The organism is Streptomyces sp. NPDC091280, assembly GCF_044768565.1.
GTDB lineage: Bacteria > Actinomycetota > Actinomycetes > Streptomycetales > Streptomycetaceae > Streptomyces.
Window position 1 is genome coordinate 113551 of sequence record NZ_JBIVUZ010000010.1, and the last position, 54358, is coordinate 167908.

Here is a 54358-nt window from a genome sequence, read left to right on the forward strand (position 1 = left end):
AGCTGCGGCAGACCGCTCGGCCTCCGCCAGTACCTCCGGCGGGAAGCTCTCGGGTACGCCGAGTCCGGTGCGCAGCGCGGTGAGGGCGGCGCGGAGCGGGGCTTCGGGGGTGCCGGTCATCCGGATGCGGCGGCGGGGCATGACACGAGCGTAGGCACAATCCGCCGGGCCGCACCCTTTACGCTGGCGCAGCGCCCACCGTAAGGAGAAACCCACCGTGCTCGTCCTGCTGCCGCCCTCCGAAGGCAAGGCCTCCTCCGGCCGCGGTGCCCCGCTCAAGCCGGAATCGCTGTCGCTGCCGGGACTCGCCGACGCCCGCGCGGCCGTGCTCGACGAACTCGTCGACCTGTGCGCGGCCGACGAGGACAAGGCGCGCGAGGTGCTCGGCCTGAGCGAGGGACTGCGCGGCGAGATCGCCAAGAACGTCGGCCTGCGGACCGCCGGGGCGCGCCCCGCCGACGAGATCTACACCGGTGTCCTCTACGACGCGCTCGACCTGGCCTCGCTGGACCCGGCCGCGAAGAAGCGGGCCGCGCGCTCGCTGCTGGTGTTCTCCGGGCTGTGGGGCGCGGTGCGGGTGACGGACCGGATTCCGTCGTACCGCTGCTCTATGGGGGTGCGGCTGCCCGGACTCGGGGCGCTGGGCGCGCACTGGCGGGCGCCGATGGCGGCCGTGCTGCCCGAGGTCGCGGGCAGCGGGCTGGTGCTGGATCTGCGGTCCTCGGCGTACGCGGGGGCGTGGAAGCCGAAGGGCGAGATCGCGGGGCGGACGGCGACCGTACGGGTGCTGCACGCGCCGACCCGGAAGGTCGTCAGCCACTTCAACAAGGCGACGAAGGGGCGGATCGTACGGAGTCTGCTGAGCGCGTCGGCCGTGCCCGGGACGCCGGCCGAACTGGTCGAGGCGTTGCGGGGGCTGGGGTACGAGGTGGAGGCGGAGGCGCCCGCGCAGGCGGGGCGGGCCTGGTCGCTGGATGTGCTGGTGGACGAGATCCACTGAGGATCGCTTCGGGGTAGAGCCGGGCATGCGTTGCAATATGCGCAATGGGCTTTGCGTGTGCTGCATCAGCTCGGCAGGATGAGGTCATGGCCTCCTCCTCGCTGCTCGATCTCGCTCCCGTCCTGCCCGTCGTCGTCATCGAGGACGCGGCCGACGCCGTGCCGCTCGCGCGGGCGCTCGTCGCCGGGGGGCTGCCGGCGATCGAGGTGACCCTGCGGACGCCCGCCGCGCCGGCCGCGCTGCGGGCCGTCGCGGACGAGGTGCCGGAGGCCGTGGTCGGGGCGGGGACCGTGCTGACTCCGGGGCAGGTCGAGGAGTGCGTGGCGGCGGGGGCGCGGTTCCTCGTCAGCCCCGGGTGGACGGATCTGCTGCTGGAGGCGATGCGGGGGTCCGGGGTGCCGTTCCTGCCCGGGGTGTCCACGACGTCGGAGGTCGTGGCGCTGCTGGAGCGCGGGGTGCGGGAGATGAAGTTCTTCCCGGCCGCGGCGGCGGGCGGTACGGCCTATCTCAGGTCGCTGGCCGGGCCGTTGCCGCAGGCGCGGTTCTGCCCGACCGGCGGGATAGGGATCGACTCCGCGCCGGAGTACCTCGCGCTGCCCAACGTCGGCTGTGTGGGCGGGAGTTGGATGGTCCCGGCGGACGCGCTGGCCGCGCGGGACTGGGGGCGGATCGAGGCGCTGGCCCGCGAGGCCTCCGCGCTCGGCGCGGGTGGGCTCAGCGCAGGTGGGACGTGTCGTTGAACAGCCGGACGCTCGCGTTGCCGTCCGCGTAGTACGCCACCGTCGACAGCGAGGCCGCCGAGAGTTCCATCCGGAACAGGGCCTCCGGCGGTGCGCCCAGGGCGAGTTGGACGAACGTCTTGATCGGGGTGACGTGGGTGACGAGCAGGACCGTGCGGCCCGCGTAGGCCGCGATCAGCTTGTCGCGGGTGGCCGCGATCCGGGTCGCCGTGGCCGCGAAACTCTCGCCGCCGCCGGTGGGCGGGACCTCCGGGTCGCCCAGCCAGGCGGTCAGGTCGTCCGGGTACCGCTCGCGGACCTCGCCGAAGGTCAGGCCCTCCCAGGCGCCGAAGTCCGTTTCGCGCAGGCCCTCTTCGATCGTCACGTCCAGACCGAGGAGGTCGGCCGCGGCGGCGGCGGTCTGCCGGGTGCGGGTGAGGGGCGAGGCCAGGATGTGCTGGATGGTGCCCCGGGCCGCCAACGCGGCTGCCGCGCGGGCGACTTGGTCCTCGCCGACGGATGAGAGGGCGGGGTCGGTGCCGCCGCTGCCGGAGAAGCGCTTCTGGGGGGTGAGGGGGGTCTCGCCGTGGCGGAGGAGGACGAAGGTGGCGGGGGCGCCCATGTCCGGCGGGGCCCAACCGGGGCTGGGGGCGGCCACGTTGCCGGCGGCACGAACATCGGCCTCGGCCGTCGTCCTGGCGCGGGATCGGGAGGCGGCTGCGCCGCCGTCGTCCATCGCCCTGTTGGCCAAGCTGTCCGCCCGCTTGTTCCGCTCCCTCGGGATCCACTCGTACGTCACCCGGTCCACCGGGAACACCGCCCCCGCCTCCGCCGCCAGCGGCTTCATGTCGGGGTGCTTGATCTTCCAGCGGCCCGACATCTGCTCCACCACGAGCTTGGAGTCCATGCGGACGTGGACCCGGGCCTCGGGGTCCAGTTCGTGGGCGGCGCGCAGTCCGGCCACCAGGCCCCGGTACTCGGCGACGTTGTTCGTGGCGACGCCGATGTACTCGGCCGCCTCCGCCAGGGTCTCCCCCGTCGCCGCGTCGATCACCACACTGCCGTAGCCCGCCGGTCCCGGGTTGCCCCGGGAACCGCCGTCCGCCTCGACGATGAACTCCCGCACGCCCAGGGCTCCTTGCCTACAGACCCGACTCGGACGTGCGCACCAGGATGCGGCGGCAGTTCTCGCAGCGGACCACCGTGTCGGGGGCCGCCGCGCGGATCTCGTTGATGTCGGTGATGGCCAGCTCCTGGCGGCAGCCCTGGCAGGTGCGCTGGTAGAGCTTGGCCGCGCCGATGCCGCCCTGCTGCTGGCGGAGCTTGTCGTAGAGCTTGAGGAGGTCCGCGGGGATGGTGGCCGCAACGACCTCGCGCTCCTTCTCGGCCTTGGCCTCGTCCGCGTCGAGGATCTCGGCGGCGGCGTCGCGGCGGGCGGTCGCGTCGTCGATCCTGCCCTGGACGGAACCGACCCGCTCGGTCAGTTCGGCGGTGCGCTCCTGGGCGGACTCACGGCGTTCCATGACTTCGAGGACGATGTCCTCCAGGTCGCCCTGGCGCTTGGCGAGGGAGACGATCTCGCGCTGGAGATTCTCCAGGTCCTTGGGCGAGGTGACGGCGCCGGAGTCGAGGCGCTGCTGGTCGCGGGTCGCGCGCTGGCGGACCTGGTCGACGTCCTGCTCGGCCTTGGTCTGCTCGCGGGCGCAGTCGCTCTCCTCGGTCTGCGCGGCCACGAGCAGGTCGCGCAGCTGGGTGAGGTCCTTGGTCAGCGCGTCGATCTCGGCGTGCTCGGGCAGCGAGGTGCGCTTGTGCGCGAGCTGCTGGAGGCGGACGTCGAGGGCCTGGACGTCGAGAAGTCGGATCTGGTCGGCGGGCGCGGCGTTCAGTTGGGGGCTCCCATTGAGTCTGGTGTGGTGGAGGACGCCGCGTGGGCGGTCCAGGGGTCGGTGACCGTCTTGGAGACGTGGACCCGCAGGCCCCATCCCTCGCGGTCGGAGATCTCGTCGAGCTGGGCGGCGGCCAGCTCGCACCAGGGCCACTCGGTGGCCCAGTGCGCCGCGTCGAGCAGCGCGAGCGGGTTCCGGGCACGGGCCTCGGACACCGGGTGGTGGCGGAGGTCGGCGGTCAGGAACGCGTCCACGCCCGCCGCGCGTACGTCGTCGAAGAGGCTGTCGCCGGAGCCGCCGCTGACGGCGACCGTGCGGACCAGGGCGTCGGGGTCGCCGGCGACGCGGATGCCCTGCGCGGTGGCGGGCAGGCGCTCGGCGGCGCGGGCGGTGAGTTCGCGGACGGTGAGCGGGTGGTCCAGCTCGCAGACCCGGCCCAGGCCCCGGCGGCCGTCCGGGTCGGTGGGGTCCGGTACGAGGGGTCCTACGACCCGCAGGTCGAGGGCGCCCGCGAGGGCGTCGGAGACTCCCGGGTCGGCGCGGTCGGCGTTGGTGTGGGCGACGTGCAGCGCGATGTCGTGCTTGATCAGGGTGTGCACCACGCGGCCCTTGAAGGTGGAGGCCGCGACCGTGGTCGTACCGCGCAGATAGAGCGGGTGGTGGGTGACCAGGAGGTCGGCGCCCAGCTTCACTGCCTCGTCGACGATCTCCTGGACGGGGTCGACGGCGAACAGCACGCGTGCGACGTCCTGGTCCGGGTCGCCCGTGACGGTGCCGACCGCGTCCCAGGACTCGGCCCGTTCGGCGGGCCACAGGTTCTCCAGCGCGGCGACGACTTCGGCCAGGCGGGGCGCGGACTGACGGGATACGGGCTGACGGGGCACGGGCAAAGGCTACCTGGCCGCACTGCGGGGCTGAACCGCCGAAGCGGCCGTGGCCGGTCCGCGGTCCCGTTCAGCACACCGGCCCCGGTTTCCTCAGGCGAATCGTTCCTGGGCCACCCTTATGTGTGATGAGGCTGCTCATCGGTCCCACGTCCGTTCGTACGAAAACTAGTTTCGTGGCCGGAGGTGACCGAACCATGACGGCCTGTGCGATCGAGCCCACGGCGGCGGACGAGGACGGCGACGAGAGCGGGGACCCGCGGACCGACGGTCCCGGGGGCACGGCATACGACGCGATCACCGCGTGCGCGATCACCGCGGACGGCACGTACGCGGCCCGCCTCGCGCCGGCCGGGGACTGCCTGTTCCCGGAGCGCTGGACCCTGGACGGCCCGGAGCCGTACGCGGTGCCGCTGCCCGGCAACCAGCCGGAGGAGCCCGGCAGCGAGGTGCAGCCGATGGGCGACGGGCGGGTGCTGATCCGGCGGCTGGTCGCCGGGCGGCACACGTTCTCGCTGCTCTACCCGACCGGTCCGGGCACCGGTGAGCTGCCGCTCGGCGCGGTCGAGTGCCCGGACCCGGACACCCGGCTGCGGCTGCTGCCGGCGGCGCCGGGCGGCGAGAAGGCGTACGCCCTCGCCGTGGGCCGGCGGTCGACGGCCGTGTGGCTGGTGGCGGGGGGTGCCTTCGGGCCGGAGCAGCTCGCGATGGTCCCGGGGCGCTGCTCGGGCGGGGTGTGGCTGGACCGGGCGGGGCGGATGCTGGCGCTGGACCGGGAGGTCGGGGGCCGGACGAAGGCGATCGTGGTCGACCTGGAGCGGGACGGGGAGGTGTCGCCGCTGTTGCAGATCGCCGCGGACAGCGACGACCGGCTGCTCGCGGCCGATCCGGACAGCGGGCTGCTGCTGATCGGCTCGGACGCGCCGGCGCCCGGCCGGGGGCAGCGGCTGGGCTGGGGGGTGATCGGCTCCACGCTGCCGGTGCGTTTCCCGGAGTGTCTGCGGGTGCCGGACTGCACGGTGACACCGTTCGCGATCCAGCCGGGGCAGGTGCTGACGCCGGAGCACTGCGGGGTGGCGCTGCGCGTCGACGGGCCGGCCGGCAGCTGGCTCGGTGTCTGGCGGCCCACGGACCGGCAGCTGCTCCAACTCCCGGCGCCCGAGGGGTGGTTGGCGGGCGTCGGGCTGTGGAGCGAGGACGGGGTGCTGCAACTGCCGTACGCCACACGGGAGGAGCCGTGCGGTGTGCTGCGGTTGGCGGTGCCCAGGGGGGCGGGGGGCAACGGGGGCCCGGGGGCCGGGGGGACCCCCGGGGCAATGGGGGAAACCGGGGGTACGGGGGAGACACGCCCGGGGGATCCGGCCGGGGACGGGACGGCGGGTGCGCCTGGGGAGGCCGCGCCCGAGCCGTCGCAACCGTCACGGCCGGATCCTCCGGTGCCGGTCGCACCGCGTCCGGTGCCGTTGCGGGAGGCGCCGCTCGAAGGCCGGGTGGCGGTCGGGTAACAAAGTGGTGCGGCTCGGTAACGAAGTCGTTCCGGACGGCAGGCCGTCGTGCCGCGTACGGGGAACGGCTGGATAAGATCGCCGAGCTGTATGAAGGATCTTGTTACTACGGGGTGAAGTTTCCGATGAACGACACGAGCACCGCACAGACGATCTCCGCCGACGCCCAGGACACCTCCGGCCACGGCAGGCACCGGGGCCCGGTCTCCGCACAGGACGGCGATTCGGCCGCCCACGGCCGCCACCGCAAGCCGTCCGAGCAGTCGGAGTACGCGAACGCCTGACGCCACGTCAGGCACCTTGCGCCACACGGCCCCGCCCGTCCTCGGACGAGCGGGGCCGTCGCGTTTCCCGCGCTTTCCCGTGCTCGGCGTTTCCGGTGCTCCGCGTTTCCTACGCTCCGCCGCCCGGCTCCCGTTTGAGCCCGAGCACCTCGGCCGCCGCGAACGTCTCCTCCGCGGGCCGCCCCGCGTAGTGCGGAGTGAGTACGGCGTCCAGCTCGTCGTAGGTGAAGGTCTCCTGCTTGCTGTCGAACTTGGCCTGCACATGCGGGCGTTCGACGATGGCGACCATGCCGCCGTGCACGACGAGGAGCTGTCCGTTGATGCGGGCGGCGGCCGGGGCGGCCAAGTAGCCGACGAGCGGGGCGACATGCTCGGGGGCGAGGGGGTCGAGGCCGTCCTCGGGCTCCTGGAAACCGGCGAAGACGTCCTCGGTCATCCGGGTGCGGGCGCGCGGGCAGATGGCGTTGGCGGTGACGCCGTACTTGGCCAGCGCGAGGGCCGTGGAGGTGGTCAGGCCGACGATTCCGCCTTTCGCCGCCGCGTAGTTGGGCTGTCCGGCGGAACCGGCGAGGAACGCCTCGGAGGAGGTGTTCACGATCCGCCCGTACACCGGCATGCCCGTCTCCTTGGACCGCCGCCGCCAGTGCGCGGACGCGAAGTGGGTCGTGTTGAAGTGGCCCTTGAGATGGACCCGGATCACCGAGTCCCACTCGCCCTCCGTCATGGAGAAGACCATGCGGTCGCGCAGGATGCCCGCGTTGTTGACGAGGATGTCCAGCCCGCCGAGCTCGTCGAGCGCCAACTCGACCAGTTCGCCGGCCTGTTGGGTGTCGGCGACGTCCCCGGTGTGGGCGAGGGCCCGGCCGCCCGCCTCACGGATCTCGGCGGCGACCTGTTCGGCGGGACCGGCGGAGGCGTCGCCCGAGCCGTCCCGGCCCGGCTGGCCGTAGTCGTTGACGACCACGGCCGCGCCGAGCCGGGCGAGTTCGAGCGCCTCGGCCCGGCCGAGCCCGCGTCCGGCGCCGGTGACGATCGCGACCAGGCCGTCGAGTGGCAGTGACATCGAGGTCCTTTCGGCAGAGAGACGGTGGGGCCGCGGGGTCAGATCTCGATGCAGGTGCGCAGGGCCGTCCCCGAACGCATCTGGTCCAGGGCCTCGTTGATGTCGGCCAGCGGCACCCGGTGCGTGATCAGGCCCTCCAGGTCGACGCGGCCCGCCCGCCACAGGGCGATCGTGCGCTCGTAGGAACGCAGCACGTCCCCGCCGCCGTACATGGAGGGCAGGATGCGCTTCTCGTCGAAGAACAGCTCGAACATGTTGAGTTGGAGGAAGTCGTCGAGGGCGCCCGCGCCGACGATGACGAGGGTGCCGCCGCGCCGGGTGTTCTCGTAGGCGGTGCGGGCGGTGGCGGAGCGGCCGACGACCTCGAAGACGTAGTCGAAGCCCTCGCCGCCGGTGACCTCCTGCTTGACGGCGGGCAGTTCGTCCGGTGACACCGCCTTCGTGGCGCCGAACATGAGCGCGGACTCGCGGCGCGAGGCGACCGGGTCGACGGCGACGATCTCGGCGGCGCCCTTGAGCCGGGCGCCCTGGACCGCGGAGATGCCGACGCCCCCGCAGCCGATCACGGCGACCGACGAACCGGCTTCCACGTCCGCGGTGTTGAGGGCGGCGCCGAGTCCGGTGGTGACCCCGCAGCCGATCAGGGCGGCGATGTCGAAGGGCACGTCGTCGGGGATCGGCACCGCGCAGCCCGCGTCGACGACGACCTCCTCGGCGAAGGTGCCGGTGCCCGCGAAGCCGAACACATCGCCGCCGGGGCGCCGGAAGTTGGGGGTGCCCGCGTTCATGAACCCGGCCAGACACAGCTGGGTCTGGCCGCGCTTGCAGGCGGCGCACACCCCGCAGGCCGGCAGCCAGCACACGACGACCCGGTCGCCGGGCTTCACGTGGGTGACGCCCTCGCCGACTTCGAGGATCTCGCCCGCGCCCTCGTGGCCGGGCACGAACGGCGCCGGCTGGGGCAGGACGCCGGCCATCGCGGACAGGTCCGAGTGGCACAGGCCCGTGGCGCGCACCCGGATCCTGACCCGGCCGGGCCCGAAGCCCGTCGTCTCGACGTCGTCGAGGACTTCCAGTTTGTCCTGGCCTATCTCGTGCAGTACGGCTGCGCGCATCGGGCGCTCCCCTCAAGTCCGGCCTGGTGCAGGAGTGTTCAGCGGTCTGGGGTGTTCGGCGGTCGGGAGTCGGCGATCATGAGTCGGCGGTCAGGAGTGTTCGACGGTCGTGTCGGCGAGGACGGGCGCGTCGTCCCGCTCCACGGCGCTCACCGCGACGCGCACCTCGGTGTCGTGCTGCCGCCACATGCGGATGCGCAGTGTCTCGCCGGGGAACACGACTCCGGCGAACCGGGTGTCGTAGCCGCGCACCCGGGTGACATCGCCGTCGAGCAGGTGGTCGACGACGGCCTTGAGCGTCATGCCGTAGGTGCACAGGCCGTGCAGGATGGGTCGGTCGAAGCCGGCGAGCTTGGCGAACTCGGGGTCGGCGTGCAGCGGGTTCCAGTCGCCGGAGAGGCGGTACAGGAGCGCCTGGTCCTCGCGGATGGCACGCTCGATCACCTTGTCGGGGGCGCCGGTCGGTGGTTCGAGGCGGGTGGAGGGGCCGCGGTCGCCGCCCCAGCCGCCCTCGCCCCGGACGAAGATCTGCGCGTCGTTGGTCCACAACGGGCCGTCGGCGTCGGCGACTTCGGTGCGCATCACGAGGACGGCCGCCTTGCCCTTGTCGTACACCGCGGCGATCCGGCCCGTCGCGGTCGCGGTGCCCTGGGCCGGGATGGGCCGGTGCAGGCGCAGGGACTGGCCGCCGTGCAGGACCCGGGCGAGTTCGACCTCGATGCCGGGCATGGACAGGCCGCTGATCACACCGGGCGAGCCGTTGCCCGCGACGGTGGCGAAGCTGGGCAGGACGTGCAGCCGGGACTCCAGGGTGTAGCGCAGCTCGTCGGGGTCGGTCGCCGGGGTGCCCGCGCCGAGGCCGAGGTGGTAGAGCTGGACGTCCTTGGTGTTCCAGGCGATCTCGCCGGTCCGGGGTTCGGCCGCGAGGGCCAGGGCTGCGTCGATGGGCATGGGGCTCCTGATCGCCGGTGGTCGAAGACCTCGGTGCGGCCGTCCGCACCGTCGGCCGCACCGAGGTCGTCACGGGCCGACCTAGAACGCGTTCCAGTCCGGCGACCCTTGTATAGCCGAGCGTCCCGTACTTGTGAAGGCTCCTGACACCTCGTCAGCTCCGCCGGGCGATGACATTTGTCCTGCCCGAGTCCGTACAAGCGCATCTGCCGGGCGGGGGCCCGGGTTCGTAGCGTCGTAGTCATGACACAGACAGGCGGGACCGAGCGGGCGGTGTCCTTCGCGGGGGCGGTCAAGAGCTTCGGCGCGGTGCGCGCCGTCGACGGGGTGGACCTGGAGATCGGGCGCGGCGAGACGGTCGCGCTGCTCGGCCGCAACGGCGCGGGCAAGTCGACGGCGATCTCGCTGCTGCTCGGGCTGAACGCGCCCGACGCCGGCAGGGTCGAGCTGTTCGGCGCGGCGCCGGAGCGGGCCGTACGGAGCGGGCTGGTCGGGGCGATGCTCCAGGAGGCGCGGGCGGTGCCCCGGGTCACCGTCGGCGAGCTGGTCGCCTTCGTGGCCCGGCGTTATCCGGCGCCGATGCCCATCGCGCGGGCCCTGGAGCTGGCCGGGATCGGCGAGCTGGCCGGGCGGCGGGTGGACCGGCTGTCGGGCGGGCAGACGCAGCGGGTGCGGTTCGCCGTGGCGCTGGCCGGGAACCCGTCGCTGATCGTGCTGGACGAGCCGACCGCCGCGCTGGACGTGGAGGCGCGGCACGCGTTCTGGCGGTCGATGCGCGCCTACGCCCGGCGCGGTCACACCGTCCTGTTCTCCACCCACTACCTGGAGGAGGCGGACGCGCACGCCGACCGGATCGTCGTCATCGACCGCGGCCGGATCGTCGCGGACGGCACCGGCGAACAGCTCAGGAAGGCGGCGGGCGGCAGCCTCGTCTCCTTCGACCTGGCGGGCCGCTCCACCGAGGGCCTCGTCCGCCTCCCCGGCGTACGCGGCCTCGAACTACGCGGCGACCGCGCCCTGTTGCGCACCGACGACTCCGACGCGACGGTGATCGCGCTGGCCGCGCTCGACGCGATCCGCGGCCTGGAGGTCGCCCCGGCCTCCCTCGACGACGCGTTCCTGGCCCTGACGACACCCGAACCCGAACCCGAACCGGAACCCGAAGCGGAGACCGTCCGATGATCGACTACCTGCGGCTCGAAGTGCGCCGGACCCTGCGCGACATCGGCTTCGTGATCGGCGGGATCGCGATGCCCGTGATGATGTATCTGCTGTTCACCAACCTCGGCGGCGACGACAGCGGCTACAAGGCCACGGCGATGGTCGGCATGGCCGCCTACGGCGCGGTCGGGTCCGCGCTCAACACCGGTGGCGGGGTCGCCGAGGACCGGGCGATCGGCTGGCTGCGGCAGCTGCGGGTGACGCCGATGACCCCGCGCCAGGTCGTCGCGGGCCGGGCGCTGACCGGTTCGGTGACCGTGCTGCCGGCGATCGTCGCGGTGCTCGCGGCGGGCGGCCTGGTCAACGGCGTACGGCTGGCCGGCTGGCAGTGGGCGCTGATCGCGCTGCTGCTGTGGCTCGGCTCGATCCCCTTCACCCTGCTCGGCCTCGCCAACGGCTACGGCCTCACCGCCCAGACCACCGGCGTCGCCAACATGGCCTGCAACCTCGGCCTCGCGGTGATCGGCGGCCTGTGGTTCCCGATCAGCCTGTTCCCCGGCTGGCTGCGCGCGATCTCGCGATACACCCCCACCAACCGCTTCGCCCAGCTCGGCACCTCCGTCGCCGACGGGCACGCCCCCGCGCCCGGGGCGATCGTGGTACTGACGGCCTGGCTGCTCGCCTTCGGTTCGTACGCTGTGCTGGCGTACCGCCGGACCGGGCGGACCGTGTGACCGGGGGAGCGAGAGAGATGTCCTGGACGCGAGGGATCACCTGCCGGGTACGCCGGCTGCGGGTGGCACGGGCCCGGTGGAGGGCCGACATGAAGGAGTTCAAGGTCGCGCGGAAGGAGGCGCTGCGCCGGGGGGAAATGCCCGAGAACCCCGGTCCGCCGCCGACCGGCTTCACCCTGCTGCCCTGGCTGCTGATGGGCATGGGCTCCTTCTCCAACCTCCTCCAGGGCAAGACCTCCAACCCCTGGATCGGCGGCCTGGGCCTGCTGGCCTTCAACTCCCTCTACATCTACGTCGTGTTCCGCGCCTTCGTGAAGGAGACCCGTTCGGCCGTCTCCACCCTGGTGGCACTGGTCCTGATGGGCCTGATCACCTGCGGCCTCGCCCTCGGCTACGGCGGCAGCTGGCTGTACTTCTTCCCGCTGCTCGGCCTCGCCACGGGAGCCGTGGTGCGGGGCCCGCGGCTGGGCCAGGTCGGCCTGGCGCTGACCGCGCTCGCCGCGGCGGTCTCCGTGTACCGCGCGGGCTGGGGCGCGATCAACGTCGCCTACGGCACCTTCCTGTCGACGATGGTGACCGCCGCGATCCTCTCCCTCTCCGAGGCCGTACGTGAACTGCGCGCTGCCCGCGAGGAGTTGGCCCGCCGGGCGGTCGAGAAGGAACGGCTGCGCTTCTCCCGCGACCTGCACGACCTGCTCGGTCACACCCTCTCGGTGATCGTGGTGAAGTCGGAGGCGGCCCGGCGCCTGGCACCCCGTGACATGGCGGCGGCGCTCGACCAGATCACCGACATCGAGGCCGTGGGCAGGCAGGCGCTCACCGAGATCCGCGAGGCCGTCACCGGCTACCGCGAGGGCAGTCTCGCCACCGAACTCGACCGCGCCCGCTCCGCGTTGTCCGCCGCCGACATCGACCCCGTGGTCCGCCGGTCGGGGCCGCCGCTGACCCCGCAGACCGAGGCCCTGCTCGGCTGGGTGGTCCGCGAGGCGGTCACCAACGCCGTACGGCACAGCGGCGCGAGCCGCTGCGAGATCACCCTCGACGGCGTCCTGGACCGCGCCCGGCTGACCGTCGCGGACGACGGCAGCGGGAGCACCGAGTCGGCCACCGGTGCTGCCGGTTCCGTCGGCGGCACCGGCCTGAAGGGCCTCACCGAGCGCCTCGCGGCGGCGGGCGGCTCCCTGCGGGCCGGCCCGTCGCCACGCGGCGGCTTCACGGTCACCGCCGAACTCCCGGTGGAGCAGGCGGACTTGAATCTGGAACCGGCGACTTCCGCCGATTCGGCTACGGCGCCCAGGGAGCCGTGACCACCCAACTCACGTCGTCCGTCCACGAGGTGGCGCTGTCGAAGGCGTTCGAGCCGCCGTCGCTCGCTATGTAGACGGTGTAGTTGTAGTGCCGCAGATATCTGGTCGGGTAGTTGTACGACGCGAACGAGGTGCCCGTGCCGCTCTTGCCGGTCGAGGCGCAGAACGTGGCGTCCTGTCTGAACTGCGCGGTGCCGACCATGGGTTGGCGGTAGAGCTGGTAGTTGTAGTGGCGCAGGAAGTCACCGGGGTAGTTCCGCGACTCGAAGGAGTAGCAGGAGCTGTCGGCCAGGCCCCGGCGGACGATCCAGGTGGCGTCGTTCTTGTCCAGCGTCGAACTGCTCGATGTGATGGCCGAGATGACCGCCGCGTTGTTCTGGTGGCGGATGTAGTCGCCGGTGCAGCACGCGGTGGTCGCCCGCAGCGAGATCTCCGAACCGGCGGCCAGCGTGCCGGTGGTGCCGGTCGAGCCGCCGTAGCCGACGGACACGATGTTGGCCTGTACGGAGTCGTCGGCGGCGTCCGTCGGGATGCCGGCCGTCATGACGCCCTCGAAGAACGAGCCGATGGAGCCGTTGCTGTTGTCGCCGCCGGTGCCCAGGACGATCGCGCCCTCCTGGTGCATGGGCGAGTAACCGCTCGTGGTGGGCTCACCCCCGGAATAGGTGGTCGTGAGACTCCCCGACTGCGCGTTTCCGTATTTCAGCGCGAAATGGTCCTGACCGTTGTTTTTCAGCAAAGCGGTGACGAAAGGCATCGCCCCGGTGCCGGTGTTCGCCGTGTTCTTGCTGTACCCGGAGTCGGACTGGAACAGCCCGTTCTCCAGGTCGGCCTGCACCCAGGGGCCGCTGCCGTAGCAGGGTGCGAACCAGCACTCGGTGCCGAAGTTGATCGCGTCCATGTGGCCGTTGCCGGTGTCCTGGTTGTTGGTCTCGGCGTTGCCGTAGTCGAAGCAGCAGCTGCCGTTGACGTGGGTGCCCGAGGTCACCATGTACATCCCCTCGGCGGCGCCGTTCGTGGCCACGCCCGAGGTGGAGTTGTCGCGGTAGCCCATCCCCGCCGAGATCTCCAGGCCGTAGACCTGATGCCCGCCGACGGTCACCGGCAGGGCGTCCGCGGGCGCCCCGACGTCGGCGACGCCGGCCCCGCCCGCACCCTCGATCGTGAGGTCGTTGTGGCGCGCGGACTGGTCGTAGATCTTGGTGATGATGCACGTCGTACCGGAGCAGAACGAGTCCTGGGCCGCCGCGTTGGCGTATCCCCCGGCCGTCAGCAGGCCGATGTCCGCGGTGGCGCTGTCGGAGGCGCGCTGCACCTGGTACAGCGAGCCGTTGTACGACGAGTAGAGCGCCCGGACGAGACTGTGCGCGGCGACGCACGGCGTGCCGGCGGTGGCGTAGATGTCGCACGGCAGCGAGGAGGCGGCCGACGCCTGCGGAACGCCCACGGCCAGCGCGAGGACGGTCACGAGCGCCGACAGGGCGGCCAGGGTGGCGTTTCTCAGCCGGCGCGGCCGGGTGCGGAGGAATCTCAAGAACACGGTGCACCTCTTTTTCTGTGCCTGGTGGGGCGGTGCTGTGCCTGATGGGGCGATGCGGGTGGCCGGCACACGGAGGAACGGGCCGGTCGATATCCCGGACGCCGTTCGGTCGAAATGCCCAACCTGTTCGCGATCGAAATGTCGAACGGTCGAAAGTTTTTCGAAAACGACTCGGTCCGGAAAATTCCGGAGTGCTGCCGGAATTCCGAGGCGATTGTTTGCCCGCGGCCGAGGACCGTCAAGACTCGCGGACGCGAACAATGGAGAGTCTTTGTCGACCGCCCCCGGCCTTACGCTTGCCCCGTGGATGAGATGCCCCGGGACCACCGGCCCGCCAAGTCCGTCAGAGTGCTGCTCGCCGAGGACCAGGGCATGATGCGCGGCGCGCTGGCGCTGCTGCTCGGCATGGAGGCGGACCTTGAGGTCGTCGCCCAGGTCGGGCGGGGCGACGCGATCGTGGACGCGGCCCTGATCCACCGCCCCGACGTCGCCCTCCTGGACATCGAGCTCCCCGGCATGAGCGGCCTGGACGCCGCCGCAGAACTCCGCGAACAGGCCCCCGACTGCCGGGTGTTGATCCTCACCACCTTCGGCCGCCCCGGCTATCTCCGCCGGGCGATGGAGGCGGGCGCGGCCGGCTTCCTGGTGAAGGACGGCCCTGTCGAGGACCTGGCCGCCGCGATCCGCCGCGTCCTGACCGGTGAGACGGTCGTCGACCCGGCCCTGGCCGCCGCCGCCCTGAGCGCGGGCCCGAACCCGCTCACCGCCCGCGAGTGCGACGTCCTCAAGGCCTCGGTGGACGGCGCGACGGTCGCCGACATCGCCACGAAACTCCACCTCTCCGAGTCCACCGTCCGCAACTACCTCTCCTCCGCGATCGGCAAGACCTCCACCCGCAACCGCATGGAAGCGATGCGGGAGGCCCGCCAACAGGGCTGGCTGTAGGGCGGATTCAGGCTGCGGGGGCGCCGCACGCGACTGCCGGAGACCGTGCGGCCCGCCGCTACCCGGTCACCTTCACCGAGTCGAAGGTCGTCCCCTCCGGGCCGACGCACACGAACCAGTTGTCGACGGAACCGGCCACCGGGCGGATCCCCGAGTCGTCGCTGTTCACATCGGCGCCCGACGGGAGTCGGTGGGCGAGGGTCGAGGTGCCGTCCTTCCAGGTGCAGGTGACCTCCTGGGCGGTCGTGGCGACCTGGCCGATCACCAGCCGCTGGGGCATGGTGTGTTGCGGGTCCAGGGAGAGGGCGACCGATTCGAGGTCGGTGCCGGTCATCTTCTCCTTCGGGTCGACGGTGTTCTGGGTGATGACCCGCGGGCTCGCGTCCCCGAAGGTCCGGCGTACGAAGAACGAGGACTTGCCGACCAGTTGGGACGCCTTGGTCACGTCCACCGGTACCTCGCCGGATGTCCGCATGGCCTGGAACTGGGTCTGTGCCTCCAACTCGTCGCGCGGGGCTCCCCATTCGTCGACGGCGACCGTCCAGGTCTCGGTGCCCAGGGTGCCCGCGGCGATCACGGTCTGCTGCGGACCGTAGACATGCCTCTCCTGCGGCGACGACGGCGTCGGCTGCCCGCTCACCGCGGGTGTCACCTCCACGCCGCCGCCGTCGCGGAGCGAGGCCAGGGCCAGGGTGCCCGAGGCGCCCGTGACCACCAGGGCCGCGGCCGTGGCGAGGGCCCAGCGGCGGGCCCGGCGGCGCCGGCCGCCGCGGATCACCGCCTGGTAGGGGGCTATGCCGATCTCGACCCCGTCCGCCGCGTCGGCCAGCAGGAGGGCGATGTCTGTGTCCGTCATGGTGTGGTTCGTCTCCCGGTCCGCGCTCATCACTTCGACCCTCCCTGCGTCACCGTCTCGGCGAGTCCTGGTATGGCGCGGAGTTTCGCGATCCCCTTGGCCGCGTTGCTCTTCACCGCGCCGACGGAACAGCCCATCGCCTGTGCCGTCTGTGTCTCGGTCAGGTCCTCCCAGTACCGCAGCACCACCGCCTCCCGCTGCCGCGCGGGGAGTTGGGCCAGTGCCTTCAGCAGCGTGTTGCGGTCCTCGGCCTGGGCGATGCGGTCGCCGGTGTCGGCGATCTCGCGGACCAGTCCCGAGTCGTCCCTCGGGGCGAGGAACTCCTTGAGCCTTCTGCGGTGTTTTCGGGCGTGGGCGTTGATCATCACGCGCCGTACGTACGCCTCCGGATCGTCCGCCGAGCCGACCTTGCGCCAGGCCACGAAGACCTGTTCCAGCGTCGACTGGACCAGGTCCTCCGCCGCGTGCTGCTCCCCCGTGAGCAGAAATGCCGTCCGCATCAGCCGCGGCCAGCGGCCGATGACGAAGCTCTGGAACTCGTCATCACGAGTCTCCCGAGCCTGTGTGCGATCCCCCATGGGCACCTCCTAGATGTCAGAAGGAGTCCATGAGCCGCCCGGATCGTTGCCTCACTTCTCGAAACTCCTGGAAGCCGCGCCCTCAGCGGGCACCGGCGCCGCCGTGGCCGCCACCGCCGGCGCCGGCGCTGCGCGCCACGGCAGCCACAGCACCATCAGCACCACCCCGCCGAGCAGCACCCCAGCCCCGGTACGGAACGCCAGCGCGTACCCCTCCGTGAGCGCCTCCGGCGCGCTCCCGCCGCCGCCCGCGGCCTGCGCCGCCCGTGCCGCCGCGATCGTCGACATCACGGCGAGGCCCAGCGAACCGCCCATCGTGCGCGAGGTGTTGATCAGCCCGGAGACCAGACCGGCCTCCCCCGGCGCCGCCCCCGACGTGGCGAGCGCGGCCAGCGGGGTGGCGGTCAGGCCCGCGCCCAGCATCATCAGGATGCCGGGGAGCATGATCTCCGTCAGATAGTCCCCCCGCGCGGTCATCAGCGACTGCCAGCCGAAGCCGACCGCCGCGACCAGCGTCCCGAGGACGGCGACGTTGCGCGCGCCGAGGACCGGCATGAAGCGCGGCGCGGACTTGGAGCCGACGAGGACGGCCAGGGAACTCGGCACCAGGGCGAGCCCGGCCTCCAACGGGCTGTACCCGAGGACGTTCTGCGCGTACAGCGTCATGAAGAACCACATGCAGAACATCGCGGAGCCGCTCAGGAACATCGCCGCGTTGGCCGACGACACCGCCCGCGACCGGAACAGCCCGAGCGGCATCAGCGGAGCGGCCGTGCGGGCCTCGACGACCAGGAACAGCGACACGAGGGCGAGTCCGGCGGCCAGCGGGGCCAGGGTCGCGGCGGCCGTCCACCCGCGGGCCTCGGTCTGCGAGATGCCGTAGGCCAGCGCCCCGAGGCCGGCCGTGACCAGGACGGCGCCGGGCAGGTCGAGGCGTCGGCCGTCGCCGGCCCGGCTCTCCGGGAGCCACCGCAGGGAACTGGCCAGCACCACCGCGCCGACGGGCACGTTGATCAGCAGCACCCATCGCCACGACAGCGTGTCCACGAGCACTCCGCCGACGAGTCCGCCGGCCGCCCCGCCGCCCGCGCCGACCGCCGTCCAGGTGGCGATGGCCCGGGCGCGGGCCGCGCCCTCCGGCACCGCCGAGGTGACGATCGTCAGCGTGGAGGGCGCCAGCACGGCGGCGCCCAGTCCCTGGACGGCCCGGGCGAGCAGGAGTTGCCAGCCGTCCTGGGCGAGGCCGCCGCACAGGGAGGCCAGGGTGAACAGCGCGAGCCCGACGAGGAACATCCGCTTACGGCCGTAGAGGTCACCGGCGCGCCCGCCGAGCAGCATGAACCCGGCGAAGGCGATGGCGTACGCGTTGACCACCCATTGCAGTCCGGACGCGCTCATGCCCAGGTCGGTCCGCATCGACGGGAGGGCGACATTGACGACGGACACGTCGAGCACGACGAGGAACTGTCCGGCGCAGGCGAGCGCCACGATCAGCCAGGCGGGCGGTGCCACGCCCTTTCCACCACCGGACAGTCGGGATATTCGGGAGACATCAGCGGCTCGGGACATGAGGGACATACTCTCAACCGGCCCGCGCCCCCGGCATCGGCTTTTCGCCCCGGCCACACTCGGTCGCAGGGCCTACGCCGTCCGCAGCAGCGTGACCACCGCGGCGCCGCCGAGGCCGATGTTGTGGGCGAGCCCCACCTCGGCGCCCGGCACCTGCCGCTCCCCCGCCGTCCCCCTCAACTGCCATACGAGTTCGGCGACCTGGGCGATCCCGGTGGCGCCCAGCGGATGCCCCTTGGAGATCAGCCCGCCGGAGGGGTTGACCACCCAGCGTCCGCCGTACGTCGTCGCCCCGGACTCGACGAGCTTCCCGGACTCGCCCGGTCCGCACATGCCGAGGGCTTCGTAGGTGAGGAGTTCGTTGATCGAGAAGCAGTCGTGGAGTTCCACGACGTCCACGTCCTCGATGCCGAGTCCGGAGCGTTCGTAGACCTGCCGGGCGGCGGCCCGGGACATCGGCTGTCCGACGACGTCGATGCACGAGCCGGAGGCGAAGGAGTCCTCGGTGTCGGTGGTCATCGCCTGGGCGACGATCTCGACGGGCGGACCGGGCAGGCCGCGGGAGTGCGCGAAGCGTTCGGAGACGACGACCGCCGCCGCGGCTCCGTCCGAGGTCGGTGAGCACTGGAGTTTCGTCAGCGGGTGGTGGACGACCCGGGCCGCGAGGATGTCGTCGACGTCGTGGACGTCCTGGAACTGGGCGTTCGGGTTGTGGGCCGAGTGCCGGTGGTTCTTGGCGGCCACGGCGGCGAGCTGGGCCTCGGTCGTGCCGTACCGCTCCATGTGCTCGCGGGCCGCGTCGCCGAAGATCTGCGCGGTGGGCGGGGTCATCTCGAAGCCGTGCCGGGCGGCCATGACGCCGTAGTGCCGGGCCACGGGGGAGGTCGCGAAGTCGCCGCCGTCGGAGCCCCCGCCGAGGGCCCCGCGCTTCATCTTCTCGAAGCCCACGGCCAGTACGCAGTCGGCCGCCCCGCCCTCGACGAGCTGGCGGGCGAGCATCAGGGCGGTGGAACCCGTGGCGCAGTTGTTGTTGACGTTGTAGACGGGGATGCCGGTGAGACCCAGCTCATAGACGGCGCGCTGACCGGCGGTCGAGGGCTGGAAGCAGTAGCCGATCGGAACCTGTTCCACGTCGGCGTAGGAGATCCCGGCGTCCGCGAGGGCGGCGTTCCCGGCCTCCCGGACCATGTCCCAGTACTGCCATTCGCGGCTTTCCGGCTTCTCGAACCGGGTCATCCCGACGCCGGCGACATAGGCCTTCATGACGGGCGAGATTAGAACACGTTCCAGAAAATGACCAGAGCTGACGGAGAGTCAGATATCCATGAGACGGTCAAGGATTCGTTAGCGACCCGAAGGACCGGAATAGTTGCCCATGCATACGAGGTTTACCGTGCACTTATCCCGCACGGATCACGTCACACCGATCACCTCACACCTACGGCCCGGAGGCCTCACTCCATGACGCACACGTCGACCGACCAGCCCGCGCGGAGGCCGTCCGGCGCCATCGTGCCGGTGCTCGCCTTCGCGGGCATCGTGGTCGCGGTGATGCAGACCCTGCTCGTCCCGGTCATCAAGGACCTGCCGCAGCTGCTGAGCACCGAGCCCAGCAACGCCACCTGGGTCCTGACCTCGACCCTCCTGTCCGGAGCCGTCGCCACACCGATCATGGGCCGCCTCGGCGACCTCTACGGCAAGCGGCGGATGCTGATCACCAGCCTGGCCGTCATGGTGGCGGGCGCCCTCGTCAGCGCCCTCACCAGCGATCTCCTCACGATGATCGCGGGCCGTACGCTCCAGGGCTTCGCCATGGGCGCGATACCGCTGGGCATCGGCCTGATGCGCGACATGCTGCCCCGCGAGCGGCTCGGCTCGGCCATGGCCCTGATGAGCTCCTCGATCGGCGTCGGCGGCGGCCTCGCGCTCCCGCTCGCGGCCCTGGTCGCGCAGCACGCGGACTGGCACGCCCTCTTCTACGGCGCGGCCGGCCTCGGTGTCCTCGCCATCGTCCTGACCCTCCTGGTCGTACCGGAGTCCCCGATGCGCGCCGAGGGCACCTTCGACGTGCTCGGCGCGATCGGCCTCTCCGCCGGACTGGTCCTCTTCCTCCTGCCCATCACCAAGGGCAGCGACTGGGGCTGGACCTCCGGCACCACGCTCGGCCTGTTCGCCGCGGCGGCCGTCGTCCTCGTCCTGTGGGGCGTGATGGAACTGCGCCTGAAGGCCCCGCTGGTGGACCTGCGCACCACGGCCCGCCCGGCGGTCCTCTTCACCAACCTCGCCTCGATCATGGTCGGCGTCTCCTTCTACGTCGTCTCCCTCGTCCTCCCCCAGCTGCTCCAGCTGCCGAAGGCCACCGGCTACGGCCTCGGCCAGTCGATGGTCACCGCCGGTCTGCTGGTCGCGCCGCTGGGCCTGACGATGATGTTCACGGCTCCCGTCTACGCCCGCCTCTCGGTGAAGTACGGCCCCAAGGTCACCCTGATCATCGGCATGCTGATCATCGGCGTCGGCTACGGCGCGGGCATCGGCCTCATGAGCGCGGCCTGGCAGAGCCTGGTCATCGCGGTCGTGCTGGGCGCGGGCATCGGCCTCGCGTACTCCTCGCTGCCCGCGCTGATCGTGGGCGCGGTGCCGGCCTCGGAGACCGGGGCGGCGAACGGGCTCAACACCCTGATGCGGTCCATCGGTACGTCCGTGTCGAGCGCCGTGATCGGGATGGTGCTGGCCAACACCGCGAACCATGTGGGCGGGGTCGCGATCCCCACGATGCACGGGTTCCGGGTGTCGTTCATGATCGCCACGGGTGCGGTCGCCGTAGGTGTGCTGATGGCGCTGTTCCTGCCCAAGCCCAACCGGGCACCGCAGCTGAACTTCAGCAGCGAGGAGCAGGCCAACCTGGAGCGCGCCGGGGAACTGCTGCGGGGGTTCCGGGGGCGGGTGCTCGGCGCGGACGGTTCACCGGTCGCGCGCGCCAAGGTCACCCTGATCGACCGGCGGGGCCGGCAGGCGGGGGCGACCCTGTCCTCGGAGGACGGGAGTTATGTGCTCGCGGTGCCGTCCGAGGGGGCGTACGTGCTGGCGGCGCGGGCGGCCGGGCACGGGCCGCTGGCCTCGTCGGCGACGCACGGCGGTGACGAGGTCGCGGTCGACCTCGATCTGTCGTTGCCCGGGGAGACGGTCAGCGCGTAGTCGGGTTCGCCGTCGGGTGCGGGTGCGTGGGGGCTGGTCGCGCAGTTCCCCGCGCCCCTTCGGCGCGTAGCCTTGGCGGCGCTCACGAAGTCTCCGCACCGAAGGGACCGTTCCATGCCTCCGGCACCCAAGCCCGAGATCCTGGCCGCGTTCGAGGCCGCGAAGGGGTTCATGCCTCTTGATGAGGGGCTCGCCCTGTACGCCGCCGCCGTGGAAGCCGGGCGGCTCGGGCTGCCGTTGCTGGAGGTGGGGACGTACTGCGGGCGGTCCACCCTTCTCCTCGCCGACGCGGCCCGCGCGGCCGGTGTCACCGTGCTCACGCTCGATCATCACCGGGGCAGCGAGGAGCAGCAGCCGGGGTGGGACTACCACGACCCGGAGACCGTCGACCCGGAGATCGGGCTGATGGACACGTTGCCCACGTTCCGAAGGACCGTGTACCGGGCGGGACTTGAGGAGCACGTGGTGGCGCTCGTCGGGCGGTCGCCCCAGGTGGCACGCGTCTGGGGCGGTCCCCTCGGCCTCGTGTTCATCGACGGCGGGCACACCGACGAGCACGCCAACGCCGACTACGAGGGCTGGGCCCCGCACGTCGCCCAGGACGGGCTGCTCGTCATCCACGACGTGTTCCCGGAGCCCGAGGACGAGTTCACCGGCCAGGCCCCGTTCCGGGTCTACCGACGGGCCCTGGCATCAGGTGCGTTCACGGAGGTGTCGGCGACGGACTCGCTGCGGGTGCTGCGGCGCACGGGCGCCGGGATCTGAACTCCGGGGCTCAACGCGGCAGTCCGGCCAGCCAGTCCGTCAGGTACTGGTTGACCTCGGCGGGCCGCTCCTGCTGGATCCAGTGGCCGCAGCCCTCCAGGATGTGCGAGCCCCGCAGGCCCGGCAGGGTCGTCGGGTAGGCCGCGACGGCGTCGGACAGCCAGGTGGTGGAGGCGTCCAGGGAGCCGCCCAGGAACAGGGACGGCTGGGTGACGGGCGCGCCGTCGTAGTCGGCGAGGTCGGCCCAGTCGCGGTCCATGTTGCGGTAGCGGTTCAGGGCGGCGGTGAGTCCCGTCCGCTCGAACTCGCCCGCGTAGACGTCGAGTTCGTCCTCGGACAGCCAGCCGGGCAGTCCGGCCGCCGTCGGGAGGCGCTCGCGCAGTGTGCCGCCGTCGCGGGTCACGAAGTGCGGATCGGGGGCGCCGGGTCCGGGCATCGTGTCGGCGGAGAAGGCGGCGTAGAAACCGGCGAGCCAGCCGCGTACGTCTGGTTCGATCTCGGCCTCGGCGCGGCCGGGCTCCTGGAAGTAGGAGACGTAGAACTCCTCGTCGCCGCCCATCCCCGCGAAGATCTCGCCGGGGCGCGGGCCGCCGCGCGGGGCGTAGGGGACGCTCAGGAGTGCCACGGCGCGGAAGACGTCCGGCCGCAGGAGGGCGGAGTGGGCGGCGATGCCCGCGCCCCAGTCGTGGCCGACGATCACCGCGGACCGCTCGCCGAGCGCGCGCACCACGGCCACGGCGTCCTCGACGAGGTCGAGCATCCGGTACGCCGACATGTCCTGGGGCCTGGAGGAGCGCCCGTAGCCGCGCACGTCGACGGCGACCGCGCGATGGCCGGCCGCGGCCAGCACGGGCAGCTGATGCCGCCACGAGTACCAGGACTCCGGGAAGCCGTGCACCAGCAGGACGAGCGGTCCGGTGCCCTGTTCCACGAGGTGGATACGGCCGGCGGGGGCGGGAACGAGTCGGTGGACGGCGTCCTCGACCATGGTCATGAGTCCTCCTCGACGGGGGCTGGTCCGACGATCCTGCGCCCCGCCCCCGCCCACCCACGACTCTTGTTGCCGCTTCGGCAAACAGGCCGCGGTGGGCGGTTAGGGTGGCTCACGTGTCGTACGTAGGTCCGGAATTCGATTCTCCGCAGTCCCGTCGTCCCCGCCGGGGGCCCCTGACGGTGGCGCTGGTCGCGCTGGTGCCGGGGGCGCTGGTCGGGTGGTTCGTGTACGAGGCGGTGGGCGGGTCCGGTGACTCGGGGAGCGCGGCGGCCGGCGCGTCGGCGTCGGCGGTGGCGTCGAGTGCGGCCGGGTCGCCGAACGTCGGCGCGTCGAACGACGACAAGCCGCCGAACTCCCGGCCCCTCACCGGCAAGGTCGTCGTCATCGACCCGGGGCACAACATCACCAACTTCCAGCACACCGCCGAGATCAACCGCAAGGTGGACATCGGCACCAACTGGAAGGAGTGCGACACCACCGGGACGTCCACCAACGCGGGTTACGCGGAAGCCCAGTTCACGATGGACGTGTCCCACCGGCTGGAGAAGATCCTGGAGCGGCAGGGCGCCACGGTGAAGCTGACCCACGACGGCGGCTCCCCGTCCTGGGGACCCTGCGTCGACCAGCGCGCGAAGATCGGCAACGACGCGCACGCGGACGCCGCGATCTCCATCCACGCGGACGGCGCACCGGTCGGCGACCGCGGTTTCCATGTGATCCTGCCGGGCTCGGTGCACGCGGGCGCCGCCGACACCCGTGCCATCGTGGCCCCTTCCGCCGTTCTCGGCCGCAACATCGAGAGCGACTACCGGCGTGCGACGGGCGAGCCGCCCGCCAACTACGTCGGTGACGGCACCGGTCTCGTCACGCGTAAGGACCTGGGCGGTCTCAATCTGTCAACGGTTCCCAAGGTATTCATCGAGTGCGGCAACATGCGCGATAGCAAGGATGCCGCACTGCTGACGAACGGCGCCTGGAGACAGGCGGCGGCGCAGGGGATCTCTGAGGGAATCGTGAGTTTCCTGCGCGGGTAACGATCAGTGGGCTGATCCGGGCGGACACCCTGGCAAGGTGGACGATAGGGTCAACCGACGACGAGACGACCTACGAAGGACCTGAAGTGAATATCCGCTCCCTCACACGAGGCGACGGCGTGGTGATCGGGGCAGCGGTATTGCTCTTCATCGCGTCGTTCCTCAAGTTCTACACGGCCAACGGGTACAACCTCGACATCACCGCGTGGACGAGCCTCGGCAACGGCCTGGGCACCTACATGGGCGGCGTCATCGGTGCCGCGCTCATCGTCGTCAACCGCAGCCTGCCCCAGCCGCGCAAGATCCTGGGCCTGGACCTCGGGACAGTCGGCGTGGCGTTCACGGTGCTCACCGCGTGGGCCCTGTTCTGGACGCTGGTGGACGTCGGCGACAACGTCAGCGCGGGGGCCGGCCTCGTCCTCGGCTTCATCGCCGCGCTCGTGCTGGCCGGCGCCGCCGTGGCGACGCCGCTCGTCCCGGCCCTCCAGGTCGCCCTCGTCCCGGCCCCCAAGCCGGTCGCCCCGCAACCCTACGGCGCCCAGCCGCCCGGTGGTTACGGCTACCCGGGCGCCGGTGCCGGTGCGCCGCAGCCGTCGTACGGCACTCCGCCGCAGCAGGCGCAGACCGCGCAGCCGTTCGGGCAGCCGCAGCCGGCGCCCGCTCCGGGCGGGGACTTCTCGCCGTTCTGGTTCGCCGTGCCGGTGGCCCGGCCGCTGTTCGCGGAGGACGGCGCGCCGTCGCCGATCGCCGAACTCGCGCCGGGTACCTGGTACTTGGCGGTCGAGCAGCGCGGTGCCGCGCTGATCGCGCAGACGCAGGACGGCCGTCGCGGCGTGTTGCAGGACACGTCCGGGATCCAGCGCGGCTGAACCCCGTACCGTCTCCCGCGGCCCCTCGCCCTTCCGGGCGGGGGGCCGTTGTCGTACAGTCGCAGCCGTTCCATCGACTGGCTGACGAACCGTCAGATGGCGGACTGTGGAGGCGACATGCGGCTCGGTCTCGCACTCGGGTACTGGGGGCGCGGGCCCTCCGCCGACCATGTGCCGCTGGCCCAGGAGGCGGAGCGGCTCGGCTACGACTCGGTGTGGACGGCCGAGTCCTGGGGTTCCGACGCCTTCACTCCCCTGACCTGGATCGCCGCGCAGACCTCAAGGATCAAGCTGGGGACGGCCGTTGCGCAGATGGCGGCCCGCTCGCCGACCACCACCGCGATGCACGCGCTCACCCTCGACCATCTCTCGGGCGGGCGGATGATGCTCGGGCTCGGGCTGTCCGGGCCGCAGGTGGTCGAGGGCTGGTACGGGCGGCCGTTCCCCAAGTCGCCGCTGACCGCGACCCGGGAGTACGTCGAGGTCGTACGGCAGGTGCTGCGGCGGGAGGCGCCGGTCGAGTTGGCCGGGCGGTTCCACTCGCATCCGTACCGGGGCCCGGACGGGACCGGGCTCGGCAAGTCGCTCCGGTCCATCACCCACCCGCTCCGCTCCGACCTGCCGGTGCTGCTGGGAGCCGAGGGGCCGAAGAACGTGGCGCAGACCGCCCGAATCGCCGACGGCTGGCTGCCGTTGTACTGGTCGCCGAGCCGCCCCGAGGTCTACGGCACGACCGGCTTCCGGGACGGCTTCCTGGTGGCTCCCATGGCGCAGGTGAGGGTCTGCGACGACGTCGCCGAGGGACTGCTCCCGGTGAAGACGATGCTCGGCTTCTACATCGGCGGGATGGGGCACGCGGCCCGCAACTTCCACGCCGATCTGATGGCCCGCATGGGGTACGAGGAAGAGGCCCGGCGGATACAGGAGTTGTTCCTCGGCGGACGCCGGGAGGAGGCCGTCCTCGCCGTGCCGGACGCGTTCGCCGACGAGATCTCGCTCGTCGGCCCGCGCGAACGGATCGCGGAGCGGCTGGAGTTGTGGCGCAAGGGCCCGGTGACGGACCTGCTGGCCCTTGCGCCCGACCCGCACACGCTGCGGGTGCTGGCGGAGCTCAACTCCTAGGTACCGACAGGGACTCAGCCGCCGGCGAGTTGTCCCGCCGAAGGCACCTTGTCGGTCACCTCGGCGCCCGCGCTCTTCCCGGCGTCCTTGACCTTGTTGATGATGTCGTCGAAGGAACTCGCCGTCGCGTCGGTCGAGTCGCCCTTGCGGAGCTTGGACGGCAGGTCCTTGAGGGAGTCGATGCCGGCGGTCAGCGGGGCGAGCGCCTTGGAGAGCGTGGGGTCGCCCTGCGCGTTCTTCTTGGCCGCCTTGAGCCGGTTGTACGCGAACGCGCCCGCGAGGCCCGCCTTGACCAGGGCGAACCGGCGTCCGCTCGCGCCCTTCTTGAACTTGCCGGCCTTCCAGGGCTTCACGATCCACTGGTAGCTGGCACCGGCGGCGAGGCCCGCGTTCGCGACGAAGCGGGTCTTGGCCAGCCTCTGGCGCTCGGCGGTCGTGCTGGGGCTCGGGGTGGCCGCGGCCACGACGGCGGCGGTGTTCTCGGTGGCGTCGTCGGTGGCGCTGCCGCAGGCGGTGGCGCCGGCGAGCAGGGCGCAGCACAGGGTGAGCGCCACGAAGAGGCGCCGTATCGGTACGGGCACGGAATCCTCCGGGGTTCTCCCCGAGTGGGTGTCCTTACCCCGGCAGCCTCACCCGGCCCGGACGGTTGCGCCACCCGGGGGACGCCGTTCGGGTTCACCGGTGCCTGGTTTCAGCGCGGGCGGAGCGGCAATCCGGTGGGCATGTCCCCCTACTACCGACGCGGTTCGAACTCGGCCGGCAATGTCATCGTGATCATTGCCGACGTCATGGCCCTCATTCTGGCCCTGTGGATAGTGATGTACCTGTTGGACGCCAACCGCGCGAACGAGCTCGTGCAGTTCGTCCACCGCACGGCGAACTGGCTGGCCGGCTGGTCCCGTGACCTGTTCACCTTCGACGAGGCGTGGGCGCGGGTGGTGTGCGGCTACGGCCTGGCCGCGATCGTGTACCTCTTCATCGGCCACGCCATCGCCAACCGGGTGCATCGCTCCTGACCGGCGGGCGGGTGCGGGTGCGTCGTGGCTGGTCGCGCACACCGGCCCGCGCCTAACAACAGTCCGGGTCCAGCCCGCCCGGCAAATGCTCGGCCCCGAACACCGCGCACGTCGCGTCATGTCCGCCCAGCGCCGCCACCGCCAGCAGCAGCGACCCCGCGGTCCACGTCGTCAGCTCGCGCGGCCATACCGCGTCGTCCTCGAAGACGTAGCCCGTCCAGTACAGCCCGCTCTGCGCGTCGCGCAGATGCTGGATCGACTGGAGGATCTCCAGCGCGCGGTCGGACTCGCCCAACGCCCACAGCGCGAGGGCGAGTTCGGCCGACTCGCCGCCCGTGACCCACGGGTTGGGGACGACGCACCGCACTCCGAGTCCGGGCACGACGAACCGGCTCCAGCCCTCCTCCACACGGGACTTGGCCTCCGTACCGGTCAACGCGCCGCCCAGGACCGGGTAGTACCAGTCCATGGAGTAGCGGTCCTTGTCCAGGAAGCGTTCCGGATGCCGCCGGATGGCATGCCGTAGCGCGCCGACCGCCAACTCCCAGTCGGGCTGCGGCTCTTCGCGCTGTTCGGCGATGGCGAGCGCGCAGCGCAGCGCCTGGTGGATCGAGGAGGAACCGGTCAGCAGCGCGTCGGCCGTGTCCGTGCCGTCGTCCTCCCGCTTCCAGCCGATCTGCCCGCCCGGCTGCTGCAACCGCAGCACGAACTCGACCGCCGCGTACACCGTGGGCCACAGCCGGTCCAGGAACGTGTCGTCGCCGGTGGAGAGGTAGTGGTGCCAGACGCCCACGGCCACATAGGCGACGAAGTTGGTCTCGCGGCCCCGGTCGGTGACATCGTGCGCGTCGCCGTCGGCGTAGGCCGCGTACCAGGAGCCGTCCTCGTTCTGGTGCCGGGCCAGCCAGGTGTACGCCCGCTCGGCGGCCTCGTGTTCGCCCGCCGCGTCCAGCGCCATCGCGGCCTCGGTGTGGTCCCACGGGTCGAGGTGATGGCCCCGGAACCAGGGGATCGCCCCGTCCTCCCGCTGCACGGCGAGGATGCCGGCGACGGTCGCGGCGGCCTCCTCCGCGGTGAGGACCCCGGGCAGGACGAGGTGTTCTGTCCGGGGAGCGGTCACTTGGCTTCCGCCAGGGGGAGGTGCGGCTTGGTCGCGTAGGCCACGAAGCTCTTGCCGATCAGCGGGTTCAGCGCCTGTTCGGCGACCCGGGTGGCGAAGGGTTTCTTCATGATGTCCCAGACCAGCAGCTTGTGGTACGCCTGCACCGGCAGCGCCTTGTCGTTGTCCACGCCGAACGCGCACTTCAGCCACCAGTACGGGGCGTGCAGCGCGTGCGCGTGGTGGGTGCCGTAGGGCTTGAGGCCGGCCTCGCGGATCCTGGTGAGGAGTTCGTCCGCCTTGTAGATGCGGATGTGGCCGCCCTCGACCTCGTGGTAGGCGTCCGAGAGGGCCCAGCAGACCTTCTCGGGGCCGTAGCGCGGGACGGTGATCGCGATCCGGCCGCCGGGCTTGAGGACCCGGACCATCTCGGCGAGCACGCCCTTGTCGTCCGGGATGTGCTCCATGACCTCGGAGATGATCACGACGTCGAACGACTCGTCGGGGAAGGGGAGTTGGAGCGCGTCGCCCTCCATCGCGGTGGCGGTGGCGCCGGCCGGGACCTCGCCGGCCTCCTCCATCGCCGCGAACCACTTGGCGACCTCGCGGATCTCCTCGGCGTTCTGGTCGAGGGCGACGACCCGCGCGCCTCGCCGGTAGCACTCGAACGCGTGCCGCCCGCCGCCGCACCCGAGGTCCAGGACACGGTCGCCAGGGGCGAGCGGGAACCGGGAGAAGTCGACGGTCAGCACGTGGCCCTGCTTTCGGGAGAGATGCCGGTGGCACTGGTGGAGGACGGTGATGGAGAGGTCGTACGGCCCGCGATGGCCTCGCGGTACCTGGCCGCCGTGCCCTCGGCGGCCCTGGCCCAGGTGAACCGGGCCAGTACCCGTTCGCGTCCGGCCCGGCCCAGCCGTGCCCGCAGCTCCGGGTCGGCCAGCAGGCGGCTCAGCGCGGTCGCCAGGGCGCCGGGGTCCCCCGGCGGCACCGCGAGGCAGGTCTCGCCGTCGCGCCCGGTGACCTCCGGGATGGCCCCGCCGGTCGTCGCGACGACCGGTGTCCCGGTGGCCATCGCCTCCGCCGCCGGGAGCGAGAAGCCCTCGTAGAGCGAGGGGACGCAGGCGACCTCGGCCGAGCGGACGAGGTCGACGAGTTCGGCGTCGGAGATGCCCTTCACGAACTCGACGGCGCGTTCGAGGCCGTAGCGCTCGACGGCCTGGGCGACCGGGCCCTGGGTGGGGCGTTTGCCGACGACGATCAGGTGGGCGTCGGGGTGTTCGGTGCGGACCTTCGCCAGGGCCTCGACGAGGAAGACGAGGCCCTTGAGGGGGACGTCCGCGCTGGACGTGGTGACGATCCGGCCCGGCACCCGGGGTATGGAGGGGTCCGGGGAGAACTGGTCGGTGTCGGCGCCGATGTGGACGACGTGGATGCGGTCGTTACGGACGCCGAGGTGGTCGACGATCTCCTGGCGGGAGGTGCCGGAGACGGTGAGGACGGACGGCAGGCGGCGGGCGACGCGCTTCTGCATGCGGGTGAAGGCGTACCAGCGGCGCTTGGACATCCGCTGGCGGCGGTTCTCCGCCGCGTCCAGCTCCAACTGCCGGTCCACGGTGATGGGGTGGTGGATCGTCGTCACCAGGGGCGCGCCGACGTCTCCCAACAGCCCGTAGCCCAGCGTCTGATTGTCGTGCACGACGTCGAACTCGCCGCGTCTGGCGCGCAGATGGCGGCGGGCGCGGAGCGAGAACGTGAGGGGTTCGGGGAAGCCGCCGGTCCACATCGTGGCGACTTCGAGGGCGTCGATCCAGTCCCGGTACTCGTCGCGCTTCGGGGTGCGGAAGGGGTCCGGGGAGCGGTAGAGGTCGAGCGAGGGCAGCTCGGTCAGCGAGACGCCGTCGCAGCCCTCGTCGAGGACGGGGTAGGGCTGCGAGCCGATGACCTCGACGCGGTGCCCGAGGCGGGCCAGTTCGCGGGAGAGATGGCGGACGTAGACGCCCTGGCCACCGCAGAACGGGTTCCCTTTATAGGTGAGGAGTGCGATACGGAGCGGTCGCTCGCCGTCTGCTGCGGAGTCCTCCTGGGGACCCGCCTGACTGGCCTCAGCGGTCACTCTGAGCCCCCTTCTGCCTGCACTGTCCCGCGAGATTACGCCGGGACGCTAATCTAGAACAAGTTTCAGACTTGATCGTCCAGGAGGTTCTGAATCTACCGGCCGGTACGGGCGCTGTGAGAAGTGGATCAGGTGATTCACACCACGGCCGGCGCCCTGCCATGATCGGTCCGATCACCCGCCCTCACCGACAGTCACGGAAGCAGTCACGGAACGGGAGCCATGCCAGTGGAGACCAAGCCCGAAGCCACTGCGCGGACCTCGCCGCCCCTCACCGAGCGGCAGGAGGCGCGCCGGCGCCGCATCCTGCACGCGAGCGCCCAGCTGGCCAGCCGGGGCGGCTTCGACGCCGTGCAGATGCGGGAGGTCGCGGAGTCCTCGCAGGTCGCGCTCGGCACGCTGTACCGGTACTTCCCGTCCAAGGTGCATCTGCTGGTCGCCACGATGCAGGACCAGCTGGAGCACATGCACGGCACGCTGCGGAAGAAGCCGCCGGGCGGCGAGGGCGCGGCCGAGCGGGTCGCGGAGACCCTGATGCGGGCGTTCCGCGCCCTCCAGCGCGAGCCGCATCTCGCCGACGCGATGGTCCGCGCGCTGACCTTCGCGGACCGCAGCGTCTCTCCCGAGGTCGACCAGGTCTCCCGGCAGACCACGGTGATCATCCTGGACGCGATGGGCCTGGAGCACCCGACGCCGGAGCAGCTCTCCGCCGTCCGCGTGATCGAGCACACCTGGCACTCGGCCCTGATCACCTGGCTGTCGGGCCGCGCGTCCATCGCCCAGGTGAAGATCGACATCGAGACGGTGTGCCGCCTCATCGACCTCACGGAGCCGGGCACCGACCGATAATCGGGGCATGTCGATCATCCACCGCACGGATCTCAGGCCCACCAAACTCGAACTCCTCACCACCTGGCTGCCCACCCGCCCCTGGTATCACGGGCCCGCCGCACCGGAGTTGGTGAAGGCGGGCGGTTTCCGGCTCGACGACCCCGAGGGCGAGGTCGGCATCGAGTTCATGGTCGTCACCGCCGGCCCGGCGGCCCATCTCGTACCGCTCACCTACCGGGCCGCCCCGCTCCCCGGCGCCGAAGCCGCCCTGGTCGGCACCATGGAGCACGGCGTGCTCGGCCCGCGCTGGGCCTACGACGGCTGCCACGACCCGGTGCTGACCGCCGAGTTGGCGGCGCTCGTCGAGGGGCGGACCCGGGCGCAGGCGCAGAGCGTCTCCCACACCCTGGACCGGGAGGTCGCCCGTTCCTGGACCGGCACGGTGCCCGTCCCCGCCCTCGGCGCGCCCGAAGACACCGACAAGGCGACCGAGTTCGCCGTACCGGACGGGCCGACCCTGCGGCTGGAACGGGTACTGACCCCCGGCTCCACGGCGCCCGAGGGCGCGCTCGGCCAGGTCACCGGCGTCTGGGCACAGCCCGACGGCACCCGCGCCCGCGCGCTGTTCGCCGCCCTCCTGATCACCTGACCGCCTGATCGCCCAGGGCTCCAACTCCCCTGCCGCTCCCGCTGCTCCAGCTACTCCTCCGGCGGGAACACCGGCTCCCCGCTGCCCAGCAGGGTGATCATGATGGCCTCCACCGGGCAGCCCTCCGCCGCCGCGAGGATGCGCTCGTTGGCGTCGGTCTCCGGTTCGGCCGGGTGGGACTGCATGGCCGAGTCGAGGCGGAAGCGGCCGGGGGCCTGGTGGACGCACTGGGCCGAGCCGATGCAGACGGAACGGTCGACCTCGACCTGCCAGCGGTCGCCCATCCCCCGTTCACCCCTCCCAGCCGGCGGGGAGGTGGATCATCTTGTGTTCGAGGAACTCGGAGAAGCCCTCGGGCCCGAACTCCCGTCCCAGACCGCTGTTCTTGTAGCCGCCGAAGGGGCCGAGCATGTCGAGGCTGAAGGTGTTGACGTTGTAGGTGCCGGTGCGGACCTGGCGGGCGATGTCGATGCCGTGGGCCACGTCCCCCGTCCACACGCTGCCGCTCAGCCCGTAGTCGGAGTCGTTCGCGATCTTCACGGCCTCGCTCTCGTCGCCGTACGGGAGAAGGCAGATGACCGGGCCGAAGATCTCCTCGCGGGCGATGCGCATGGAGTTGTCGACGTCTCCGAAGAGGGTCGGCTCCACGTACCAGCCGCGGTCGAGGCCGGGTGGACGGCCGCCGCCGGTGAGGATCTTGGCGCCCTCCTCCTGGCCGATGCGGATGTAGTCGAGGTTGCGCCGCTGCTGGCGCTCGGCGACCAGCGGGCCGACCTGGGTGGCCGGGTCGAGCGGGTCGCCGACCACGAGGGCGCTCGCCGCCGCCGCGAAGGCGTCCGCGAACTCGTCGTAGCGCGAGCGGGGTACGAGGATGCGGGTCTGGGCGACGCACGCCTGGCCGTTGTTCATCCAGGCCGCCGAGACGATGCCGGGGACGGAGGTCGTGAGGTCGGCGTCGGGCAGTACGATCGCCGCCGACTTGCCGCCCAACTCCAGTGTCACGCGGGTGAGATGACGGGCGGCGACCTCCATCACGCGCTTGCCGGCCGCGACCGAGCCGGTGAAGGAGATCTTGTCGATGCCGGGGTGTCCGACCAGGTACTCGCTGACCTCGCGGTCGGCGGGCAGGATCGACAGGACACCGTCCGGCAGCCCGGCCTCCTTGGCGATCTCGCCCAACAGATAGGCGTCCAGGGGCGCTTCGGGCGACGGCTTGAGGATCACCGTGCAGCCGGTGAGCAGCGCGGGGGCCAGCTTGGCGGCGGCCACGAACTGCGGGACGTTCCACGGGACGACGGCGGCCACGACCCCGACCGGCTCCCGCCGTACCAGGATCTTGCCGAGGACGCCGTCGCGCCGTTCCTCGTAGGTGAAGTTCTTCGCGACGGTGATCGCCGCGTCCCACACCATCATCGCGCCGAGGGCCTGCCCGAGGATGCTCCAGGAGTACGGCGACCCGTTCTCGGAGGAGATGACGCGGCCGATCTCCTCGTACCGGGCGGCTATCGCGTCCTTGATGCGGGTGACGACGGCGAGCCGTTCGTCGAGTGTCATGCGCGGCCAGGGTCCTTCGTCGAAGGCCCGGCGGGCCACGGAGACCGCGCGGTCCACGTCCTCCTTCGACGCGTGCGGGACGCGTCCGATGACCTCCTCCGTGTGCGGGGAGATCACCTCGATGACGTCCTTGCCCAGGGGGTCGGTCAACTCCCCGCCGATGAACAGCTGTCGGTGTTCCACGAGCTCCGTCATGGCCGAACGCCTCCCCGGTACCGCTGCCTGAACCGCAGTCTGACGATCCATCAGATACGAGCACTGAATACCAGTTCCGGTCGATGGAGTCCACGTATAGTGGCCGGAAGGCGGCGATTGGGGAGTCCATGACGTCCACGGGTCAGGTCCGCGACCACGGCGGCGGTGTTCGGTCCATCGAAGTCCCCATCCCCGACAACCCACTTGGGACCACACTCGTCTACGTCGTCGACACCGACCGCGGCCCGGTCCTGGTCGACACCGGCTGGGACGATCCGGCCTCCTGGGACACCCTCGTCGCGGGCCTCGAAGCCTGCGGCACGGGGGTCGGCGAGGTGCACGGCGTGCTCATCACCCACCACCACCCCGACCACCACGGCCTGTCCGGGCGGGTGCGCGAGGCGTCCGGGGCGTGGCTCGCGATGCACGCGGCGGACACGGCGATCGTACGGCGGGCCCGTTCCACCGAACCGGGCCGCTGGCTGGCGTTCATGACCGCGAAGCTGGCGGCGGCCGGTGCCCCCGAGGAGCATCTCGCGCCGCTGCGCGCGGCCCGCCCGCGCAGTGTGCCGGGGCTCGCGCCCGCGCTGCCCGACCGGGAGATCGTGCCCGGCGAACTCCTCGACCTGGCGGGGCGGCGACTGCGCGCGATCTGGACGCCGGGCCACACCCCGGGCCATGTCTGTCTGCACCTGGAGGAGGAGCATCCGGCCCAACTCCCCGGCCAGGGACGGCTGTTCTCCGGCGACCACCTGCTCCCCGAGATCACCCCGCACATCGGCCTGTACGAGGACCCGGACGACGCCACGATCGCCGACCCGCTCGGCGACTACCTCGACTCGCTGGAGCGGATCGGGCGGCTCGCGCCCGCCGAGGTGCTCCCGGCGCACCAGCACACCTTCACCGACGCGCCGGGCCGGGTAAGGGAGTTGCTCGCCCACCACGAGGACCGCCTGACCGGCCTGCTCTCCCTGCTCGCCGAACCGCTCACCGCCTGGCAGGTCGCGGAGCGGATGGAGTGGAACCGGCCCTGGGCCCAGATCCCCTTCCCGTCGAGAAACATCGCGGTGTCCGAGGCGGAGGCCCATCTACGGCGACTGGTGAAACTGGGACAGGCGGAGGTCATGACGGGGAGCGAACCGGTGACGTACGTGGCGGTGTAATTCGGTCGTGGAGGACGGGGTGCTGCTGGTACCAACGACCGCATGGACCTGGACCCTTCGCAGCAGCTCATCGCCGAACGTGCCTGTGAGCGCGTCGTCCTGGACTTCGTCCGCCAGCTCGATCTCGGCGAACCGTCCTCCGTCGCCGAACTGTTCACCGAGGACGGCAGTTGGGAGTGGCCGGAGGGGAACCGGCTGATCGAGGGGCGGCAGGCGCTGCGGACGTACTTCGGCGCCCGGCCCGCCGACCGGCTCTCGCGGCGCCTGATGTCGAACGTCCTGGTCACCCTCACCTCCCCCGGCTCGGCGATCTCGACGGCGTACTTCACGACGTACCGGATCGACGGCCATCACGGCGGCCAGGTGCCCGCCGGACCACCGGTCCAGGTCGGGCACTACGAGGACACCTTCCGCCGGGTGGAGGGGAGTTGGCTGATCGCCACCCGGACCCTGTTCCTGCCGTTCGGCGGGCCGACCCCGCGTCAACGGCGGCTCGTCGCATAGCTGATCCCCTCGTCGTAGGACATCGCCAGGCCCGCCCGGTAGCCGGTCGTGTAGGCGGTGTCGCCGAGGTGGGCGCGGACGCGGAGTTCGCAGGTGCGGCGGGTGGCGATCAGGTCCGGGGAGTCCATCTGGGCACGGCCGGTGAGTTCCCACAGGCGGGTGCCGATGCCGAGGAGGCGGGCCGCGCGGTGGGCGTCGCCCGCGGCGACGACGGCGGCGGCCAGCAGGTCGAGGGACATGGCGGCGCCGACGGTGTTGTGCAGCAGGGCGTGACCGGCGACCGAGGTGCGGGCGCCGAGCACGGCCGCCGGCAGGTCGCCGCGCGCCAGGTCCGCCTGGGCGATCAGGTAGTCGGCGAAGGCCCCGCACCAGTACTCGCCCTGTTCACGGCCGACCGTGCGCACCTCGTCGGCGACCGCACGGCCGCGCTCGAACTCGCCGCGCAGCACGTGCGCGAGGGACAGTGCGAGCCGCGCCTGCAACTGGGCGGCGCCGAACCCGTCGTCCTGGACGGGGAGTTGGGGCGCGGCGGCGAGGACGTCGATCGCCTCGGCCTGCCGTCCGGTGAGGGCCAGGTGGCCGCCCCTGAGGTAGACGGCGGCGACCTGGGCGACCGGGGAGCCCTGTTCGCGGGCCGCGTCGGCGCAGCGCACCGCCCAGTTGGCCGCCGCCTCCTGGTCCCCCTGGAGGATGGCGACCGCGCCGCGCGACCACACGGCGAGGGTGCGGCCGGGGCCGGGCGGCGAGTCGGTGGCGAGGGCCTGGTCCAGGCAGTGCTGGGCCTCGCGGAGGTAGCCGCAGTGCCGCCACAGGAAGCCGACGTGGCCGGCCATCTCCACGGCCGCGTACCACCGTTCGCCGGCCGGCTCGGCGAGCGCGCAGTCGACCGCGGCACGCAGATTGGCGTGTTCGGTCAGCACGCGCTCGCACCAGGCGACCTGCCGTCCGGTGTTCCACTCGGCGCAGCCCTCGCGGGCGAGGCGGGCGTAGTGGTCGCGGTGGCGCCGTCGTACGGCGTGTTCCTCACCGAGGGCGTGCAGCCAGTCGGCGCCGTACTCGCGGACGGTGTCGAGCATCCGGAAGCGGGCCGAGATGACGGGGTCGGGCAGCACGATGGACTGGGCCACGAGCCGGTCCAGCAGCCCGGCGATCCGCTCCTGCGGCAGCGGCCCGCCCGCGCAGACCTGCCGTACGGCCTCCAGGCAGAAGCCGCCGCTGAAGACGGACAGCCGCGCCCACAGCAGCCGTTCGAGCGGGGCGCACAGTTCGTGGCTCCAGCCGATGGCGGTGCGCAGGGTCTGGTGGCGGGGCGGGCGTTCGCCCGGGGCGGAGACCAGCAGGTCGAGGGGCGAGGACGAGAGCGGGGGGACGGGCGGCGCGGACGGGTCCGGCGATGACGGTAAGGCGGACGGGTCCGGTAAGGACGGTAAGGGCGGGGGGACGGGCAGGCGTTCGCCGAGGCCGGCGTGGAGCTGGTCGAGGCGGGTGTGGAGCTGGTCGAGGCGGGTGTGGAGCTGGTCGAGGGTCAGCTCGGTCAGGCGGGCGGCGGCCAGTTCGAGGGCCAGCGGGATGCCGTCGAGGCGGCGGCAGACGGCCACGGCGGTCGCGCGGACGGCCGGATCGTCGGCGGGCAGCGGGCGTCCGGCGGCTGCGGCGCGCTCGGCGAACAGTTCCACGGCGTCACCGGCGCCTGGTCCGGTGGGGGCGCCGGGGCGGTCGTCCACGGGCAGCGGCGGGAGGCGCAGGACGTCCTCGCCGGGCAGTGCGAGCCGTTCCCTGCTGGTGAGCAGGAGGCGCAGTCCGGGCAGGCGGGAGCGGAGCGCGGCGGTGAATCTGGCGCAGTCCGCGAGGACGTGTTCGCAGGAGTCGAGGACGAGCAACAGCCTTCTGCCGTGGGCCCATTCGGCGATGACGTCGATCACCGGCCGGGTGGACTGGTCGACGAGCCGGAGAGTCTCCATGACGGCGAGATCCACGAGTCCGGAGGTGCGCAGGGGGGACAGCTCGGTCAGCCACACCCCGTCGGGATACGCGTCCCGGACCCGCGCCGCCGCACGCAGCGCGAGCCGGGTCTTGCCGACGCCGCCGACCCCGACGACACTGACCGGCCGGGCAGACCCGGTGTCCGGGTCCAACGCGGCCCGCAGCCGGTCGAGTTCGACGCGCCGCCCGACGAAACCCGGCGTCTCCGGCGGCAGATTCCCATGGCCCGCATGGTGGTCCCCATGGCTTCCGTGGCTTCCATGGCTCCTGTCGTTCCCATGGTCCCCATGGCTCGCATGACTCCCATCGCTCCCATCGCTCCCATGGCTGTCGGCGTCGCGCGGGTTCCCCCGGTCGGTCCTGTCCGGCACGAGGCCAGTGTGTCCGTACGTCGGCGACGGCGTGCGCGGGTCCGGGAACCGCGCCCACGGCTGTCCGGAAAAGCCCTGAGGCCACCGGAACGGCCACCCTTTTCGATCATTCGTCGTCCCGGTCGGACGACTTGTGATCGAGGGCCGGTCAACTCCCCCGTGCGGCAGGTACGGAGCCGCGAATTCCGCGATCGTCATGACGTGAACGCGGGGGACATGGGGACATGAGGGACATGAAGACGCGAGAGGCATGAACACGATGAACGGGGGCGGTCGCTTGCTCGTCGCACCGGCCGGCTGTCTGCTGGCGGCCACGCCGGGCCTGCTGATCGGCCGGGTGCAGCCGGTCCTGCCGCTGCTGGCGCTCGGCCCGCTGATGGCCGCCACCTTCCTGGGCGCCCGCCGGACCCTCCTGGTCTGCTGCTGGACGGTGCTGCTCGCGCTGGCGGCGGGCCTCGGCTCGGACGCGCAGCTGAACGCCGGGTTCGCCGTCCGCTGGGGCGCGCTGCTGGTCGGCTGCGCGTGCGGTGTGTACGCGGCACGGCGGCACGGCCGGCTGCGGGCGCGGCTCGCGGAGGCGCGGGAGGTGGCCCGGATCACCCAGGAGGCGATCCTGCGGCCCGTCTCCCGCACCCTCTCCGGCACCCAGGTCAGCACCCGCTACCACTGCGCGCACCCCGAGTCCTCCGTCGGCGGCGACCTGTACGACCTCGCGGTGACGCCGTACGGTCTGCGGGTGCTGGTCGGGGACGCGCGCGGGCACGGGCTCGACGCGCTGCGGACGGCCGCCGACACACTCGTCGGGTTCCGTGAACTCGCCTCTACGGCACCGGACTTGACGACCCTGGCGAAGGCGCTGGACGCCCGGCTGGCGCCCGGTCTCGGTCCGGAGGACTTCGTCACGGCGGTGCTGGCCGAGTTCGGTCCCGGCGAGGTGCGGCTCGTCAACTGCGGCCATCCGGCGCCCCTGCGCTCCGGGCAGCGCCTGGAACTCCTCGAACCCCGGGTCCCGGCACTGCCGTTGGGACTGTGCCCGGACCCGCAGCAGTACCGGGTCCGTCTCCAGCCCGGCGACCGCCTCCTCCTCTACACGGACGGCCTCACCGAGTCCCGCGCCCTCGACGGCACCCCGTTCGCCCTGCTCACCGAGTGCGCGACGGCGCTGAGCGAACCGACACCGGACGCGGCACTGCACGCCCTGTACGAACGCCTGCTCGCCCACACCGGCGGACCGCCCACCGACGACCTGGCACTGGTCCTGTGCCAGCCGACGGGGGTCGGGGCGGGGGCGCCGGTCCGGGTCTGAGACCGGTTCCGGACCGGACCGGCCGTCGACCGGCTCCGGCCGGCCTGGTGACCGCACGACCGCGGCCGGGCACCCCCTCCCCACAGCCGACACCCAGGTTCCCCGTAGAGTGACCGGGTCGTCATCACACCCGTACGGGGGAAAGCCGGTGCAATTCCGGCGCTGACCCGCAACCGTGATCCGTCCCTCCGGGGCCGGTGAGCCGGACCGCCCCGTACGGTACGTGACCGGCTCGCACGCGCCGTCGAGGAATACGGAGCCGAGCCGCCCGGGGGTGTTCCCGTGCTGCCCTGCTCCCCGTAGGGGAAGGCATCCGCCGATCATGAACGTCCGCCGCAGCGCCGCGGCCCTGGCCGTCGGCATCACCGTCACCGTGAGCGCCGCGACACCCGTCGCCGCCGCCGGTCCGTCCCCGTCGCCCTCCGTCGCGATACCCGCCGGGCTCTACGGCACCTCCGACCCCACCTACGACGGCGTGTGGCGTCAGTCCCTGGCCCTGCTCGCGCAGGACGCGGTGGGTGTGCGGCCCGCCGACAGCGCGGTGGCGTGGCTGGCCGGGCAGCAGTGCGCCGACGGGGCCTTCGCGGCGTTCCGGGCCGACCCCGGCAAGGCGTGCGACGCCAAGGTCGTGGTCGACACGAACAGCACGGCCGCCGCCGTACAGGCCCTCGCGGCGCTGGCCGGTTCCCACGACGCGCGGGTGGCCAGGGCCGTCGCCTGGCTGAAGTCCGTCGAGAACCCGGACGGCGGCTGGGGATACTCCCCCGGCGGTGCCAGTGACGCGAACTCCACCGGCGTCGTCATGGACGCGCTCGGCGCCGCCGGAGTGACCGTGCCGAACGTCCGGAAGGACGGGAAGTCCCCCTACGACGCTCTCCGGAAGCTGGCGCTGCCCTGCGACGGCGGTACGGACGCGGGCGCCTTCGCCTACCAGCCGGACAAGAAGGGCGGGCTGGTCGCCAACGCGGACGCGACGGCCGCCGCCGTGCTCGGCCTGGCCGGCCAGTCGCTCGCCGGGAGCCGGCGGGACGACGCCGGGGCCCCCGCGGACTGCGCGCGGCCGGACTCCGGCGCCTCCGGGACGACGCTGAGCCGCAACGGCGCCCGCTGGCTCACCCGGGCCCTGGCCAAGGACGGCCACCTCACCACGGCCCTCCCGGGCGCCGAGCCGCAGCCCGACTACGGCAACACGGCCGACGCGGTCGTCGCGCTGTCGTCGCTCGGCCTGCACGACCAGGCCGCGAAGCCGCTGCGCTGGCTGGAGACCCACGCGAAGGCGTGGGCCGCGCGGGGAGGTCCGGCCGCCTACGCGCAGCTCGTGTTCGTGGCGACCACCGCGAAGGGCGCCGACGTCCACGACTTCGGCGGCCAGGACCTCGTCTCCCTGCTGAACGCGACCGGCCCGGAGGTCAGGGCGGCCTCCGACGGCAACGATGGTTCCTCGGAGGTCGCTTGGGCGGTCGGCGGCGCTCTCCTGGTCGTGGCCGCGGCCGGTGCCGTGCTGTTCGTCCGTGGCCGCGGGCGTGGGCGGCAGCAGTGACCCGCCGCCCCTCCCCCGTCCGCGTCCCCGTCCTCCTGCTCACCGCGCTCGTGCTCGCCGTCGCCGCCAACTCCCCCGCCCAGGCGGCCGGTTACCGCTACTGGTCGTTCTGGGACCGCACCGGCACCCACTGGACGTACGCCACCCAGGGCCCCGCCACCAGCCGTCCCGCCGACGGGGACGTGCAGGGCTTCCGCTTCGCGGTGAGCGAGGACTCGGCCGACGCGCGGCAACCCCGGGGCCCGGCAGTCGACTTCACGTCGATCTGCGCCAAATCCCCGGCCGTGGACGGGAAGAAGCGCGTCGCTCTCGTCATCGACTTCGGCACGGCGTCCGACGCGCCCTCCGAGGAGACCCCGCCCGCCCGCCGTACCGCCTGCGCCACCGTCTCCCCCGACGCCACGACGGCAGAGGCGCTCGCGGCGGTCGCGAAGCCGCTGCGCTACGACCCGAACGCCCTGCTGTGCGCGATCGACGGCTACCCGGACCAGGGCTGCGGGGAACAGACCACCCCGGCACACCACGAGGACCACGCGCTGGGTCTGACGGCGAGCGCGGCGGTCATCGCGCTGCTGGCCGCGGCGGCGGTGTGGCAGGCCCGCAGGCGCGGACATGCGTGAGCGGAGCGGGCCCGACTCCATCCACCCGGGCGCCTGGTGGACCTGGTCCCTGGGGCTCGCCACCGCCGCCACCCGCACCACCAACCCCCTCCTCCTCACCCTCCTGATCACGGTCACGGCCTACGTCGTGGCGACGCACCGCACCTCCGCCCCCTGGTCCCGCTCCTACGCCGCCTTCGCGAAACTCGCCCTGGCCGTCCTCCTCGTCCGCCTGTTCTTCGCGACAGCCCTCGGCTCGCCCGTCCCCGGCACCCACACCCTCCTCACGCTCCCCGAAGTCCCGCTCCCCCACTGGGCGCAGGGCATCCGCCTGGGCGGCGAGGTCACCGCCGAGGGCCTGGCCTTCGCGTTCTACGACGGTCTGAGACTGGCCGCGCTGCTCGTCTGCGTCGGCGCGGCGAACGCCCTGGCGAACCCGGCACGGCTCCTGAAGTCCCTGCCGGGCGCCCTGTACGAGACCGGTGTCGCGGTGGTCGTGGCGCTCACCTTCGCCCCGAACCTCGTCGCCGACGTCCGCCGGCTGCGCGCCGCCCGCCGCCTCCGTGGCCGTCCCGACCGCGGCCCGCGCGGCCTGCTCCAGGTCGGACTCCCGGTCCTGGAGGGTGCGTTGGAGCGCTCGGTCGCCCTGGCCGCCGCGATGGACGCGCGCGGTTACGGCCGCAGCGCACAGGTGCCCGCCTCCGTACGGCGCACGACGAGCGCCCTCACGCTGGGCGGGCTGCTCGGGGTGTGCGCGGGGACGTACGGACTGCTCACGGCCGAAGGTGGCGGCTACGGGCTGCCGTTGCTGCTCGCCGGAGTCCTCGCCGCGGCGGCGGGGCTGCGGCTCGGCGGCCGTCGTACGCTGCGCACCCGCTACCGCCCCGACCCGTGGGACCGGCGGGCGTGGCTGGTCGCCGGGTCGGGGGCGGCGGTCGCCGCGCTGCTCACCGCCGCCTCCGTCCTGGACCCCGGCGCGCTCACTCCCGGTGCGGTGCCGCTCGTCGCGCCGACCCTTCCGCTCTGGCCGGCCGCTGCCGTACTGCTGGGCCTGGCCCCCGCGTCACTCACCTCCAGGGAACCGTCATGATCCGCTTCGAGGATGTCTCCGTGACGTACGACGGAGCCGCACAACCCGCCGTCCGGGGAATCGACTTCGAGGTCCCGGAGGGCGAACTCGTCCTGCTGGTCGGCCCGTCGGGGGTCGGCAAGTCCACGGTGCTCGGCGCGGTGAGCGGGCTGGTGCCGCACTTCACCGGCGGCACCCTGCGCGGCCGGGTCACGGTCGCCGGCCGCGACACCCGCACCCACAAGCCGCGTGAACTCGCCGACGTGGTGGGCACGGTGGGCCAGGACCCGCTCTCCCACTTCGTGACGGACACGGTCGAGGACGAACTCGCCTACGGCATGGAGTCGTTGGGTATTGCCCCGGACGTGATGCGCCGTCGCGTCGAGGAGACCCTCGATCTGCTGGGCCTCGCCGGACTGCGGGACCGCCCGCTCGCCACCCTCTCCGGCGGTCAGCGGCAGCGCGTCGCGATCGGTTCCGTCCTCACCCCGCACCCGGACGTCCTCGTCCTCGACGAGCCGACTTCCGCCCTGGACCCGGCCGCCGCCGAGGAGGTGCTCGCCGTCCTCCAGCGCCTGGTCCACGACCTGGGGACCACGGTCCTCATGGCCGAACACCGGCTGGAACGGGTCGTCCAGTACGCCGACCGGGTCGTCCTGCTCCCGGCCTCGGGCGCGCCGCCGGTCCTGGGCGGCCCGGCGGAGGTGATGGCGGTGTCGCCCGTGCACCCACCGGTCGTGGCCCTGGGCCGGCTCGCCGGGTGGACGCCCCTGCCGCTCACCGTGCGGGACGCGCGGCGCCGGGCGGACGGATTGCGGGAGCGCCTGGCCGGACGCGAACCGGCGCGCGGCGCGGCCCCGTTCACCGGTCGGCTCCCCGACTCCCGGCCGGCGAAGGGCCGTTGGCGCTCCCGCAGGAGTACCGCCCCAACCGGCGCCCGCACGGCGGAAGTCCGGGCCCTGTCCGTCCGGCGCGCCGGTGTCGACGCGCTGCGCCGCGTCGACCTGACCATCGCCCCGGGCGAGACCGTCGCCCTCATGGGCCGCAACGGCGCCGGCAAGTCCACACTCCTCAACACCCTCGTCGGTCTGGTCGCGCCCACCTCCGGATCGGTCCAGGTGGGCGGCCTCACCCCGCATCGCACGGCGCCCCGGGACCTCGTACGCCGTGCGGGTCTCGTCCCGCAGGAGCCCCGCGACCTGCTGTACGCGGACACGGTCGCCGCCGAGTGCGCGGCGGCCGACACGGACGCGGACGCCGAGCCGGGCACCTGCCGGGCCCTCGTCCGCGAACTCCTCCCGGGTGTGACCGACGACACCCACCCCCGTGATCTCTCCGAGGGGCAGCGCCTCGCGCTCGCCCTCGCGATCGTGCTCACGGCGCGCCCGCCCCTCCTCCTGCTCGACGAGCCGACCCGGGGTCTCGACTACGCGGCCAAGTCCCGGCTGGTGGCGATCCTGCGCGCGCTCGCGGCCGAGGGGCACGCGATCGTCCTGGCCACCCATGACGTGGAACTCGCCGCCGAACTGGCCCACCGGGTCGTCCTCCTCGCCGACGGGGAGGTGATCGCGGACGGCCCGACCGCCGAGGTGGTCGTGGCGTCCCCGTCCTTCGCCCCGCAGACGGCCAAGATCCTCGCCCCGCAGCGATGGCTGACCGTCGCCGAAGTACGGGAGGCCCTGGCATGACAAGGGCAAGGACAAGGACAAAGACAGGGAGGACGGGGACAAGGAGGACGGGGAGCACAGGTGTGGGTCCGATCCCCCTCTCCCCCCGCTCCACCGCCGCCCTCGCCCTCGTCACCGTCACCGGGGTCGCGGCCTTCACCTGGCCCTTCCTCGCCCCGCCCGGTTCGCGGGTCGCCGCGCACGCGCGGGACGCGCCCTGGCTGTTCGCGGGGCTGCTCGTGCTGCTCGTCGCCGTCGCGGCGGCGGCGGTCGCGGAGTCGGGGCTCGGCCCCAAAGCGGTGGCGATGCTCGGTGTGCTCGCCGCGACGGGTGCGGCCCTGCGCCCCGTCGGCGCCGGTACGGCCGGTATCGAGCCGATGTTCTTCCTGATGGTGCTGAGCGGACGCGTCCTGGGACCCGGTTTCGGGTTCGTGCTCGGCAACGTCACGATGTTCGCGTCGGCGCTGCTGACCGGCGGGGTCGGCCCGTGGCTGCCGTTCCAGATGCTGGCGATGGGCTGGTTCACGCTGGGCGCGGGCCTGCTGCCGGGCCGGGAGCGGCTGCGCGGCCGTGCCGAGATCGCGGTGCTCGCCTGCTACGGCTTCCTCGCCGCGTTCGCGTACGGCACCGCGATGAACCTGGCCGGCTGGCCCTTCATGGGGGCGATGGCCTCGTCGGTGGCGTTCGACCCGGGGGCGGCGGTGGCGGCGAATCTGGCCCGGTTCGTCGCGTACTGCCTGGCCACCTCGCTGGGCTGGGACCTGGGGCGGGCGGTCGTGACCGTCGTGCTCACGCTGACCGCGGGTCCGGCGCTGCTGCGGGCGCTGCGCCGGGCGACGCGGCGGGCGGCCTTCGAGACGCGGGTCACTTTCGACGGACGAACCGGGTGAAGCGTCCCACATGACGCATGTCACCAACGATGTGGATTAGTAGGGCACAGGCGTGGCATGTACGCGACTTAAAGGCCTCTGACCTGCGATTTGAGAGCCACGTCACACAGTTGACGATTCACCCACATGCGACCACAACTAGTAAAAGGGGTCTTTGCGGACACGGATCGAGAGTGCTTCTGTGGAGCAGTCGCACGGCGCCGACGAGTCCTCACGGGCCTCGGCGCCGACGCCTTGCCGGGGCCGCGCACCGCGTGACACCGGCGGGCGTACGACGTCTCTGTCCCCTAAGAAACAGGTTCTCCGTGTCCGTCTCCCGCATCGTCGCCCGCATCGCCTCCCCGAAGAAGGCCCTGACCGCCGCCGCCCTGGCCGCCGCCACCACCGGTCTGGTGCTGACCTCGGCTCCCGCCCAGGCCGCGACGACCTCCGCCTCCTCCGCCCAGGCGATCGCGCACAAGATGATCCCGAGCGCCGCGCAGTACAACGCGTTCAGCAAGATCGTCGAGCACGAGAGCGGCTGGAACGTCACCGCCACGAACTCCTCCTCCGGCGCCTACGGCCTGGTCCAGGCGCTGCCCGGTTCGAAGATGGCCTCGGCCGGCTCCGACTGGAAGACCAACCCCGCCACGCAGATCAAGTGGGGCCTGGACTACATGAACTCCCGCTACGGCTCCCCCGCCGCGGCCTGGAGCTTCTGGCAGTCCAACGGCTGGTACTGATCACCGGCCCCCACACGCACGCACGCGGCGGCGGTCCCCGGCACACCGGGGGCCGCCGCTACATTGCGTTCATGGACCAGAACACACAGCCCAAGTCCTACGACCGTGAGGCGCGCGGGGTCCGGCTGGTGGCCGTCCTGCTCGGGCTGACCATGGTCAGCGGGCTGATCGACGCGGCGAGCTATCTGGGGCTCGGGCACGTCTTCACCGCGAACATGACCGGCAACGTGGTGGTCCTGGGCTTCGCCGCCGCCGGGGCGCCCGGTTTCTCGGTGTCGCGCACTCTCACGTCCCTGGGCGCGTTCCTGGTGGGCGCGGCGGTCGGCGGCCGGATCGCGGTACGGATGGACACCGGCTCGCGCCGGAAGTGGGCCCGGGTGAGTCTGGGCGCGGAGGCGCTGCTGGTGGGCGTGGCCGCGGTGATCGCCTGGGCGGCACCGGGCGACAGCGCCACCACGCATCCGCTGATCGCCCTCACCGCCTTCGCGATGGGCCTGCGCAACGCGGCCGTCCGCAAGCTCAAGGTCACCAGCTTCTCGACCACCACCGTGCTGACGATGACCCTGACCGGCCTGGTCGCCGACACGGTCGCGGGCGAGCGCTGGGGCCCCGCCGCGTTCCGCCGGCTCTCGGCGGCTCTGTCGATGGCGGGCGGCGCGTGCGTCGGCGCCTGGCTGGTCCTGCACCACGACCTGCGCTACCCACTCCTGCTCGCGGCCCTGGTGGCCGGGGCGTTCGCCGTCATCGCCTCAGGACGGGAGTAGCCCAAAGGCGGGTCAAGAAGGCAGAATTCGTGCGTCTGAGTCCCACGATCAAGAGGATCGATCACGCATGATCACGCTCACGAAGGAAGACGGTCCGGCGGATCTGGACGGAGTGACCCATCTGGAGATCGGGGCGTCCTGGGACCCCTCCGTCGGCAGCAGCGGCGGCATCATCGGGAAGCTGCGGCAGAAGGCCGGCACCGACCTCGATCTCATCGCCATCGCGATGCAGGGTCCGGACCCGGTACGGCTCGCGGGGCTCGACTCCGTGGACCCGCTGGGCAACGGTTCGCTGGTGCACAGCGGTGACAACCAGACCGGCAAGGGCGAGGGCGACGACGAGACGGTGACCGTCGACCTCGCGCGGATACCCGGCAACATCACGTCGATCGTCTTCGTCGCCGCCGCCTACAAGAAGGGCAGCTCCTTCCAGAAGGCACGCAACATCGCCTTCAAGGTGTACGACGCGACCGGCGGCAGCACCCAGCAGGTCGCCGAGATCTGGCCCAACCTGCTCAGCGACCACAACGGCTGCGCGGTCGCCAAGGCGATCCGCGACGGCGCCAGTTGGAAGCTCCAGGTCATCAACGAGACCGGAAAGATCAAGCAGGGCGACGAGCGGGAACTGATGAAGTTCGCCGTACGGAAGTAAGCACGGCGGTGGGTGAGGACGGGCCGGCGGCGCCGGGATGCCGCCGGCCCGAGTCTCTCAACCCATCGTCACCTGAAGCTCCTTGACGCCGTTGATCCACGCCGAGCGCAGCCGCCGCGGGTCGCCGGTCAGGGTCAGGCCGGGCATCGCGTCCGCGATGGCGTTGAAGATCAGGTCGATCTCCAGGACCGCGAGGGACTTGCCGAGGCAGTAGTGCGGGCCCCCGCCGCCGAAGCCCAGATGCGGGTTCGGGTCGCGCATGACGTCGAACTCGTCGGGGTTCTCGAAGACTTCGGGATCGTGGTTGGCGGAGGCGTAGAAGATGCCGACGCGGTCGCCCTTCTTGATCCGCTTGCCGCCGAGTTCGGTGTCCTGGGTCGCCGTCCGCTGGAAGGCGTTGACCGGGGTGGCCCAGCGGACGATCTCCTCGGCGGCGGTCGAGGGGCGTTCGCGCTTGTACAGCTCCCACTGCTCGGGGTGGGTGAGGAACGCGTGCATGCCGTGGGTGATGGCGTTGCGCGTCGTCTCGTTCCCGGCGACCGACAGCATGAGCACGAAGAAGCCGAACTCGTCGGAGTTCAGGTTGCCCTCGTCCTCGGCGGCGACCAGGGTGCTGACGATGTCGTGGGCCGGGCACTGCTTGCGCTCGGCGGCCATTCCCATGGCGTACGCGATGAGTTCGGCGGCGGACTCGGCGCCGACCTGTTCCGTGATCGCGTACTCGGGATCGTCGTAGGCGATCATCTTGTTGGACCACTCGAAGATCTTGACGCGGTCGTCCTGCGGGATGCCGATGAGTTCGGCGATGGCCTGGAGGGGCAGTTCGCAGGCGACCTCGGTGACGAAGTCGAAGGGGCCCGAGTGGGCGCGGGCGCCCGCCACGATGGCCTGGGCCCGGTCGCGCAGGCGTTCCTCCAGGGCGCGGATCGCCCGTGGGGTGAAGCCGCGCTGGACGATCTGCCGGACCCGGGTGTGTTCGGGCGGGTCCATGTTGAGCAGGATCAGCCGCTGGGCGTCGATCGAGTCGCGGTCCATGTGCTCGTTGAAGCGGATGATCGCCGTGTTGAGGGTCGAGGAGTAGATCTCCGGGTGGGTGGAGACGTACCGGACGTCGGCGTGCCGGGTGACGGCCCAGTAGCCCTCGTCCTGGAACCCCGCGATGTTCGCGGGCTGCGGGATCCAGCGGACCGGTTCGGCCGCGCGCAGCTCGGCGAACTCCGGCAGGGGCACGCGGTGGTGGAGCAGGTCCGGGTCGGTGAAGTCGAACCCGTCGGGGAGAGCTGGACAGGGCATGGACACTCCAGCTTGGTTCTGACGGTCAGATTCTGACGGTCCATCAGGAATGACGTGAAGGTAATAACGGGTTCTAGAAGTCGCAAGGGGTACGGCAACCCGAATTCCCTGCACGACACTTGCGGTTGTGGATGGGCTGTCAGCAGACTGCACACAGAACTAGAACGCGTACTAGTTCTGCGTGGCGGGTGGCCGGGACGCCCGCGCCGCGCGGTGGACGAGGAGAGGACGTGTCCCATGGCCGCGGAACCCGTCATCGTGGAAGCCGTACGCACCCCCATCGGCAAGCGCGGCGGCGCGCTCGCCAATCTGCATCCCGCCTACCTGCTGGGCGAGACCTACCGTGAACTCCTCGGCCGCACCGGCATCCACGCCGACTGCGTCGAACAGATCGTCGGCGGCACGGTGACCCACGCCGGCGAGCAGTCCATGAACCCCGCGCGCACGGCCTGGCTGACCATGGGCCTGCCCTACGAGACGGCGGCGACGACCGTCGACTGCCAGTGCGGCTCCTCGCAGCAGGCCTCGCACATGACCGCCAACCTGATCGCGGCGGGCGTCATCGACGTCGGGATCAGCTGCGGTGTCGAGGCGATGTCCCGGGTGCCGCTGGGCTCGGGGTCCAAGCACGGGCCGGGCAAGCCGTTCCCGGACGAGTGGAACGTGGACCTGCCCAACCAGTTCGAGGCCGCCGAACGCATCGCCCGCAAACGGAACCTGACCCGCGAGAACGTCGACTCGCTCGGTCTGATCTCGCAGGAGCGGGCGGCCGTCGCCTGGTCCGAGGAGCGCTTCAAGAAGGAGACGTTCGCCGTCCAGGTCCCGACGACGGAGGACGAGCAGCGGGCGGGCCTCGGCATGTGGCGGCTCGTCGACCGCGACGAGGGCCTGCGCGACACCTCGATGGAGGCGCTGGCGAAGCTGAAGCCGGTCATGCCCACCGCGGTCCACACGGCGGGCAACTCCTCGCAGATCAGCGACGGCGCCTCGGCCATCCTGTGGGCGTCGAAGCGGATGGCGCGGGCGCTCAAACTCCGCCCCCGGGCGCGGATAGTGGCTCAGGCGCTGGTTGGATCGGACCCCCACTACCACCTCGACGGGCCGATCGACGCGACGCGTGCCGTGCTCGGCAAGGCCGGCATGACCCTCAAGGACATCGACATCGTCGAGATCAACGAGGCCTTCGCGTCGGTGGTGTTGAGCTGGGCGCAGGTCTTCGGCCAGGACCTGGAGAAGGTCAACGTGAACGGCGGTGCGATCGCCCTCGGCCATCCGGTCGGGGCCACCGGCGCCCGTCTCATCACCTCCGCCCTGCACGAACTGGAGCGCGCGGACAAGGAGTTCGCGCTGATCACGATGTGCGCGGGCGGCGCGCTGGCGACCGGCACGATCATCCAGCGGCTGTAGCCGACCGGTCGGCGGGAGCGGGGATCAGATGATCCTCGGCACAGGCGCGGAAGACCGCGAGCAGTCGGCGGTCCTCCTCGCCCGCGCGGGTGGCCAGGACGACCGGAATGGAGTCGACGCCCGCCAGCGGGACCGTGGTCAGATCGGGCCGCAGGCCCTTCATGACGGCACCCACCGGAACGAGCGCCACCGCCTCGCCCGCGGCGATGAGTTCGAGCTTGTCCTCCAGGTTCTTGATGAGCGGCCCGTCCGGCGCGGGCCGCCCGTCGGGGCGGGGATCGACCCGCCAGAACGCGTTGAACTCCGCGTCGGGGAACCGGGGTACGGGCTCGTCCGCGATGTCGTCGAGGGTGACGTACTCCTTCCCGGCCAACCTGTGCCCGACCGGAATCAGCAGCACCCTGGGCTCCTCGTAGAGGACCGTCACGCTCAACCCCTCGGCGGCGAACGGGAGTCGGCCCACGATCACGTCCACCCGGTGCTCCAGCAGGGCGGACGGCACCTCGCCCCAGCCGAGGAAGGAGTGGTGCACCTCGGCGTCCGGGCAGCGGGCGCGCAGGGCGCGGACCGCCGGGGTGACGATGAGCCCGGTCATGTACCCGATGACGATCCGGCTCGGCGCCCCGGCCGCCCGCGCCACGGCGGTCGCCTCCGCCGCCGACCGCAGCAGCGCCTCGGCACGCGGCAGGAACGCCGCCCCCGCCTCGGTGAGTTGGGTGCCCTGCGTGTTCCGCTCGAAGAGCCGCACCCCCAACTCGCCCTCCAGCCGCCGGACATGACGACTGAGGGACGGCTGCGCGAGATGCAGTACGGCCGCCGCCCGCCCGAAGTGCAGTTCCTCGGCGACGACGGTGAAGCAGCGCACCAGCCGCAGATCCAGATCAGCCATACGACGACTGTACGTCCGCACGAGCTGCCGTGATACCGGAAGTGAATCACGTCTTCCGGAGTCGGTCTTGGACGGGCGCACCCGGGCGGGCGCAGGCTGGAGGCACTCCACTTCTCCTTCCCGACCCACCTGGGGTGATGTCGTCATGCGTGTTTTCGTCACCGGCGCGACCGGATTCGTCGGCGGCGCGGTCGTCCGCGAACTGCTCGACTCGGGACACCGAGTGCTGGGCCTGGCCCGCTCCGACGCGTCGGCCGACCGGCTCGCGGCGACCGGGGCGGAGGTGCACCGGGGTTCGCTGGACGACCTCGACGCGCTCCGCGCCGGCGCGTCGGCCTGCGACGGTGTGATCCACACCGGTTTCGTCCACGACTTCTCGGACTACGGCGCGTGCGTCGCGCTCGACCTGAGCGCCGTCGAGACCCTGATCGACACGCTCGCGGGCTCGGACCGCCCCCTCGTCATCACGTCCGTGATGAGCCACGGCCGCACCGAGGACGAGGTACCCGACCCCGCCGCCCGCCCCGACCTGGTCCGCCTCCCGGCCGAGGTGAGGACCCTGAAGGCGGCGGACCGGGGCGTGCGCGGCTCGGCGATCCGGCTCCCCCAGGTGCACGGCGAGGGCGACCACGCCTTCGTCCCCGCCCTCATCGGCATCGCCCGCGCCAAGGGCGTCTCCGGGTACGTCGGCGACGGCACCAACCTCTGGGCCGCCGTCCACCGCGAGGACGCCGCGCCGCTGTACCGGCTGGCGCTGGAGAACGCCCCGGCGGGCACGGTCCTGCACGCGGTCGCGGACGAGGGCATCCCTCTACGGGAGATCGCCGAAGTCATCGGCAAGCGGCTGGACATCCCGACGACCAGCGTGCCGCCCGAGCAGGCCGGAACCCACTTCGGCTGGCTGGGCCACTTCGTCTCGTCCGACCTCACCGGCACGAGCACGCTCACGCGACAGCGGTTCGGATGGACACCGACGCGGATCGGCCTACTGGCCGACCTGGACCACGACTACTACTTCGACATCAACCAGCCGTCGTAGCGGACCAGTTGACGAAGGCGGCGAAGGCGGCGGGGCCGAGGGTGAGGATCGGTCCCGCCGGGGTCTTGGAGTCGCGGACGGAGAGGGTGGGGGGGTAGGTGGTTTCGGCGATCTCTACGCACTCGCCGCCCTGATCACTGCTGTAGCTGGACTTCCGCCACTGAGTCCGTGTCGGCATCGCGTTGTTCCCCATAACGTTCCTCCATCACGCGCCGGATCAGCTCCGCCGAGCCTCGGACGGAGAGGGCGGCGGCTTGAAGATGATCGTAACGGAGCGAACAGTCCTTGACGGTGTCCGGGTTGGCGGTCGGATGCCCGCTTCCGTAGCCCTCGGTGTAAGCGATGGTCGGATCGCTGTCGAAGCGGAACAGGGTGAACGAGCCCGTGAGCCCGGCATGCGCTCCGGCCGAGAACGGCAGGATCTGGATGTTGATCCGAGGATTGTTCTCGAATGACAACAGATGGGCCAGTTGACCGCGCATGACGTCTGGGCCGCCGATCTCCTGGTACAGCGCGGCCTCACCGAGGATCATCCACGCCACCGGCGGCTGCTACTTCTTCAGAATGCGCTGACGTGCCAACCGTACGGCGGTGCGGTCGTCGAGGTTGGTCTCGTCCATCGTGGCGAGCGTGGCACGGACGTAGGCCTCGGTCTGGAAGAGGCCGTGGATCATCTGCGCCTGGAACGTGCAGATCTCGGCCGCCCGCGCCTCCAGCTCCGCCACTTGCTGGAACCAGGAAGGGAGTTGGCTGCGCAGCACCAGATCCAGCAACCGGGTCAGCAGCCCACCCGTATTGAGCGCGGCATCAACCCGCCTGCTGAATTCCAGCGTGGGGAGCTTCCTCGCCGTCTCGATCTGGCCGATCAGCGACCCTGTGTAGTTGATGATCGTGCCGAGCTGCCGCTGCGTGAGGCCCGCCGCCTCCCGGTAACGGCGCAGTTCGAAGCCGTAGTAGTCCAGCGGCGACGCCCCTGGATCGAGGGTGTTGATGTGCACGCGAAGCCCCCTGCCTGCCGACAACTGTCCGGAACTGTCCACCCGCGAACGGGTTGTATTCGTACCGTTGCCGAGGGTAGCCGCGGGGCGTCAGCCTCGTAGTGTGAATGAACCAACTCCCCCCGCCATGCTGCCCTTTCCCGACCGGCGGCAGTACTTCATGCACCTCACCGTGGGTGAACACTCCGCCCGGCACATCCGCCGTATCGTCCGCTCCTTCCTGCTGGAGTGGGGCATGCCGGAGCTGTCGGACGCCGTGGAACTGGCCGTGACGGAACTCGTCGCCAACGTCGTCCGGCATGTCCCGGACCGGCGCTGCGGGCTGCGGCTGCTGCGGCAGACGGCGGGCGTACGGGTGGAGGTGAGCGACAGCTCGCCCCGACTCCCCGACCTGCACGCCGAGTTGGACACCGAGTCGGAGAACGGGCGCGGGCTGGTGATCCTGGACGCGGTGACCGACAAGTGGGGGGTGTCACCGGCGCCGGAGGGCGGGAAGGTGGTGTGGTTCGAGTGCTAGGGGCGGCATACCTTTGAGACGTCGCACCGCGGCACGGTGTACGTCGGAACACCCACGTCAGGCAGCTACTGGAACAAGGGCCCCGAGAACATGACCACGAAATGAGTGGCACGCATACCAGTACGGCACGATTCCAGGAGAGACGGTTCAACGGATACCTGGGAGTCCGGCTTCCGCATGCGCTGGACGCCGAGGTCGACGCTTTCATCACCGCGTACATGAGCTCTCCGAAGCCGCTCGACATGGGCCCACGGGCCGCAGGGGTGCTGAGTGCCTACGGCCAGCGCATGGCGTCGGTGGCGGTCAGGTCCCGGTCCGCCGAACCGCTGCGGCGCGGACTCGTCGCCGTAGGCCTGGCCGAGGCGCATCTTGAGGACCCGCGCAACAATCTGTACGGGCTCGCCGCGCTCCATGACGGCGCGTCGCTGATCGGCACTCCGCTGACCGATCTCATCGCCGAGGTGTCCCGCCTCCTCCCGCCGTCCGGCGTCGAGGCGCTGCGCGCGTTCGACCGGAGCACAGACCGCGACAGGTCCATCGAAGCCATGGGGCTCAGACGGACCGGTGAGGGAGAGACCTTCCTCTACCGGTAATCGCGCGGAGCCATCCGTCCGGGTGGCTCCCGCCGGCGAGGACCCTCCCTCTCAGCAGTGGAACGCTTCAGCACCGAGTGTCACACTTTCGCGCCTCACCCCCGGCGGACCTGCTCCTCCGAGCGCTCGGCCTGAACCACATCTCCGGACGGTCCTCATATGCGAACCCGTGAAGAAGAGTGGAACGTCATCCTGGAGGAGCACAGGCCCTCCCGGCGGCCCGACGGTCACGCGGCCTCGGACATGTGGCGCATGCTGTCGGCCGCGTACGGGAACCCGACGCTCCGGGCCCTGTACCCCAGCCTCTCCACCTGGTCACTGACTCTCTGGGACGCCGACTCGTTCACCGACGCCGAGGACCACTACCCCGCTCTGTCCGCGGCAGGGGGAGAGTTCCGCGTCCTCGCCTGGCCGCACCTCGAAAACATCTGCCTCTTCCTGACGGACGACCCCGAGGAGGCGGTCGAGTTCACCGCCGGACTGATCAGAGCCGAGTCAGCTCCGACTCGGCGCTGACGGCGGCCTGTTGGGGCCGTAGCGACCGTGCCCGCGGTCCCTGGAAGGCGTACGACAGGCCAAAGCCCGCCGCTACGACCGCCGCGCCGCCGGCCGCGTCGAGGACCCAGTGGTTGCCGGTGGCGACGATCGCCGAGACGGTGAAGAAGGGGTGGAGGAGGCCCAGGGCCTTCATCCACCACTTGGGGGCGATGATCGCGATGACCACACCGCACCACAGGGACCAGCCGAAGTGCAGGGACGGCATCGCCGCGTACTGGTTGGTGAGGGCGGTGAGGGTGCCGTAGTCCGGCTTGGAGAAGTCCTGGACGCCGTGGACAGTGTCGATGATGCCCAGGCCGGG

General features: G+C 71.8%; 56 protein-coding genes, 1 pseudogene and 1 riboswitch (2 of these 58 running past the window's edge). Of the genes and pseudogenes, 32 read left to right on the top strand and 25 right to left on the bottom strand.

What is annotated here, in order from left to right:
- On the bottom strand, positions 1 to 141 hold the start of the coding sequence (locus ACIQPR_RS28985; RefSeq protein ID WP_403654201.1) for an RNB domain-containing ribonuclease. The gene continues 1290 nt to the left of window position 1, outside the view; only the first 141 of its 1431 coding nucleotides appear in the window; its start codon is at positions 139 to 141; its stop codon lies beyond the left edge, outside the window.
- A 76-nt stretch (positions 142 to 217) separates the two neighbouring features.
- Between ACIQPR_RS28985 and yaaA the strand changes: the two genes are divergently transcribed.
- Positions 218 to 1000, top strand: a complete 783-nt coding sequence (gene yaaA / locus ACIQPR_RS28990) for a peroxide stress protein YaaA (protein WP_403654204.1) — start codon at positions 218 to 220, stop codon at positions 998 to 1000.
- Between the two features lie 86 nt (positions 1001 to 1086).
- Positions 1087 to 1740, top strand: a complete 654-nt coding sequence (gene eda / locus ACIQPR_RS28995) for a bifunctional 4-hydroxy-2-oxoglutarate aldolase/2-dehydro-3-deoxy-phosphogluconate aldolase (protein WP_403654207.1) — start codon at positions 1087 to 1089, stop codon at positions 1738 to 1740.
- On the opposite strand, the gene ACIQPR_RS29000 is transcribed toward eda, so the two are convergent.
- The 3 genes from ACIQPR_RS29000 to ACIQPR_RS29010 are packed head-to-tail and all read right to left on the bottom strand — an operon-like array spanning position 1715 to position 4489.
- Complete coding sequence (locus ACIQPR_RS29000; RefSeq protein ID WP_403654210.1) at positions 1715 to 2845, bottom strand: bifunctional RNase H/acid phosphatase; 1131 nt, start codon at positions 2843 to 2845, stop codon at positions 1715 to 1717. The two genes, eda and ACIQPR_RS29000, sit on opposite strands and share 26 nt — an antisense overlap.
- A 16-nt stretch (positions 2846 to 2861) precedes the next feature.
- Complete coding sequence (locus ACIQPR_RS29005) at positions 2862 to 3605, bottom strand: zinc ribbon domain-containing protein (RefSeq protein ID WP_403654824.1); 744 nt, start codon at positions 3603 to 3605, stop codon at positions 2862 to 2864.
- A complete protein-coding gene (locus ACIQPR_RS29010; RefSeq protein ID WP_403654213.1) occupies positions 3602 to 4489 on the bottom strand; it encodes a Nif3-like dinuclear metal center hexameric protein in 888 nt (295 codons plus the stop codon). The genes ACIQPR_RS29005 and ACIQPR_RS29010 overlap by 4 nt, the downstream gene beginning before the upstream one ends.
- Positions 4490 to 4686: 197 nt before the next feature.
- On the opposite strand from ACIQPR_RS29010, the gene ACIQPR_RS29015 reads away from it, so the two are divergent.
- Together ACIQPR_RS29015 and ACIQPR_RS29020 are read left to right on the top strand one after the other, a co-directional pair.
- Complete coding sequence (locus ACIQPR_RS29015) at positions 4687 to 5994, top strand: hypothetical protein (protein WP_403654216.1); 1308 nt, start codon at positions 4687 to 4689, stop codon at positions 5992 to 5994.
- A gap of 125 nt (positions 5995 to 6119) precedes the next feature.
- The gene (locus tag ACIQPR_RS29020) at positions 6120 to 6278 is read left to right on the top strand and encodes a hypothetical protein (protein ID WP_403654220.1); all 159 of its coding nucleotides are present in this window, start codon (positions 6120 to 6122) and stop codon (positions 6276 to 6278) included.
- 109 nt (positions 6279 to 6387) lie between these two features.
- Here ACIQPR_RS29020 and ACIQPR_RS29025 read toward each other — a convergent pair whose 3' ends face one another.
- The 3 genes from ACIQPR_RS29025 to ACIQPR_RS29035 all read right to left on the bottom strand — a co-directional run bounded on the left by ACIQPR_RS29025 (position 6388) and on the right by ACIQPR_RS29035 (position 9407).
- Positions 6388 to 7341: a 3-oxoacyl-ACP reductase gene (locus ACIQPR_RS29025; RefSeq protein WP_403654223.1), complete on the bottom strand. Its 954-nt coding sequence runs from the start codon at positions 7339 to 7341 to the stop codon at positions 6388 to 6390.
- Positions 7342 to 7379: 38 nt separating this feature from the next.
- A complete protein-coding gene (locus ACIQPR_RS29030) occupies positions 7380 to 8456 on the bottom strand; it encodes a Zn-dependent alcohol dehydrogenase (RefSeq protein WP_403654225.1) in 1077 nt (358 codons plus the stop codon).
- A 90-nt stretch (positions 8457 to 8546) separates the two neighbouring features.
- Complete coding sequence (locus ACIQPR_RS29035; protein ID WP_403654228.1) at positions 8547 to 9407, bottom strand: MaoC/PaaZ C-terminal domain-containing protein; 861 nt, start codon at positions 9405 to 9407, stop codon at positions 8547 to 8549.
- 243 nt (positions 9408 to 9650) lie between these two features.
- Here ACIQPR_RS29035 and ACIQPR_RS29040 point away from each other — a divergent pair, with 243 nt between their 5' ends.
- From ACIQPR_RS29040 to ACIQPR_RS29050, 3 genes are read left to right on the top strand one after another with little or no spacing between them, the layout of a single operon-like run.
- Positions 9651 to 10589 (top strand): ABC transporter ATP-binding protein, encoded by a 939-nt coding sequence (locus tag ACIQPR_RS29040; RefSeq protein ID WP_403654231.1) that lies wholly within the window; start codon positions 9651 to 9653, stop codon positions 10587 to 10589.
- Entirely contained in the window at positions 10586 to 11302 is a 717-nt protein-coding gene (locus ACIQPR_RS29045; RefSeq protein ID WP_403654234.1) for an ABC transporter permease, read from the top strand. The genes ACIQPR_RS29040 and ACIQPR_RS29045 overlap by 4 nt, the downstream gene beginning before the upstream one ends.
- A 17-nt stretch (positions 11303 to 11319) precedes the next feature.
- Complete coding sequence (locus ACIQPR_RS29050; protein ID WP_403654238.1) at positions 11320 to 12609, top strand: sensor histidine kinase; 1290 nt, start codon at positions 11320 to 11322, stop codon at positions 12607 to 12609.
- On the opposite strand, the gene ACIQPR_RS29055 is transcribed toward ACIQPR_RS29050, so the two are convergent.
- Positions 12587 to 14149, bottom strand: coding sequence for an alpha-L-arabinofuranosidase B (locus tag ACIQPR_RS29055; RefSeq protein ID WP_403654241.1), 1563 nt, complete (start codon positions 14147 to 14149; stop codon positions 12587 to 12589). The two genes, ACIQPR_RS29050 and ACIQPR_RS29055, sit on opposite strands and share 23 nt — an antisense overlap.
- A gap of 312 nt (positions 14150 to 14461) precedes the next feature.
- Between ACIQPR_RS29055 and ACIQPR_RS29060 the strand changes: the two genes are divergently transcribed.
- Positions 14462 to 15094, top strand: coding sequence for a response regulator (locus tag ACIQPR_RS29060; protein ID WP_403654826.1), 633 nt, complete (start codon positions 14462 to 14464; stop codon positions 15092 to 15094).
- 58 nt (positions 15095 to 15152) lie between these two features.
- On the opposite strand, the gene ACIQPR_RS29065 is transcribed toward ACIQPR_RS29060, so the two are convergent.
- From ACIQPR_RS29065 to ACIQPR_RS29080, 4 genes are all read right to left on the bottom strand, one after another.
- Positions 15153 to 15950, bottom strand: coding sequence for a hypothetical protein (locus tag ACIQPR_RS29065; RefSeq protein WP_403654244.1), 798 nt, complete (start codon positions 15948 to 15950; stop codon positions 15153 to 15155).
- A gap of 29 nt (positions 15951 to 15979) precedes the next feature.
- The gene (locus ACIQPR_RS29070; RefSeq protein WP_403654247.1) at positions 15980 to 16528 is read right to left on the bottom strand and encodes a SigE family RNA polymerase sigma factor; all 549 of its coding nucleotides are present in this window, start codon (positions 16526 to 16528) and stop codon (positions 15980 to 15982) included.
- 51 nt (positions 16529 to 16579) lie between these two features.
- On the bottom strand, positions 16580 to 18097 hold the full coding sequence (locus tag ACIQPR_RS29075; RefSeq protein ID WP_403654250.1) for an MFS transporter: 1518 nt from the start codon (positions 18095 to 18097) through the stop codon (positions 16580 to 16582).
- Between the two features lie 72 nt (positions 18098 to 18169).
- Positions 18170 to 19360 (bottom strand): lipid-transfer protein, encoded by a 1191-nt coding sequence (locus ACIQPR_RS29080; protein ID WP_403654253.1) that lies wholly within the window; start codon positions 19358 to 19360, stop codon positions 18170 to 18172.
- A 198-nt stretch (positions 19361 to 19558) separates the two neighbouring features.
- Here ACIQPR_RS29080 and ACIQPR_RS29085 point away from each other — a divergent pair, with 198 nt between their 5' ends.
- Entirely contained in the window at positions 19559 to 21292 is a 1734-nt protein-coding gene (locus ACIQPR_RS29085; protein WP_403654256.1) for an MFS transporter, read from the top strand.
- A gap of 114 nt (positions 21293 to 21406) precedes the next feature.
- Positions 21407 to 22057, top strand: a complete 651-nt coding sequence (locus tag ACIQPR_RS29090) for a class I SAM-dependent methyltransferase (protein WP_403654259.1) — start codon at positions 21407 to 21409, stop codon at positions 22055 to 22057.
- A 10-nt stretch (positions 22058 to 22067) separates the two neighbouring features.
- On the opposite strand, the gene ACIQPR_RS29095 is transcribed toward ACIQPR_RS29090, so the two are convergent.
- On the bottom strand, positions 22068 to 23051 hold the full coding sequence (locus ACIQPR_RS29095) for an alpha/beta fold hydrolase (RefSeq protein WP_403654262.1): 984 nt from the start codon (positions 23049 to 23051) through the stop codon (positions 22068 to 22070).
- Positions 23052 to 23164: 113 nt separating this feature from the next.
- Here ACIQPR_RS29095 and ACIQPR_RS29100 point away from each other — a divergent pair, with 113 nt between their 5' ends.
- From ACIQPR_RS29100 to ACIQPR_RS29110, 3 genes are all read left to right on the top strand, one after another.
- Complete coding sequence (locus tag ACIQPR_RS29100) at positions 23165 to 24085, top strand: N-acetylmuramoyl-L-alanine amidase (RefSeq protein WP_403654265.1); 921 nt, start codon at positions 23165 to 23167, stop codon at positions 24083 to 24085.
- 86 nt (positions 24086 to 24171) lie between these two features.
- Positions 24172 to 24954, top strand: coding sequence for a hypothetical protein (locus tag ACIQPR_RS29105; RefSeq protein ID WP_403654267.1), 783 nt, complete (start codon positions 24172 to 24174; stop codon positions 24952 to 24954).
- Between the two features lie 117 nt (positions 24955 to 25071).
- A complete protein-coding gene (locus ACIQPR_RS29110) occupies positions 25072 to 26076 on the top strand; it encodes an LLM class F420-dependent oxidoreductase (protein WP_403654269.1) in 1005 nt (334 codons plus the stop codon).
- Positions 26077 to 26090: 14 nt separating this feature from the next.
- Here the strand turns inward: ACIQPR_RS29110 and ACIQPR_RS29115 are convergent, their stop codons facing one another.
- Positions 26091 to 26657: a hypothetical protein gene (locus ACIQPR_RS29115; protein WP_403654271.1), complete on the bottom strand. Its 567-nt coding sequence runs from the start codon at positions 26655 to 26657 to the stop codon at positions 26091 to 26093.
- A 141-nt stretch (positions 26658 to 26798) separates the two neighbouring features.
- On the opposite strand from ACIQPR_RS29115, the gene ACIQPR_RS29120 reads away from it, so the two are divergent.
- Complete coding sequence (locus ACIQPR_RS29120) at positions 26799 to 27092, top strand: hypothetical protein (RefSeq protein ID WP_403654273.1); 294 nt, start codon at positions 26799 to 26801, stop codon at positions 27090 to 27092.
- 52 nt (positions 27093 to 27144) lie between these two features.
- On the opposite strand, the gene ACIQPR_RS29125 is transcribed toward ACIQPR_RS29120, so the two are convergent.
- From ACIQPR_RS29125 to ACIQPR_RS29135, 3 genes are read right to left on the bottom strand one after another with little or no spacing between them, the layout of a single operon-like run.
- Positions 27145 to 28212, bottom strand: coding sequence for a prenyltransferase (locus ACIQPR_RS29125; protein WP_403654275.1), 1068 nt, complete (start codon positions 28210 to 28212; stop codon positions 27145 to 27147).
- Positions 28209 to 28943: a class I SAM-dependent methyltransferase gene (locus ACIQPR_RS29130; RefSeq protein ID WP_403654277.1), complete on the bottom strand. Its 735-nt coding sequence runs from the start codon at positions 28941 to 28943 to the stop codon at positions 28209 to 28211. The genes ACIQPR_RS29125 and ACIQPR_RS29130 overlap by 4 nt, the downstream gene beginning before the upstream one ends.
- A complete protein-coding gene (locus ACIQPR_RS29135; RefSeq protein ID WP_403654279.1) occupies positions 28937 to 30304 on the bottom strand; it encodes a glycosyltransferase family 4 protein in 1368 nt (455 codons plus the stop codon). Before ACIQPR_RS29135 ends, ACIQPR_RS29130 begins: the two co-directional genes overlap by 7 nt.
- 222 nt (positions 30305 to 30526) lie before the next feature.
- On the opposite strand from ACIQPR_RS29135, the gene ACIQPR_RS29140 reads away from it, so the two are divergent.
- A complete protein-coding gene (locus ACIQPR_RS29140; RefSeq protein WP_403654281.1) occupies positions 30527 to 31153 on the top strand; it encodes a TetR family transcriptional regulator in 627 nt (208 codons plus the stop codon).
- A gap of 7 nt (positions 31154 to 31160) precedes the next feature.
- Positions 31161 to 31784, top strand: coding sequence for a 1,4-alpha-glucan branching protein (locus tag ACIQPR_RS29145; protein ID WP_403654282.1), 624 nt, complete (start codon positions 31161 to 31163; stop codon positions 31782 to 31784).
- Between the two features lie 50 nt (positions 31785 to 31834).
- On the opposite strand, the gene ACIQPR_RS29150 is transcribed toward ACIQPR_RS29145, so the two are convergent.
- A complete protein-coding gene (locus ACIQPR_RS29150; protein ID WP_403654284.1) occupies positions 31835 to 32068 on the bottom strand; it encodes a ferredoxin in 234 nt (77 codons plus the stop codon).
- Between the two features lie 7 nt (positions 32069 to 32075).
- Positions 32076 to 33533 (bottom strand): aldehyde dehydrogenase, encoded by a 1458-nt coding sequence (locus ACIQPR_RS29155; RefSeq protein WP_403654285.1) that lies wholly within the window; start codon positions 33531 to 33533, stop codon positions 32076 to 32078.
- Positions 33534 to 33661: 128 nt separating this feature from the next.
- Between ACIQPR_RS29155 and ACIQPR_RS29160 the strand changes: the two genes are divergently transcribed.
- Both ACIQPR_RS29160 and ACIQPR_RS29165 read left to right on the top strand, forming a co-directional pair.
- Positions 33662 to 34696, top strand: coding sequence for an MBL fold metallo-hydrolase (locus tag ACIQPR_RS29160; RefSeq protein ID WP_403654286.1), 1035 nt, complete (start codon positions 33662 to 33664; stop codon positions 34694 to 34696).
- A 42-nt stretch (positions 34697 to 34738) separates the two neighbouring features.
- Positions 34739 to 35200 carry a nuclear transport factor 2 family protein gene (locus tag ACIQPR_RS29165; RefSeq protein WP_403654288.1) on the top strand — a complete coding sequence of 154 codons (462 nt, stop codon included), beginning with the start codon at positions 34739 to 34741 and terminating at the stop codon, positions 35198 to 35200.
- On the opposite strand, the gene ACIQPR_RS29170 is transcribed toward ACIQPR_RS29165, so the two are convergent.
- Positions 35179 to 37335 carry an ATP-binding protein gene (locus ACIQPR_RS29170; RefSeq protein WP_403654290.1) on the bottom strand — a complete coding sequence of 719 codons (2157 nt, stop codon included), beginning with the start codon at positions 37333 to 37335 and terminating at the stop codon, positions 35179 to 35181. The genes ACIQPR_RS29165 and ACIQPR_RS29170 overlap by 22 nt on opposite strands.
- A 469-nt stretch (positions 37336 to 37804) precedes the next feature.
- Between ACIQPR_RS29170 and ACIQPR_RS29175 the strand changes: the two genes are divergently transcribed.
- From ACIQPR_RS29175 to ACIQPR_RS29215, 9 genes are all read left to right on the top strand, one after another.
- Entirely contained in the window at positions 37805 to 38860 is a 1056-nt protein-coding gene (locus tag ACIQPR_RS29175) for a PP2C family protein-serine/threonine phosphatase (RefSeq protein ID WP_403654292.1), read from the top strand.
- A 98-nt stretch (positions 38861 to 38958) separates the two neighbouring features.
- A riboswitch (cobalamin riboswitch) is annotated at positions 38959 to 39090 on the top strand.
- 92 nt (positions 39091 to 39182) lie between these two features.
- Positions 39183 to 40400 carry a prenyltransferase/squalene oxidase repeat-containing protein gene (locus ACIQPR_RS29180; RefSeq protein WP_403654294.1) on the top strand — a complete coding sequence of 406 codons (1218 nt, stop codon included), beginning with the start codon at positions 39183 to 39185 and terminating at the stop codon, positions 40398 to 40400.
- Positions 40397 to 41020, top strand: coding sequence for an SCO2322 family protein (locus ACIQPR_RS29185; protein WP_403654296.1), 624 nt, complete (start codon positions 40397 to 40399; stop codon positions 41018 to 41020). The genes ACIQPR_RS29180 and ACIQPR_RS29185 overlap by 4 nt, the downstream gene beginning before the upstream one ends.
- Positions 41013 to 42089: a CbiQ family ECF transporter T component gene (locus tag ACIQPR_RS29190; RefSeq protein ID WP_403654297.1), complete on the top strand. Its 1077-nt coding sequence runs from the start codon at positions 41013 to 41015 to the stop codon at positions 42087 to 42089. Before ACIQPR_RS29185 ends, ACIQPR_RS29190 begins: the two co-directional genes overlap by 8 nt.
- On the top strand, positions 42086 to 43756 hold the full coding sequence (locus tag ACIQPR_RS29195) for an ABC transporter ATP-binding protein (RefSeq protein ID WP_403654299.1): 1671 nt from the start codon (positions 42086 to 42088) through the stop codon (positions 43754 to 43756). The genes ACIQPR_RS29190 and ACIQPR_RS29195 overlap by 4 nt, the downstream gene beginning before the upstream one ends.
- Positions 43753 to 44625, top strand: coding sequence for an ECF transporter S component (locus tag ACIQPR_RS29200; RefSeq protein WP_403654301.1), 873 nt, complete (start codon positions 43753 to 43755; stop codon positions 44623 to 44625). Before ACIQPR_RS29195 ends, ACIQPR_RS29200 begins: the two co-directional genes overlap by 4 nt.
- 305 nt (positions 44626 to 44930) lie before the next feature.
- Positions 44931 to 45347, top strand: coding sequence for a transglycosylase SLT domain-containing protein (locus ACIQPR_RS29205; RefSeq protein WP_019067160.1), 417 nt, complete (start codon positions 44931 to 44933; stop codon positions 45345 to 45347).
- Positions 45348 to 45418: 71 nt separating this feature from the next.
- On the top strand, positions 45419 to 46111 hold the full coding sequence (locus tag ACIQPR_RS29210) for a YoaK family protein (protein WP_403654303.1): 693 nt from the start codon (positions 45419 to 45421) through the stop codon (positions 46109 to 46111).
- Between the two features lie 67 nt (positions 46112 to 46178).
- Complete coding sequence (locus ACIQPR_RS29215) at positions 46179 to 46763, top strand: TerD family protein (protein WP_403654305.1); 585 nt, start codon at positions 46179 to 46181, stop codon at positions 46761 to 46763.
- A gap of 57 nt (positions 46764 to 46820) precedes the next feature.
- On the opposite strand, the gene ACIQPR_RS29220 is transcribed toward ACIQPR_RS29215, so the two are convergent.
- Complete coding sequence (locus ACIQPR_RS29220; protein WP_403654306.1) at positions 46821 to 48056, bottom strand: cytochrome P450; 1236 nt, start codon at positions 48054 to 48056, stop codon at positions 46821 to 46823.
- Positions 48057 to 48293: 237 nt separating this feature from the next.
- Here ACIQPR_RS29220 and ACIQPR_RS29225 point away from each other — a divergent pair, with 237 nt between their 5' ends.
- The gene (locus ACIQPR_RS29225) at positions 48294 to 49463 is read left to right on the top strand and encodes a steroid 3-ketoacyl-CoA thiolase (protein ID WP_403654308.1); all 1170 of its coding nucleotides are present in this window, start codon (positions 48294 to 48296) and stop codon (positions 49461 to 49463) included.
- Here the strand turns inward: ACIQPR_RS29225 and ACIQPR_RS29230 are convergent.
- Positions 49447 to 50352, bottom strand: a complete 906-nt coding sequence (locus tag ACIQPR_RS29230; RefSeq protein WP_403654310.1) for a LysR family transcriptional regulator — start codon at positions 50350 to 50352, stop codon at positions 49447 to 49449. The genes ACIQPR_RS29225 and ACIQPR_RS29230 overlap by 17 nt on opposite strands.
- Before the next feature lie 145 nt (positions 50353 to 50497).
- Here ACIQPR_RS29230 and ACIQPR_RS29235 point away from each other — a divergent pair, with 145 nt between their 5' ends.
- Positions 50498 to 51391, top strand: coding sequence for an SDR family oxidoreductase (locus tag ACIQPR_RS29235; RefSeq protein ID WP_403654312.1), 894 nt, complete (start codon positions 50498 to 50500; stop codon positions 51389 to 51391).
- Here ACIQPR_RS29235 and ACIQPR_RS29240 read toward each other — a convergent pair.
- On the bottom strand, positions 51375 to 51569 hold the full coding sequence (locus ACIQPR_RS29240) for a DUF397 domain-containing protein (RefSeq protein WP_403654314.1): 195 nt from the start codon (positions 51567 to 51569) through the stop codon (positions 51375 to 51377). The two genes, ACIQPR_RS29235 and ACIQPR_RS29240, sit on opposite strands and share 17 nt — an antisense overlap.
- Positions 51526 to 52389, bottom strand: a pseudogene (locus ACIQPR_RS29245) (helix-turn-helix domain-containing protein). Before ACIQPR_RS29245 ends, ACIQPR_RS29240 begins: the two are co-directional and overlap by 44 nt.
- Before the next feature lie 127 nt (positions 52390 to 52516).
- On the opposite strand from ACIQPR_RS29245, the gene ACIQPR_RS29250 reads away from it, so the two are divergent.
- The 3 genes from ACIQPR_RS29250 (at position 52517) to ACIQPR_RS29260 (ending at position 54015) form a co-directional block, all read left to right on the top strand.
- Complete coding sequence (locus tag ACIQPR_RS29250) at positions 52517 to 52906, top strand: ATP-binding protein (RefSeq protein WP_403654316.1); 390 nt, start codon at positions 52517 to 52519, stop codon at positions 52904 to 52906.
- A 218-nt stretch (positions 52907 to 53124) separates the two neighbouring features.
- Positions 53125 to 53499 (top strand): hypothetical protein, encoded by a 375-nt coding sequence (locus ACIQPR_RS29255; protein ID WP_403654318.1) that lies wholly within the window; start codon positions 53125 to 53127, stop codon positions 53497 to 53499.
- A 159-nt stretch (positions 53500 to 53658) separates the two neighbouring features.
- Positions 53659 to 54015, top strand: a complete 357-nt coding sequence (locus ACIQPR_RS29260; RefSeq protein WP_403654320.1) for a DUF6193 family natural product biosynthesis protein — start codon at positions 53659 to 53661, stop codon at positions 54013 to 54015.
- Here ACIQPR_RS29260 and ACIQPR_RS29265 read toward each other — a convergent pair.
- On the bottom strand, positions 53984 to 54358 hold the 3' end of the coding sequence (locus ACIQPR_RS29265; protein WP_403654322.1) for a bifunctional glycosyltransferase 87/phosphatase PAP2 family protein. Its footprint extends 1674 nt past the window's final position; 375 of the gene's 2049 nt are visible here — the last part of the coding sequence; its start codon lies beyond the right edge, outside the window — the gene reads right to left on this strand; its stop codon occupies positions 53984 to 53986. The genes ACIQPR_RS29260 and ACIQPR_RS29265 overlap by 32 nt on opposite strands.

What these genes read in the sequence shown, in the direction of transcription:
- ACIQPR_RS29015 (WP_403654216.1), top strand. Translation starts at nt 4,687, where the DNA reads ATGACGGCCTGTGCGATCGAGCCCACGGCGGCGGACGAGGACGGCGAC.
- ACIQPR_RS29260 (WP_403654320.1), top strand. Translation starts at nt 53,659, where the DNA reads ATGCGAACCCGTGAAGAAGAGTGGAACGTCATCCTGGAGGAGCACAGG.
- ACIQPR_RS29230 (WP_403654310.1), bottom strand. Translation starts at nt 50,352, where the DNA reads ATGGCTGATCTGGATCTGCGGCTGGTGCGCTGCTTCACCGTCGTCGCC.
- ACIQPR_RS29070 (WP_403654247.1), bottom strand. Translation starts at nt 16,528, where the DNA reads ATGGGGGATCGCACACAGGCTCGGGAGACTCGTGATGACGAGTTCCAG.
- ACIQPR_RS29250 (WP_403654316.1), top strand. Translation starts at nt 52,517, where the DNA reads ATGCTGCCCTTTCCCGACCGGCGGCAGTACTTCATGCACCTCACCGTG.
- ACIQPR_RS29240 (WP_403654314.1), bottom strand. Translation starts at nt 51,569, where the DNA reads ATGCCGACACGGACTCAGTGGCGGAAGTCCAGCTACAGCAGTGATCAG.
- ACIQPR_RS29085 (WP_403654256.1), top strand. Translation starts at nt 19,559, where the DNA reads ATGACGCACACGTCGACCGACCAGCCCGCGCGGAGGCCGTCCGGCGCC.
- ACIQPR_RS29145 (WP_403654282.1), top strand. Translation starts at nt 31,161, where the DNA reads ATGTCGATCATCCACCGCACGGATCTCAGGCCCACCAAACTCGAACTC.
- ACIQPR_RS29035 (WP_403654228.1), bottom strand. Translation starts at nt 9,407, where the DNA reads ATGCCCATCGACGCAGCCCTGGCCCTCGCGGCCGAACCCCGGACCGGC.
- ACIQPR_RS29080 (WP_403654253.1), bottom strand. Translation starts at nt 19,360, where the DNA reads ATGAAGGCCTATGTCGCCGGCGTCGGGATGACCCGGTTCGAGAAGCCG.
- ACIQPR_RS29190 (WP_403654297.1), top strand. Translation starts at nt 41,013, where the DNA reads ATGCGTGAGCGGAGCGGGCCCGACTCCATCCACCCGGGCGCCTGGTGG.
- ACIQPR_RS29120 (WP_403654273.1), top strand. Translation starts at nt 26,799, where the DNA reads ATGTCCCCCTACTACCGACGCGGTTCGAACTCGGCCGGCAATGTCATC.
- eda (WP_403654207.1), top strand. Translation starts at nt 1,087, where the DNA reads ATGGCCTCCTCCTCGCTGCTCGATCTCGCTCCCGTCCTGCCCGTCGTC.
- ACIQPR_RS29030 (WP_403654225.1), bottom strand. Translation starts at nt 8,456, where the DNA reads ATGCGCGCAGCCGTACTGCACGAGATAGGCCAGGACAAACTGGAAGTC.
- ACIQPR_RS29065 (WP_403654244.1), bottom strand. Translation starts at nt 15,950, where the DNA reads ATGACGGACACAGACATCGCCCTCCTGCTGGCCGACGCGGCGGACGGG.
- ACIQPR_RS29200 (WP_403654301.1), top strand. Translation starts at nt 43,753, where the DNA reads ATGACAAGGGCAAGGACAAGGACAAAGACAGGGAGGACGGGGACAAGG.
- ACIQPR_RS29255 (WP_403654318.1), top strand. Translation starts at nt 53,125, where the DNA reads ATGAGCTCTCCGAAGCCGCTCGACATGGGCCCACGGGCCGCAGGGGTG.
- ACIQPR_RS29210 (WP_403654303.1), top strand. Translation starts at nt 45,419, where the DNA reads ATGGACCAGAACACACAGCCCAAGTCCTACGACCGTGAGGCGCGCGGG.
- ACIQPR_RS29150 (WP_403654284.1), bottom strand. Translation starts at nt 32,068, where the DNA reads ATGGGCGACCGCTGGCAGGTCGAGGTCGACCGTTCCGTCTGCATCGGC.
- ACIQPR_RS29110 (WP_403654269.1), top strand. Translation starts at nt 25,072, where the DNA reads ATGCGGCTCGGTCTCGCACTCGGGTACTGGGGGCGCGGGCCCTCCGCC.
- ACIQPR_RS29040 (WP_403654231.1), top strand. Translation starts at nt 9,651, where the DNA reads ATGACACAGACAGGCGGGACCGAGCGGGCGGTGTCCTTCGCGGGGGCG.
- ACIQPR_RS29195 (WP_403654299.1), top strand. Translation starts at nt 42,086, where the DNA reads ATGATCCGCTTCGAGGATGTCTCCGTGACGTACGACGGAGCCGCACAA.
- ACIQPR_RS29045 (WP_403654234.1), top strand. Translation starts at nt 10,586, where the DNA reads ATGATCGACTACCTGCGGCTCGAAGTGCGCCGGACCCTGCGCGACATC.
- ACIQPR_RS29020 (WP_403654220.1), top strand. Translation starts at nt 6,120, where the DNA reads ATGAACGACACGAGCACCGCACAGACGATCTCCGCCGACGCCCAGGAC.
- ACIQPR_RS29155 (WP_403654285.1), bottom strand. Translation starts at nt 33,533, where the DNA reads ATGACGGAGCTCGTGGAACACCGACAGCTGTTCATCGGCGGGGAGTTG.
- ACIQPR_RS29180 (WP_403654294.1), top strand. Translation starts at nt 39,183, where the DNA reads ATGAACGTCCGCCGCAGCGCCGCGGCCCTGGCCGTCGGCATCACCGTC.
- ACIQPR_RS29060 (WP_403654826.1), top strand. Translation starts at nt 14,462, where the DNA reads ATGCCCCGGGACCACCGGCCCGCCAAGTCCGTCAGAGTGCTGCTCGCC.
- ACIQPR_RS29075 (WP_403654250.1), bottom strand. Translation starts at nt 18,097, where the DNA reads ATGTCCCGAGCCGCTGATGTCTCCCGAATATCCCGACTGTCCGGTGGT.
- ACIQPR_RS29140 (WP_403654281.1), top strand. Translation starts at nt 30,527, where the DNA reads ATGCCAGTGGAGACCAAGCCCGAAGCCACTGCGCGGACCTCGCCGCCC.
- ACIQPR_RS29165 (WP_403654288.1), top strand. Translation starts at nt 34,739, where the DNA reads ATGGACCTGGACCCTTCGCAGCAGCTCATCGCCGAACGTGCCTGTGAG.
- ACIQPR_RS29090 (WP_403654259.1), top strand. Translation starts at nt 21,407, where the DNA reads ATGCCTCCGGCACCCAAGCCCGAGATCCTGGCCGCGTTCGAGGCCGCG.
- ACIQPR_RS29215 (WP_403654305.1), top strand. Translation starts at nt 46,179, where the DNA reads ATGATCACGCTCACGAAGGAAGACGGTCCGGCGGATCTGGACGGAGTG.
- ACIQPR_RS29095 (WP_403654262.1), bottom strand. Translation starts at nt 23,051, where the DNA reads ATGACCATGGTCGAGGACGCCGTCCACCGACTCGTTCCCGCCCCCGCC.
- ACIQPR_RS29220 (WP_403654306.1), bottom strand. Translation starts at nt 48,056, where the DNA reads ATGCCCTGTCCAGCTCTCCCCGACGGGTTCGACTTCACCGACCCGGAC.
- ACIQPR_RS29225 (WP_403654308.1), top strand. Translation starts at nt 48,294, where the DNA reads ATGGCCGCGGAACCCGTCATCGTGGAAGCCGTACGCACCCCCATCGGC.
- ACIQPR_RS29160 (WP_403654286.1), top strand. Translation starts at nt 33,662, where the DNA reads ATGACGTCCACGGGTCAGGTCCGCGACCACGGCGGCGGTGTTCGGTCC.
- ACIQPR_RS29025 (WP_403654223.1), bottom strand. Translation starts at nt 7,341, where the DNA reads ATGTCACTGCCACTCGACGGCCTGGTCGCGATCGTCACCGGCGCCGGA.
- ACIQPR_RS29175 (WP_403654292.1), top strand. Translation starts at nt 37,805, where the DNA reads ATGAACACGATGAACGGGGGCGGTCGCTTGCTCGTCGCACCGGCCGGC.
- ACIQPR_RS29050 (WP_403654238.1), top strand. Translation starts at nt 11,320, where the DNA reads ATGTCCTGGACGCGAGGGATCACCTGCCGGGTACGCCGGCTGCGGGTG.
- ACIQPR_RS29235 (WP_403654312.1), top strand. Translation starts at nt 50,498, where the DNA reads ATGCGTGTTTTCGTCACCGGCGCGACCGGATTCGTCGGCGGCGCGGTC.